Origin of the sequence: Bradyrhizobium murdochi (genome assembly GCF_000472965.1) — a bacterium.
GTDB lineage: Bacteria > Pseudomonadota > Alphaproteobacteria > Rhizobiales > Xanthobacteraceae > Bradyrhizobium > Bradyrhizobium murdochi.
Window position 1 is genome coordinate 255,003 of record NZ_KI421483.1, and the last position, 57,671, is coordinate 312,673.

General features: G+C 62.9%; 46 protein-coding genes (2 of these 46 cut by a window edge). 25 read left to right on the forward strand and 21 right to left on the reverse strand.

Translation table 11 applies throughout. From position 1 onward, the window contains the following. Both YUO_RS0138915 and YUO_RS43500 read right to left on the reverse strand, forming a co-directional pair. Positions 1-1,110, reverse strand: partial view of an efflux RND transporter permease subunit gene (locus YUO_RS0138915; RefSeq protein WP_028351940.1) — the start only. It extends 2,043 nt beyond the left edge of the window; 1,110 of the gene's 3,153 nt are visible here — the first part of the coding sequence; its start codon is at positions 1,108-1,110; its stop codon lies off the left edge, out of view. Continuing rightward, complete coding sequence (locus YUO_RS43500; protein WP_051379884.1) at positions 1,107-2,318, reverse strand: efflux RND transporter periplasmic adaptor subunit; 1,212 nt, start codon at positions 2,316-2,318, stop codon at positions 1,107-1,109. Before YUO_RS43500 ends, YUO_RS0138915 begins: the two co-directional genes overlap by 4 nt. 415 nt (positions 2,319-2,733) lie before the next feature. Here YUO_RS43500 and YUO_RS0138925 point away from each other — a divergent pair, with 415 nt between their 5' ends. The 7 genes from YUO_RS0138925 (at position 2,734) to YUO_RS0138955 (ending at position 11,339) form a co-directional block, all read left to right on the forward strand. Further along, on the forward strand, positions 2,734-3,888 hold the full coding sequence (locus YUO_RS0138925; protein WP_028351941.1) for an iron-containing alcohol dehydrogenase: 1,155 nt from the start codon (positions 2,734-2,736) through the stop codon (positions 3,886-3,888). A 16-nt stretch (positions 3,889-3,904) separates the two neighbouring features. Then, the gene (locus tag YUO_RS0138930; protein ID WP_028351942.1) at positions 3,905-5,455 is read left to right on the forward strand and encodes an AMP-binding protein; all 1,551 of its coding nucleotides are present in this window, start codon (positions 3,905-3,907) and stop codon (positions 5,453-5,455) included. Between the two features lie 291 nt (positions 5,456-5,746). Beyond that, positions 5,747-7,342: an ABC transporter substrate-binding protein gene (locus YUO_RS0138935; RefSeq protein ID WP_028351943.1), complete on the forward strand. Its 1,596-nt coding sequence runs from the start codon at positions 5,747-5,749 to the stop codon at positions 7,340-7,342. Positions 7,343-7,482: 140 nt separating this feature from the next. Further along, entirely contained in the window at positions 7,483-8,430 is a 948-nt protein-coding gene (locus YUO_RS0138940) for an ABC transporter permease (RefSeq protein ID WP_028351944.1), read from the forward strand. A 4-nt stretch (positions 8,431-8,434) separates the two neighbouring features. After that, entirely contained in the window at positions 8,435-9,328 is an 894-nt protein-coding gene (locus YUO_RS0138945; protein ID WP_028351945.1) for an ABC transporter permease, read from the forward strand. After that, the gene (locus YUO_RS0138950) at positions 9,328-10,341 is read left to right on the forward strand and encodes an ABC transporter ATP-binding protein (protein WP_028351946.1); all 1,014 of its coding nucleotides are present in this window, start codon (positions 9,328-9,330) and stop codon (positions 10,339-10,341) included. The genes YUO_RS0138945 and YUO_RS0138950 overlap by 1 nt, the downstream gene beginning before the upstream one ends. Then, positions 10,338-11,339 (forward strand): ABC transporter ATP-binding protein, encoded by a 1,002-nt coding sequence (locus YUO_RS0138955; RefSeq protein ID WP_028351947.1) that lies wholly within the window; start codon positions 10,338-10,340, stop codon positions 11,337-11,339. Before YUO_RS0138950 ends, YUO_RS0138955 begins: the two co-directional genes overlap by 4 nt. 87 nt (positions 11,340-11,426) lie before the next feature. Here YUO_RS0138955 and YUO_RS0138960 read toward each other — a convergent pair whose 3' ends face one another. The 7 genes from YUO_RS0138960 to YUO_RS0138990 form a co-directional block, all read right to left on the reverse strand. Then, on the reverse strand, positions 11,427-13,388 hold the full coding sequence (locus YUO_RS0138960) for an acetyl/propionyl/methylcrotonyl-CoA carboxylase subunit alpha (RefSeq protein ID WP_198028184.1): 1,962 nt from the start codon (positions 13,386-13,388) through the stop codon (positions 11,427-11,429). A gap of 11 nt (positions 13,389-13,399) precedes the next feature. Then, a complete protein-coding gene (locus tag YUO_RS0138965) occupies positions 13,400-15,016 on the reverse strand; it encodes an acyl-CoA carboxylase subunit beta (RefSeq protein ID WP_028351949.1) in 1,617 nt (538 codons plus the stop codon). Between the two features lie 113 nt (positions 15,017-15,129). Beyond that, positions 15,130-15,996 (reverse strand): beta-keto acid cleavage family enzyme, encoded by an 867-nt coding sequence (locus YUO_RS0138970; RefSeq protein WP_028351950.1) that lies wholly within the window; start codon positions 15,994-15,996, stop codon positions 15,130-15,132. Positions 15,997-16,060: 64 nt separating this feature from the next. Further along, positions 16,061-16,882: a helix-turn-helix domain-containing protein gene (locus YUO_RS0138975; RefSeq protein WP_028351951.1), complete on the reverse strand. Its 822-nt coding sequence runs from the start codon at positions 16,880-16,882 to the stop codon at positions 16,061-16,063. A 170-nt stretch (positions 16,883-17,052) separates the two neighbouring features. Then, positions 17,053-17,709 carry a glutathione S-transferase family protein gene (locus tag YUO_RS0138980; RefSeq protein WP_028351952.1) on the reverse strand — a complete coding sequence of 219 codons (657 nt, stop codon included), beginning with the start codon at positions 17,707-17,709 and terminating at the stop codon, positions 17,053-17,055. Positions 17,710-17,745: 36 nt separating this feature from the next. Beyond that, the gene (locus YUO_RS0138985) at positions 17,746-18,900 is read right to left on the reverse strand and encodes an acyl-CoA dehydrogenase family protein (RefSeq protein WP_028351953.1); all 1,155 of its coding nucleotides are present in this window, start codon (positions 18,898-18,900) and stop codon (positions 17,746-17,748) included. A 123-nt stretch (positions 18,901-19,023) separates the two neighbouring features. Continuing rightward, a complete protein-coding gene (locus tag YUO_RS0138990; protein WP_035728633.1) occupies positions 19,024-20,178 on the reverse strand; it encodes an acyl-CoA dehydrogenase family protein in 1,155 nt (384 codons plus the stop codon). A 192-nt stretch (positions 20,179-20,370) separates the two neighbouring features. Between YUO_RS0138990 and YUO_RS0138995 the strand changes: the two genes are divergently transcribed. Beyond that, positions 20,371-21,918: an acyl-CoA synthetase gene (locus YUO_RS0138995; RefSeq protein WP_028351955.1), complete on the forward strand. Its 1,548-nt coding sequence runs from the start codon at positions 20,371-20,373 to the stop codon at positions 21,916-21,918. 208 nt (positions 21,919-22,126) lie between these two features. On the opposite strand, the gene YUO_RS0139000 is transcribed toward YUO_RS0138995, so the two are convergent. After that, the gene (locus YUO_RS0139000; RefSeq protein WP_028351956.1) at positions 22,127-22,891 is read right to left on the reverse strand and encodes a helix-turn-helix domain-containing protein; all 765 of its coding nucleotides are present in this window, start codon (positions 22,889-22,891) and stop codon (positions 22,127-22,129) included. A 236-nt stretch (positions 22,892-23,127) separates the two neighbouring features. Here YUO_RS0139000 and YUO_RS0139005 point away from each other — a divergent pair, with 236 nt between their 5' ends. From YUO_RS0139005 to YUO_RS0139015, 3 genes are all read left to right on the forward strand, one after another. Next, positions 23,128-25,398 (forward strand): marine proteobacterial sortase target protein, encoded by a 2,271-nt coding sequence (locus YUO_RS0139005; RefSeq protein ID WP_028351957.1) that lies wholly within the window; start codon positions 23,128-23,130, stop codon positions 25,396-25,398. A gap of 246 nt (positions 25,399-25,644) precedes the next feature. Beyond that, positions 25,645-26,223, forward strand: coding sequence for a class GN sortase (locus tag YUO_RS0139010; protein ID WP_028351958.1), 579 nt, complete (start codon positions 25,645-25,647; stop codon positions 26,221-26,223). 165 nt (positions 26,224-26,388) lie between these two features. Further along, positions 26,389-28,608: an acetate--CoA ligase family protein gene (locus YUO_RS0139015; RefSeq protein WP_028351959.1), complete on the forward strand. Its 2,220-nt coding sequence runs from the start codon at positions 26,389-26,391 to the stop codon at positions 28,606-28,608. Between the two features lie 150 nt (positions 28,609-28,758). Here YUO_RS0139015 and YUO_RS0139020 read toward each other — a convergent pair whose 3' ends face one another. Continuing rightward, positions 28,759-29,502 carry a S1 family peptidase gene (locus tag YUO_RS0139020; RefSeq protein WP_430649598.1) on the reverse strand — a complete coding sequence of 248 codons (744 nt, stop codon included), beginning with the start codon at positions 29,500-29,502 and terminating at the stop codon, positions 28,759-28,761. Between the two features lie 126 nt (positions 29,503-29,628). Here YUO_RS0139020 and YUO_RS0139025 point away from each other — a divergent pair, with 126 nt between their 5' ends. From YUO_RS0139025 to YUO_RS0139035, 3 genes are all read left to right on the forward strand, one after another. Continuing rightward, complete coding sequence (locus YUO_RS0139025) at positions 29,629-30,264, forward strand: HAD-IA family hydrolase (RefSeq protein WP_028351961.1); 636 nt, start codon at positions 29,629-29,631, stop codon at positions 30,262-30,264. 172 nt (positions 30,265-30,436) lie between these two features. After that, a complete protein-coding gene (locus YUO_RS0139030) occupies positions 30,437-31,384 on the forward strand; it encodes an AAA family ATPase (protein WP_028351962.1) in 948 nt (315 codons plus the stop codon). A gap of 7 nt (positions 31,385-31,391) precedes the next feature. Continuing rightward, a complete protein-coding gene (locus YUO_RS0139035; protein WP_028351963.1) occupies positions 31,392-32,768 on the forward strand; it encodes a vWA domain-containing protein in 1,377 nt (458 codons plus the stop codon). Positions 32,769-32,774: 6 nt separating this feature from the next. Here YUO_RS0139035 and YUO_RS0139040 read toward each other — a convergent pair whose 3' ends face one another. Genes YUO_RS0139040 through YUO_RS0139050 form a run of 3 tightly spaced genes read right to left on the reverse strand, consistent with a single transcriptional unit; the run spans position 32,775 to position 36,843 of the window. Next, positions 32,775-35,003, reverse strand: a complete 2,229-nt coding sequence (locus YUO_RS0139040; RefSeq protein ID WP_028351964.1) for a xanthine dehydrogenase family protein molybdopterin-binding subunit — start codon at positions 35,001-35,003, stop codon at positions 32,775-32,777. Next, positions 35,000-35,497 carry a (2Fe-2S)-binding protein gene (locus tag YUO_RS0139045; RefSeq protein ID WP_028351965.1) on the reverse strand — a complete coding sequence of 166 codons (498 nt, stop codon included), beginning with the start codon at positions 35,495-35,497 and terminating at the stop codon, positions 35,000-35,002. The genes YUO_RS0139040 and YUO_RS0139045 overlap by 4 nt, the downstream gene beginning before the upstream one ends. After that, a complete protein-coding gene (locus tag YUO_RS0139050) occupies positions 35,494-36,843 on the reverse strand; it encodes a cytochrome c (RefSeq protein WP_028351966.1) in 1,350 nt (449 codons plus the stop codon). The genes YUO_RS0139045 and YUO_RS0139050 overlap by 4 nt, the downstream gene beginning before the upstream one ends. Before the next feature lie 234 nt (positions 36,844-37,077). Here YUO_RS0139050 and recQ point away from each other — a divergent pair, with 234 nt between their 5' ends. Then, complete coding sequence (gene recQ, locus YUO_RS0139055) at positions 37,078-38,940, forward strand: DNA helicase RecQ (RefSeq protein ID WP_028351967.1); 1,863 nt, start codon at positions 37,078-37,080, stop codon at positions 38,938-38,940. A 21-nt stretch (positions 38,941-38,961) separates the two neighbouring features. On the opposite strand, the gene YUO_RS0139060 is transcribed toward recQ, so the two are convergent. After that, positions 38,962-39,975, reverse strand: coding sequence for a 1-aminocyclopropane-1-carboxylate deaminase (locus YUO_RS0139060; protein ID WP_028351968.1), 1,014 nt, complete (start codon positions 39,973-39,975; stop codon positions 38,962-38,964). A gap of 159 nt (positions 39,976-40,134) precedes the next feature. Between YUO_RS0139060 and YUO_RS0139065 the strand changes: the two genes are divergently transcribed. Together YUO_RS0139065 and YUO_RS43505 are read left to right on the forward strand one after the other, a co-directional pair. After that, the gene (locus YUO_RS0139065; protein WP_028351969.1) at positions 40,135-40,599 is read left to right on the forward strand and encodes an Lrp/AsnC family transcriptional regulator; all 465 of its coding nucleotides are present in this window, start codon (positions 40,135-40,137) and stop codon (positions 40,597-40,599) included. A 95-nt stretch (positions 40,600-40,694) separates the two neighbouring features. Beyond that, complete coding sequence (locus YUO_RS43505) at positions 40,695-41,255, forward strand: hypothetical protein (RefSeq protein WP_051379896.1); 561 nt, start codon at positions 40,695-40,697, stop codon at positions 41,253-41,255. Between the two features lie 51 nt (positions 41,256-41,306). Here the strand turns inward: YUO_RS43505 and YUO_RS43510 are convergent, their stop codons facing one another. Then, positions 41,307-41,576: a hypothetical protein gene (locus YUO_RS43510; RefSeq protein ID WP_035728636.1), complete on the reverse strand. Its 270-nt coding sequence runs from the start codon at positions 41,574-41,576 to the stop codon at positions 41,307-41,309. Between the two features lie 471 nt (positions 41,577-42,047). On the opposite strand from YUO_RS43510, the gene YUO_RS0139085 reads away from it, so the two are divergent. Next, the gene (locus YUO_RS0139085) at positions 42,048-42,353 is read left to right on the forward strand and encodes a hypothetical protein (RefSeq protein ID WP_028351971.1); all 306 of its coding nucleotides are present in this window, start codon (positions 42,048-42,050) and stop codon (positions 42,351-42,353) included. Positions 42,354-42,373: 20 nt separating this feature from the next. Here YUO_RS0139085 and YUO_RS0139090 read toward each other — a convergent pair whose 3' ends face one another. Next, positions 42,374-43,639, reverse strand: coding sequence for a S1C family serine protease (locus tag YUO_RS0139090; RefSeq protein WP_028351972.1), 1,266 nt, complete (start codon positions 43,637-43,639; stop codon positions 42,374-42,376). 447 nt (positions 43,640-44,086) lie between these two features. Between YUO_RS0139090 and YUO_RS0139095 the strand changes: the two genes are divergently transcribed. Next, positions 44,087-45,067: a Bug family tripartite tricarboxylate transporter substrate binding protein gene (locus YUO_RS0139095; protein WP_028351973.1), complete on the forward strand. Its 981-nt coding sequence runs from the start codon at positions 44,087-44,089 to the stop codon at positions 45,065-45,067. A gap of 225 nt (positions 45,068-45,292) precedes the next feature. Here YUO_RS0139095 and YUO_RS0139100 read toward each other — a convergent pair whose 3' ends face one another. Then, complete coding sequence (locus YUO_RS0139100; protein ID WP_235782972.1) at positions 45,293-45,955, reverse strand: tetratricopeptide repeat protein; 663 nt, start codon at positions 45,953-45,955, stop codon at positions 45,293-45,295. 305 nt (positions 45,956-46,260) lie between these two features. Beyond that, positions 46,261-46,908 carry a FecR family protein gene (locus YUO_RS0139105; protein WP_028351975.1) on the reverse strand — a complete coding sequence of 216 codons (648 nt, stop codon included), beginning with the start codon at positions 46,906-46,908 and terminating at the stop codon, positions 46,261-46,263. Positions 46,909-47,206: 298 nt separating this feature from the next. Between YUO_RS0139105 and YUO_RS44275 the strand changes: the two genes are divergently transcribed. Further along, on the forward strand, positions 47,207-49,780 hold the full coding sequence (locus YUO_RS44275) for a VCBS domain-containing protein (protein WP_051379885.1): 2,574 nt from the start codon (positions 47,207-47,209) through the stop codon (positions 49,778-49,780). Between the two features lie 49 nt (positions 49,781-49,829). Here the strand turns inward: YUO_RS44275 and YUO_RS0139115 are convergent, their stop codons facing one another. Beyond that, positions 49,830-50,822: a Bug family tripartite tricarboxylate transporter substrate binding protein gene (locus YUO_RS0139115; RefSeq protein ID WP_198028185.1), complete on the reverse strand. Its 993-nt coding sequence runs from the start codon at positions 50,820-50,822 to the stop codon at positions 49,830-49,832. Positions 50,823-51,041: 219 nt separating this feature from the next. Here YUO_RS0139115 and YUO_RS0139120 point away from each other — a divergent pair, with 219 nt between their 5' ends. The 4 genes from YUO_RS0139120 to YUO_RS0139135 all read left to right on the forward strand — a co-directional run bounded on the left by YUO_RS0139120 (position 51,042) and on the right by YUO_RS0139135 (position 55,123). Beyond that, positions 51,042-51,953, forward strand: coding sequence for a 2-dehydro-3-deoxygalactonokinase (locus YUO_RS0139120; RefSeq protein ID WP_028351977.1), 912 nt, complete (start codon positions 51,042-51,044; stop codon positions 51,951-51,953). Between the two features lie 11 nt (positions 51,954-51,964). Beyond that, entirely contained in the window at positions 51,965-52,600 is a 636-nt protein-coding gene (locus tag YUO_RS0139125; RefSeq protein WP_028351978.1) for a 2-dehydro-3-deoxy-6-phosphogalactonate aldolase, read from the forward strand. A gap of 405 nt (positions 52,601-53,005) precedes the next feature. Continuing rightward, positions 53,006-53,581, forward strand: a complete 576-nt coding sequence (locus YUO_RS43520; protein ID WP_083754906.1) for a TRAP transporter small permease subunit — start codon at positions 53,006-53,008, stop codon at positions 53,579-53,581. A 6-nt stretch (positions 53,582-53,587) separates the two neighbouring features. Then, positions 53,588-55,123, forward strand: coding sequence for a TRAP transporter large permease (locus tag YUO_RS0139135; RefSeq protein ID WP_028351979.1), 1,536 nt, complete (start codon positions 53,588-53,590; stop codon positions 55,121-55,123). Between the two features lie 203 nt (positions 55,124-55,326). Here the strand turns inward: YUO_RS0139135 and YUO_RS43525 are convergent, their stop codons facing one another. Then, entirely contained in the window at positions 55,327-56,436 is a 1,110-nt protein-coding gene (locus YUO_RS43525; RefSeq protein WP_083754907.1) for a TRAP transporter substrate-binding protein, read from the reverse strand. Positions 56,437-57,068: 632 nt separating this feature from the next. Here YUO_RS43525 and YUO_RS0139145 point away from each other — a divergent pair. Beyond that, positions 57,069-57,671, forward strand: partial view of a nitroreductase gene (locus tag YUO_RS0139145; RefSeq protein ID WP_028351980.1) — the 5' portion only. The gene runs 75 nt beyond the window's last position; only the first 603 of its 678 coding nucleotides appear in the window; it begins with the start codon at positions 57,069-57,071; its stop codon lies beyond the right edge, outside the window.

Below are 57,671 nucleotides of genomic sequence, written 5' to 3' on the forward strand. Positions count from 1 at the left end.
CGGGATGATCGCCGGCCGCCAGCCCTGCAAAAATACCAGCACCACGATCACGACCAGCGCCATCGCCTCGTAGATCGTCTTGATCAGCTCGCTGACGGACTGCGCGATGAATTCGGTCGGGTTGTAGCCGATGTTGTAGTCGAGCCCCTTCGGGAAGCTCGCCTTCAGCTTCTCCATCGTCTTGGAAATATTCTCAGCGGTCGCCAGTGCATTCGAGCCCGGCCGCTGCGTGACCAGCATGGCGACCGCGGATTTGCGCAGCAGAAAACTGTTGGTCGAATAGGCCAAAGCACCGAGTTCGATCCGCGCGACATCGCGCAGCTTGACCGTGCGCCCGTCGGCACCGGCCTTGACCACAATCTCCTCGAATTGTTTCGGGTCTTTCAGCCGGCCGGTAAAGGTGAGATTCGGCGAAAAGGCACGGTCGCCGATCGGTGGCTCCGCGATCTGGCCGCCCGCGATCTGCACGTTTTGCGAGCGAATCGCCGCCACCACTTCGCCCGCGGTCAGGCCGAGCGTCGAAATCTTGTCGGGGTCGAGCCACAGCCGCATCGAATAGTCGCGCGCACCGAAGATCTGAATGTCGCCGACGCCGTCGAGCCGGAGCAACTCGTCGCGGACCTGCAGCAGCGCGTAGTTGGAAATGTAGAGCTGGTCGAACGTGTCGTCCGGCGACAGCATGAACACGACCATCAGGATGTCGGGACTGTTCTTGCGGGTGATGACGCCGTTGCGCTGCACCTCTTCCGGCAACCGCGGCTGCGCGATCGCGACGCGGTTCTGCACCAGCACCTGGGCCTTGTCGAGATCGGTGCCGAGCTTGAAGGTGACCGTGATCGTCAACTGCCCGTTCGAGGTGGCCTGGCTGTAGAGATACAGCATGTCCTCGACGCCGTTGATCTCCTGCTCGATCGGAGCGGCGACCGTGTCGGACACGGTTTGTGCGGAGGCGCCGGGATATTGCGTGGTGACCGTCACCGTCGGCGGCACCACTTGCGGATATTCGGAGACCGGCAGCGTGGTGTAGGCGATCGCGCCGACGATCAGAAGCACGATCGACAACACCATCGCCAGGATGGGCTGGTTGATGGAGAGGCGGCCGAGATTCATGTCTTGGCACCGGCCGGCTTGATGTCGCCTGGCTGTGGGCTGACCTTTGCCCCCACCCGCGCCCGTTGCAGGCCGTCGATAATGACGCGGTCTTCCGGCTTCAGGCCCTCACGGATCACGCGCAGGCCTTCATCGAGCGGTCCGAGCGTCACCGGCTTCGCCTCGACCGTATTGTCGTCCTTGACGACAAAAACGATCTTGCGCGACTGGTCGGTCGCAACTGCCGTGTCCGGCAGCAGCAGCGCCTCATAGGGCGCACTGCCGATGATCCGGACGCGGCCGAACTGCCCGGGCAGGATCGAGAGATCCTTGTTCTGGATCACGGCGCGGCTGCGCAGCGTACCCGTCGAGACGTCCAGGCGGTTGTCGAGGAAATCCATCTTGCCCTCATGCGAGGGCTTGGTTTCGCCGGTCAGCGTCACCTGGACCGGGTTCGGCGTGTCGCGCGAGCTCGGCCGCTTGCCTTCGGACCAGAGCCGGCTGTTTCGTAGGTAAGTCGCCTCGTCGACATCGAAATAGATGTAGATCGGGTCGAGCGAGACGATCGAGGTGAGCAGCGTGGCGCCGCCCTCGGAGCCCTGCACGAGATTGCCAGGCGTCACGAGATGGCGGCTGACGCGGCCGGTGATCGGCGCCATCACATGGGTGAATTCGATGTTGAGCTTGGCGGCCTTGAGCGCGCCTTCAGCCTGCATCTCCGCGGCGCGCGCCGCCTGCAAGGTCTGGCGTCGCTGGTCGACGATAGAGTCGGATACGGCCTGGGTCTGGTTCAACGTCAGCGCGCGGTCGAGTTCGCGTCTGGCGAGCTCCGCTCTCGCGCGCGCATCGGACAACTGCCCGTCGGCCTGTTCGGCGACCGCCTCGAACGGACGGGCGTCAATCACGTAAAGCAGGTCGCCCGTGCGCACGATCGCGCCGTCGCGGAATTCAACGCTGGTCACGAACCCGCCGACGCGGGCGCGAACCTGGACCTCCTGGATGGCCTCGAAGCGGCCGGTGAATTCGTCCCAATCGGTGACGGTACGTTTCACCGGCTGCGAGACCGTGACCGATGGCGCCGCGGCGGCTGGCTGTTGCGGCGGCTTGTCGCCACAGGCGGACAGCGCAAGCGCGAACAATGGGGGCAACCATTTGAGACCACGAAGTGAGTGACCATCACGGCTTGCCGCAGCCGGGCGTTTCAATGGCTCAGTCGTGCTCAATCCCATCTCCCCCTGCATTCTCAACATCCTGATCGATGGAAAAGCTTGCCGTGGAACTTAGTTGCGGAGGCCACAGATGTGATCGGTTCCCAGTCTCGTCAAGAACCGGCTGGGATCAAGCACAATCGTTATGCATCAGCGTAGTCAACGCTCTTCGCAACGCGCGATTTCGCGTTTTCGCACTGCGATGAAGGCGGAACCCGTTGCGACGAATGGTCAGCTAATCGCCGCCTAATGACGAAAACGTGACATCGTGCAAAGACGTCTCGTGGAGCCCCCGCAAGGGGGAAGCGAGCGACTGCCCGAGCGTCGGGATGGTCCGCTCATATTGCCGCCTTCAAGCATGACGTCGCCGATTTCCTCGGCTAACCTCGCGGCAAGGCCCGCCACAAGGGCCAGAAAATGTCCGGGGAGGACAAGCGTGCACAGAGGGCGTGTCGTATTCGGCGCCATGGACGAGGTCGTGTTCGGGCGGCCGGCGTCCGAGGCGGTCGTCGCGCAGTTGGATCGGCTCGGCACGAGGCGCGCCTTCCTGATGGTCAGCGGCACGCTCAACCGCGAAACCGACGTGATCGACACCATCCGCCGTGCGTTGGGACCGCGCTGCGTCGGTACGTTCGATGCGATGCCGCCGCACACGCCGCGCTCAGCCGTGATCGCCGCCAGCGAACAGGCCCGCGCAGCGAATGCCGATCTCATCGTCACGATCGGCGGCGGTTCGATCACCGACGGCGCCAAGGCCGTGCAGCTCTGCCTTGCCAACGACGTCCGCAGCGCGGATGACATCGATCGGATCAAGGCCGGTCGCGGCGGCTCACGGCAGCTCACCGCGCCAATGGTGCGTCAGATCAGCGTGCCGACGACGATCGCCGGCGGCGAATTCTCCTCCACGGCCGGCGTCACCAACGAGAAGACGAAGGTCAAGGAAGCGCTGCGCCATCCGCTGCTCATGCCCCGCGCCGTGATTCTCGACCCCTGGCTTGCCCAGCACACGCCGGAATGGCTGTGGCTGTCGACCGGTATCCGCGCGGTCGACCATTGCGTCGAAGGCATCTGCTCGCGCGACGCTCACCCACATGGCGACGCGCAGGCGCTGAAAGGCCTATCGATGCTGGCGCAGGCGCTGCCGCGGGTGAAGGCCGCGGCCGGCGACCTCGACGCGCGGATGGATTGTCAGATCGGGACCTGGCTTTCGACCGGGCCTCTCGCTTCCGGCGTGCCGATGGGCGCCAGCCATGGCATCGGCTACGTGCTCGGCGCCGAATTCGGCGTGCCGCACGGCTACACCTCCTGCGTGATGCTGCCATCGGTGATGCGATGGAACAAGTCAGCGAATGCCGAACGTCAGGCGCTGGTCGCAGCCGCCATGGGCCATCCGAACGAGGACGCCGGCGACGTGCTCGATCAATTCATTCGCAATCTCGGCATGCCGCGCAGCCTACGCGAGGTCAAGGTTGGGCCCGAGCATTTCGACCGCATCGCGCAACAAGCGATGGCCACGCCGTGGGTGCCGCGCAACCCGCGCAAGATCGAGGGACCGGCGCAGGTACGCGAGATTCTCGACATGACCGCGTAAGGAGACCGAAGCCAAGATGTACACCGGCACACATGCTCATCTTCGTCCGCTGCAACCCGCCTTCATCATGGCTTCCACCGGAGAGGCCGTAACCTATCGTGAACTGGAGGCGCGTACGAACCGGCTTGCGCACTTGTTTCGCAACCGCGGACTCAAGCGGCTCGACCACTATTCGATCTTCATGGAGAACAACAGCCGCTACCTCGAGGCCTGCGGCGCCGGCGAACGCAGCGGGCTTTATTATACCTGCGTGAACTCCTACCTGACCGCGGGCGAGCTCGCCTACATCCTCACCAACAGCCAGTCGCGCATTCTCATCACCTCGAAGGCAAAGCTCGACGTCGCCCGCGAGGCGCTGAAGGAATGCCCCAAGGTCGACGTGTGCATTGTCGCAGACGGCGACGGCGAGAGCGAGCGCGTCGTCGGACTTGAGCAGGCGACGTCAGGCCTGCCGATGACGCCGAGATCGGACGAATGCATCGGCACCGCGATGCTCTATTCGTCGGGCACCACGGGCCGGCCGAAGGGCATCCTGCGGCCGCTGCCCGAGCAGCCGCCGATTCAAAACCTGCCGATCTTCGATTTCCTGCATGGCGTCTGGCACTACCGCGAAGGCATGATCTACCTTTCCCCCGCCCCGCTGTACCATTCGGCGCCGCAGGCGGCGGTCAATTTGACGATCCGCGCCGGCGGCACCGTCATCATCATGGAAAGTTTTGATCCGGAAAGATATCTGGAACTGGTTCAAAGATGGGGCGTCACCCACACCCAGCTTGTGCCGACGATGTTCTCGCGCATGCTGAAGCTGCCGGCGGATGTCCGCAAGCGTTACGACCTCTCATCGCTCGAGATCGCGATCCATGCTGCCGCGCCCTGCCCGGCTGCGGTGAAGGACGACGTCATCAAATGGTGGGGGCCGATCATCCATGAATATTACGGCGCCACCGAAGGACTCGGCTTCACCGCCTGCAACAGCGAGGAATGGCTGGCACACCGCGGCACCGTCGGCCGGGTGATGCTCGGCGACCTCCATATTCTCGACGAGAACATGCGACCCTGCCCGGTGGGCACCCCGGGCACGGTGTGGTTCAAGACCGCGACCCCGTTTGAATATTTCAACGACCCGGCCAAGACCCAGGAGGTGCGCTCGCCTGACGGCAGCATGAGCACGGTCGGCGACGTCGGCTATGTCGACGAGGACGGTTATCTCTATCTGACCGATCGCGCGACCTTCATGATCATTTCCGGTGGCGTCAACATCTACCCGCAGGAATGCGAGAACCTCCTGATCACCCACCCCAAGATCGCCGATGCGGCGGTGTTCGGGGTCCCGAATCCTGATCTCGGCGAGGAAGTAAAGGCCGTGGTGCAGCCGATGCCGGGCGTCTCGCCGGGACAGGAACTGGCCGACGAACTGATCGCCTTCTGCAGCCAGTCGCTGTCGCGCCAGAAAGTACCGCGCTCGATCGATTTCGAGGCCGAACTGCCGCGGCTGCCGACCGGCAAGCTCTACAAGCGCCTGTTACGCGATCGCTATTGGGGCAACAAGACCTCGCGGATCGTGTGAGCATGCGACGATGTGAGACGGCGAACCCGAACACAGACGTCGCGACACCTGGTGGTGCGGTGCATCATCCGGCGAGACATTCCAGCGCGAGCCGTAACATAACGGCTACGCTGCAACGAATCTGCCGCTTTCGCAGCGAACAGCCCTGTTGGCGCGTGTTCCGCCGCGCGGATTTCGATTAGTTCGAATTGCCGATCTGTGCATCGTCTTGGCCGGTTGCCCAGACGCGGGGTCATGCTATCGTCTGACGCAATCGGCCGTTTCGAGACCGAGCAAATGTGGGAGGGGACCATGCGGAGCGTTCAAGCGCTTGCCGCCGCAGTGTTGTTGCTGCTGCCGGCTTATGATGTTGCATCGGCCGGCGAGCCGAAACAGGGCGGCATCCTCAGGGTCTATCATCGCGACAGCCCGGGCAGCGCCTCGATCCATGAAGGCGCGACCTTCTCGATCAACGTTCCCTTCATGCCGGTCTTCAACAACCTCGTCATGTTCAAGCAGGACGTCGCGCAGAACAGCGCAGATTCCATCGTCCCGGATCTGGCGGAGAGCTGGGCCTGGAGCAACGACGGCAAGAAACTCACTTTCAAATTGAGGCAGGGCGTCAAATGGCATGACGGCAAGCCGTTCACCTCAGCCGACATCAAATGCACCTTCGACATGCTGATGGGCAAGTCGCAACAGAAGTTTCGCCAGAACCCGCGAAAGTCCTGGTACAATCAGGTCGAGGACGTGACGACAAACGGCGATTTCGAGGCATCGTTCAGCCTGAAGAGGCCGCAGCCGGCGTTGTTGTCGTTACTCGCCTCCGGCTACACCCCGGTTTACCCCTGCCACGTCTCCCCGGCCGACATGCGCACCAAGCCGGTCGGCACCGGCCCGTTCAAATTCGTCGAGTTCAAGGCCAACGAATCGATCAAGCTCACCAAGAATCCCGACTACTTCAAGAAGGGCCTGCCGCACCTCGACGGCATCGAGTTCACCATCATCACCAACCGTTCGACGGCCATTCTCGGATTTGTCTCCGGGAAGTTCGACATGACCTTCCCGACCGAAGTGTCGATCCCGCTCTTGAAGGAGGTCAAGTCGCAGGCGCCGAATGCAGTATGCGTGGTCGAGCCGGTCAATGTCTCGACCAACATCATCGTCAACTCGTCCGCCCCGCCGTTCGACAATATCGACATTCGCCGCGCGCTGGCGCTGGTGCTCGACCGCAAGGCCTTTGTCTCGATACTGTACGAGGGACAGGCCGACATCGGCGGCACCATGCTTCCCGCGCCCGGCGGTTTGTGGGCGATGCCGAAGGAAATGCTGGAATCGATTCCAGGTTACGGTCCCGACGTCAACGCCAATCGGGAAGAGGCGCGCAAGCTGATGCAGAAGGCGGGCTATGGACCGGACAAGCGCCTCGCCGTCAAGGTCGCCACGCGCAACATCCCGATCTACCGCGATCCCGCCGTCATCCTGATCGACCAGATGAAGAGCATCTATATCGACGGCGACCTCGACGTCGTTGATACCGCACAATGGTTCCCGAAGGTCGCCCGCAAGGATTACTCGCTCGGCCTCAACCTCACCGGCAATGCGGTCGACGATCCCGACCAGTCATTCTACGAAAACTATTCTTGCGGCTCGGAGCGCAACTACACCAACTACTGCAACAGGGAAATCGAGAAGCTGTTCGACGAGCAGTCGATGGAGAAGGATGCCGCCAAGCGCAAGAAGCTGGTCTGGGAGATCGACAAGAAGCTTCAGGAGGACGTGGCGCGGCCTATCATCTTGCACAGCCGCGCGGGCTCGTGCTGGCAGCCTTATGTCAAGGGCATCACGATCATGGTGAACAGCTCTTACAATGGCTACCGTTACGAAGACGTCTGGATGGACAAGTAACGTCCGGCCGCGATAGCGTTTTCGAGCGAAGTGGATCCCGGTTCGCGTGAAGAAAACGCGTCAAAACAAAAATCGAGAGCTCGGTTCTGATTCATCAGAACCGAGGGGACTCTAGCCGATGGGTCAGGGAGAGTAGCCGGGTGTTTGCTTATATCGTGCGGCGCCTCGCGTTGATGCTCGTGACCCTGGTTGGGATCTCGATCATCATCTTCGTGTTGCTGCGCGTCGTCCCCGGCAACATCGTCGACATCCTGTTCGACGCCGCCGGCTTCGTCGATCCTACCGACAAGGCCAACCTGGAAAAGGAACTCGGCCTCGACCTGCCGATCTACCAGCAATATTTGAACTGGATCGGCGGGCTGCTGCACGGCGATCTCGGCTATTCCTACGTCTCGGAAAAGCCGACGCTGCAAGAGATCCTGCCGCGCATTCCGATCACCGCCAAGCTCGCGGGTCTCGCGCTGCTGTTCTCCGCCTCGATCGGCATTCCCCTGGGAGTGCTCAGCGCGGTTCATCAGGGATCGCGTCTCGACTACACGATGCGCGTCGTTAGCCTCAGCGGCCTGTCGCTGCCTTCGTTCTGGCTCGGACTGTTGATCCTGATGGCCTCGGTTTCCCTGTTCGGCCACATGCCGATCTACAATCCGAACCCGAAGACCTGGACAGAGGCGTTCGCGATCTATGCCGTGCCGGCGATGGCGGTCGGTTTTCGCAGCGCCGCGCTGACCATGCGCATAACGCGCTCCTCGATGTTGGAAATTCTGCGGCAGGATTACATCCGCACCGCGCGCGCCAAGGGCGCGTCCGAGACTTCGGTCAATTATCGCCACGCGCTGAAGAACGCGATTCTGCCTGTTATCACCGTGATCGGCATCGAGGCGGCGTTCCTGATCGGCGGGCTGATCGTCACCGAAACCGTGTTCAATATTCCAGGCGTGGCCCGTTTCCTGGTCGAGGCGCTGCGCTGGCGCGATTACCCGATCGTGCAGAATCTCGTGATGCTGATCGCCGTGGTCGTGGTGGTCGCGAACTTCACCGTCGACATGCTTTACGCCGCAATCGATCCGCGCATCCGGTATGGGGACTAGCCGCGTGACCACGATTAACTTCGAAAGCGAGTTGAGACGGGCCGGCGCCCATTCGACGCATGGCTGGCGCCGGCTGGTGTTCCTGGCGCAGCGCTATCTGCTCGGCACGATCGGCCTTGTCATCATGGTTATGTTCGTCTGGATGGCGATCTCGGCCGACCTGATCGCCCGCTACGACCCGCTCAGCGTCGATTCGGCGCAGCGGCTGGCAGCGCCGAACGCGGCGCACTGGATGGGAACCGATTCATTCGGCCGTGATGTCTGGAGCCGGATCATTCACGGCGCGCGGATCTCGCTGGCCGTCGGCATCGGCGCCACCGCGCTCGGATCGACGATCGGCGTCATCGTCGGCCTCGTATCCGGCTATCTGTCCGGCTGGGTCGATCTGCTGTTCCAGCGCGTCACCGACATCCTGCAGGCGCTGCCCTTGCTGGTGCTGGCGTTGGTGATGACGGCGGCGCTCGGTCCCTCGCTGCCGAACGTGATCATCGCGATTGCGATCCCGTTGATCCCCACCGTCGCCCGCGTTATCCGCGCCAATACGCTGGCGCTGCGCGAGCAGCCCTTCGTCGAGGCAGCAAAATCGATCGGCATGAGCGAGACCCGCATCGCGCTCCGCCACGTGTTGCCGAACACGCTCGCGCCTTTGATCGTGCTGGCGACCGCGCAGCTCGGCTCCACCATCCTCACCGAGGCCTCGCTGTCGTTCCTCGGCCTCGGCATCCCCGAGCCCTATCCGTCCTGGGGCCGCATGCTGTCGGAATCGGCGGCCGAATATGTCCGCACCGCACCGTGGCTGGTGATTTTCCCGGGCGTCGCCATCTCCCTTGCCGTATTCGGCACCAATCTGTTCGGCGACGCGCTCCGTGACATCCTCGATCCGAGGCAGCGCGGCTGATGATCGAGGCGCGCAAGGACGACACTATTCTCGATGTGAAGAACCTGCAGACGGTGTTCTTCACCAATTCCGGGCTGTTCCGCGCGGTCGACGACGTCTCGTTCACCGTCCGCCGCGGCGAGACGCTCGCGATCGTCGGCGAATCCGGCTGCGGCAAGAGCGTCACCGCGCTGTCGGTGATGCGGCTGGTGCCGGACCCGCCGGGCCGCGTGGTCGGCGGCTCGGTGACGCTGGAAGGCACCGATCTGCTCAGCCTCGATGAGGCCAAGATGCGCGATATCCGCGGCAACCGGATCTCGATGATCTTTCAGGAGCCGATGACCTCGCTCAATCCGGTGATGCGGATCGGCGACCAGATCACCGAGGTGCTCCGCCTGCACCAGGAAATGACCGCGAAGGAAGCCTGGGCCAAGGCGGTCGAAATGCTGCGCCTGGTTCGCATTCCCGAGCCGGACCGGCGCGCGCACGAATATCCTCATCAACTGTCCGGCGGCATGCGGCAGCGCGCGATGATCGCGATGGCCCTGGCGTGCCGGCCGGCGCTGCTGATCGCGGACGAGCCGACCACCGCGCTCGACGTGACGATCCAGGCGCAGATCCTGGCATTGATCGTCGACCTGCAAAAGAGGCTCGGCACCGGCTTGATCCTGATCACGCACGATCTCGGCGTCGTCGCGCAAACCGCGCAACGCGTCATCGTGATGTATGCCGGCAAGAAGGTCGAGGAAGCGACGGTAGAGGACCTGTTCGAAAATCCAAAGCATCCCTACACGCGCGGGCTGATGGCCTCGATGCCCGCGGTGATCTCGTTTGGTGCCAAGACCGATGCGCGACTGAATGAGATTCCCGGCATGGTTCCGTCGCTGACCAACTTGCCGCCAGGCTGCGCCTTTGCGCCACGCTGCCGCCTTGCTGTGGACCGATGCCGCGCCGAATATCCGCCACTGCAGGAAATCGATGCCAATCACCTCGCGGCGTGCTGGCGCGCAACCGAATTGGTAGGCGCGCCATGAGCGACCAACGCCCCCTCCTTGAAGTCACCGACCTCGTCAAGCATTACGCGGTGCGCGGCGGCGTCCTGCGCCGGCGCGTCGGCACCGTGCACGCAGTCGACGGCGTCAGCTTCTCGGTTGCCAAAGGCGAGACGCTCGGGCTGGTCGGCGAATCCGGCTGCGGTAAATCGACAGTGGCGCGCAGCGTGCTGCGGCTGGTGGAGCCGTCCAGCGGCGCCATCAAGCTGAACGGCACTGACATCACCGGGCTCAGCAAGGCCGAGATGCGGCCGCACCGTCGCTCCATGCAGATCGTGTTCCAGGATCCGTTCGCCTCGCTCAATCCGCGCATGACCGCGGGCGATATCGTCGGCGAGCCACTCACCGTGCATGGGCTGGCAACCGGCCGTGCGCAGCAGGAACGCGTCGCGGAACTGTTCGCGCAGGTGGGATTGCGGCCCGATCAGATGAAGAACTACCCGCACCAATTCTCCGGCGGCCAGCGGCAGCGCATCTGCATCGCGCGGGCACTGTCGCTCGGACCGAGCCTGATCGTGTGCGACGAGCCGGTCTCGGCGCTCGACGTCTCGATCCAGGCGCAGGTGATCAACCTGTTGATCGATCTGCAGCGCAAGAACGATTTTTCCTACCTGTTCATTGCGCATGATCTCGCCGTAGTCGCCCATATCAGCCATCGCGTCGCCGTGATGTATCTCGGACGCATCGTCGAAATCGCGGACAAGTCGGAATTGTTTGCGAACCCGCGGCATCCATATACGCAGGCGCTGCTGGCGTCGGTCCCGGTCGCTGATCCCAAGGCAAAGCGCCTTGCGCCGATGGTCGACGGCGACGTCCCGAGCCCGATCAACCCACCCTCAGGCTGCGCCTTCCACACTCGCTGTCGCTATGTCATGGACCGCTGCAAGATGGAGCGGCCGGCGCTGTTGGAGGCCGGCGAAGGACATCAGGTAGCGTGCTGGCTGAACGATGGCACGGGGCGACCGGAGCAGAATCCGTAGGGTGGGCAAAGCGAAAGCGTGCCCACCATTTCACCCGCAGCAGCAATGGTGGGCACGTCGCTAGGCTCCTTTGCCCACCCTACGCAGTCAGCCCGCCGCAATTTCCACGACGATACGCCCCGTCGTCACCTGCTCGCCCTCGGTGACATCGATCGACGAAACCATGCCAGCAACACCTGCCATGTGCACATGCTCCATCTTCATCGCTTCCAGCGTCATCACCGGCTGGCCGACGGCAACCTGCTCGCCGGGCTTGACCAGCACCGCGACCACACGGCCGTTCATCGTCGCGCGCACCTTGCCGTCGCCGTCCGCCGCCGCAGCGGAGGCCGGTGCGGCCAGCGTCAGATCGCGGGCGGCGATCGAGGCTCCGCGATGCAGGGTGTACAGGCGACCGCCATCGCGCAGGAATCTCGCTGACTCCATCAGGCCATCGGTGCGGAAGCGGATCGTGTCGGGGCCGAGCTCGTCGATCTCGAAATGCCGCTCGTCGCCATCGAGGCCGGCGACATAACTCCCGTCGCGGTTCCGAACGATATCAACCTCGAACGCACCGTGACCAAGGTCGATCCGCATCGTCAGCGGGAAAGTCGCCGCCAGGCTGCGTCCGCTGCGCCAGGGAGGCGCATGCGGGTTGGTGACATAAAGCAGCAATGCCGCCAGCACAGCCTCCGTACTGTCGTTCGCACGCGGCGCCAGCAATACGTCGCGGTGATTGCCGATGAAGGCCGTGGTCGCTTCGCCCTTGGCAAAGGCGGGATGGCGCAGGCAGGAAATCAGAAACCCCTGATTGGTGGCGACGCCGAACGCCGCGGTCTGCTCCAGTCCGCAAATTAGCCGCCCGCGGGCCTCGTTGCGGTCGGCACCATGGCTGATGATCTTGGCGATCATCGAATCGTAGAACGGCGCAATCTCCGAACCCGATCGCAGCGCGTGCTCGACGCGGATGCCATCGGGCATCTGCCACAGCGCCATGCGTCCCGATTGCGGCATGAAGTCATGGTCCGCGTCCTCCGAGCACAGCCGCACCTCGATGGCGTGGCCGGAGAATTTGACGTCTTCCTGCTTGAGCCCGAGCGGCTGGCCGGCGGCAATGCGCAATTGCAGTTCGACCAGATCGAGCCCGGTAATCGCTTCGGTGACGGGATGCTCGACCTGCAGACGCGTGTTCATTTCCATGAAATAGAACTCGCCGGACGGATCGAGCAGGAACTCCAGCGTCCCCGCGCCCTCATAGCCGATTGATTTGACGGCAGCGACCGCGACGGCGCCCATGCGCGCCCGCAAGTCGGGCGTCACCTTTGGCGACGGCGCTTCCTCGATCAGCTTCTGGTGTCGGCGCTGCACCGAGCAATCGCGCTCGCCGAGATGAATGGCGTTGCCGTAGCGATCGCCGAATACTTGAATCTCGATGTGGCGGGGATCGACGATGGCGCGCTCCAGGATCAGCGTGGGATCGCCGAACGCGCCCTGCGCCTCCGACCTTGCACTGCGCAGCGCATCCGGAAATGCCGCGGCGTCTTCGACCAGCCGCATGCCGCGCCCGCCACCGCCGGCAACCGCCTTGATCATCACGGGGAAGCCGATCTTCCTGGCCTCCGCCAGCATTACTGCGTCGCTCTGGTCCGCGCCCTGATAGCCGGGCACGATGGGAACGCCAGCCTTTGCCATGATGTCTTTGGCGCCGGCCTTGTTGCCCATCGCCCGAATCGCCTCCGGCGACGGCCCGATGAAGACCAGCCCGGCATCGCGGCAGGCCTGCGCAAAATCCTCGTTCTCGGCGAGGAAGCCGTAGCCCGGATGCACCGCGCCGGCCCCGCTGGCTTTGGCTGCGGCGATGATCGCGTCGATCCGCAGGTAGGATTGCGCCGGCAACGCTTCGCCGATCCGCACCGCCTGGTCCGCCTCACGCACGTGCATCGCATCACGATCGGCATCGGAATAGACGGCAACCACGCCATAGCCGAGGCGGCGCGCGGTGCGCATGATCCGCAGCGCGATCTCGCCGCGATTGGCGACGACAATCTTGAAGAATGGCGTTCGCTTCATCTCGATTCCGCTCATGGCCGGGCGACCGAGAATTGCATGCGCTGCGGTGAGCGGGCGTCCGCCTCGCGGCAGATCGCCAGCACTTCGGCAAGCACGCTGCGGGTATCGCGGGGATCGATCACGCCGTCGTCGAGCACCCGCGCGCTGGTCGAGAACACGTCCATCTGGCCGTCGAACACGCCCGTGATCTGCGCCTTCATCGCCTCCAGCTTTTCCTTATCGATCGGCTTGCCCCGCCGCGCCGCCGCAGCCTCGGTCACGATCGCCATGGTTTCGGCGGCCTGCTCGCCGCCCATCACCGCGGTCTTGGCATTGGGCCAGGAGAAGCAGAAGCGCGGGTGGAAGCCGCGCCCGCACATGCCGTAATTGCCGGCCCCGAACGACGCTCCGCAATAGATCGTGATCTGCGGCACGGTCGCCGACGTCACCGCCTGGATCATTTTGGAACCGTGCTTGATCATGCCGGCTTCCTCGTAGGCACGGCCTACCATGTAGCCGGTGGTGTTGTTCATGTAGAGCAGCGGCGTGCGCGACTGGCAGCAGGCCTGGATGAAATGCGTCGCCTTGTTGGCGCCGGGCACGTCGAGCGGGCCGTTGTTGGTGATGATCCCGATCGCCTGCCCTTCGATGCGGGCGTGGCCGCAGACCGTTGCCGGGCCGTAATTCGCGCCGAACTCGGTGAAATCGGAATCGTCAACGAAGCGTGCGATGGCCTGGCGCATATCGACGGGACGCTTGTGGTCCATCGGCATGATGCCGAGCAGTTCCTCGGCGTCATAGCGTGGCGGCTTGAAGGACAATGCCGCAGGCTTCGGCCGATCCCATTCCAGGTTGGCCATGATATCGCGCGCGATGCGCAGCGCGTCGCGGTCGTCCTCGGCGAGATAGTCGCCAAGACCCGAAATGGAGGTGTGCATCTCGGCGCCACCGAGTTCCTCCTCGGTTGCGATCTCACCCGTCGCTGCCTTCAAGAGCGGCGGCCCGGCCAGGAATGCGCGGGTGCGGCCGCGGACCATGACGATGTAATCGGAGAGCCCGGTCTGGTAAGCGCCGCCCGCCGTTGACGATCCATGCGTCACCGTGACAACGGGCAGCCCCGCGGCCGACAGCCGCGCCAGATTGCGAAAAATGTTGCCGCCGCGGATGAAATCCTCGACGCGATAGCGCAGCAGATTGGCGCCGGCGCTTTCGACCAGTTGCACATAAGGCAGCTTGTTTTCCAGCGCCAGTTCCTGCACCCGCAGCGTCTTGTCGAGACCGTACGGCTGCAACGCGCCGGCATCGATGCCGGAATCATTGGCGCTGACCATGCAGCGGATGCCGGAGACGAAGCCGATACCGGCGATCACGCCGCCGCCGGGAACGCTCTTCTCGGCATCCGGCACGTCGAACATGTAGCCGGCAAGCGTCGACAGCTCGACAAAGGGCGAGCCCGGATCGAGCACCAGCGCCACGCGCTCGCGCGGCAGTAACTGCCCGCGCTTGTGGAAGCGGTCCTTGGCTGCGGCCGATGCGGCCCGCGCGCGCTCTTCGAGCGCGCGCATCCGCGTGATCAGCGCCAGCATACCGTCGCGGTTGGCCTGGAAGGTAGCGCTGGAGGGGGAGATGGTGGATTCAATTACAGCCATGAACTAACTCACTCCGTCATTCCGGGATGGTCCGAAGGACCAGACCCGGAATCTCGAGATTCTCAGGGGCGCAAGGGCGCCCTATAGTTCGCTTCGCGCCCCGGAATGACAGTTCAATGCCTTGTTCCGAAAATCTGCCGCGCTTCAGCCGGGCTCGCGATCTCGCGGCCCGCACGCCGTGCGCAGGCCGCGATGGCCTCGATGAGCTGCCCGTTCGAGGTGGCCTTGGTGCCATCAGCCAAATAGAAAGTATCCTCCAGCCCGGTGCGCAAATGCCCGCCGAGATCGGCGCAGCGCTGGTGCAGCGGCCAGATTTCGGCGCGGCCGATCGCAGTGACCTGCCAATGCGCTTGCGGCAATTTCAGCTTGAGCAGGATCGGCAGCAACTCCGGATCCGCCGGCATGCCTGACGCCACGCCCATCACGAAATTATATTCGAGTGGGCCGGAATACATGCCGGTTTGCGCGTACATGCCGACGCAGCGAACGATACCGACGTCGAAACATTCAAACTCCGGAATCGTGCCCGCTTCCTTCATCACGTCGAGATAGTCCTGCACCTTCTCGACCGCGTTATCGAACATCATCGGCGGCCAGGCCCAGGTGTTGTCGGACTTCACCTTGAGATAGTTCAGCGAGCCCGCGTTGCAGGCCGCGATCTCGGGCCTGGTCTCGCGCACGCAGTCGAGCGCTCCCTGATATTTCGGGCCCGACGTGCCTGTCGTGTGATTGATGACGACGCCGGGGCAGGCTTCACGGATGGCTTGCTGAATTTCCCTGGACACACTGACATCCCACGACGGCAGATGCCCCTTGTTCGGCTCCTGCTGGCGCAGATGGATGTGCATGATGCTGGCGCCGGCGTTGAAGGCGGCCTTGGCCTCACGCGCCATCTGCTCCGGCGTCACCGGCACGTTGTGCTGCTTCGGATCGGTCAACACGCCGTTCAGCGCGCAGGTAATGACGGCCTTGTCGCCCATGGATCAACCTTCGAAAACGGGACGCGAGAGATCGCGAATATCCAGCGCGATCATGCGTGCCGCATCAGCCGGCTTCTTGCGTCAACCCGCTATTGTCGGCGCTGGCACGGCCGTGGCTATAGATCGCGAGATCGCGCGAGCCTGAAAATATTGCGCGCGGCTTCAGCCCGTAGAAGCGGCGGATCGAGTGGCTGAAATGCGTGGAATCGGGATAGCCGATATCCTGCGCGAGATGCGCAAGGTTGATGTCCTGGTTGGCGAAATGCAGCAAATGCCGCGCGCGCTTCCAGGCGCGGAACGAGCGGAAGGATATCCCGGTCTGCTCTTTGAAGAGATGCAGGAACCGCGACGGCGACAATCCGGCCTCCGCGGCGCAGCTTGCCGCCGTCACCGGCTCGCCGGAGAACTTTCCAATCTGCACGATCGCATGTGCCACGCGTGGATCGAGCTCACGTTGCGGCAAGACTTCGCCAAGGCACAGGCGATCGAATTCGGCGCTGGAAAACTCATTGCGGGCGTGATGCTCGCGCAGTTCGCGATGGGCGGCCCGAATGCGGCTGGCGAAAGCCACGCCCTCAGGCCCCGCGAGGCGCGTCGCGAGATCGTCGAGCACACCGGGACGAACGCTCTCCGGTTCGATGACGACGCTGAGCACCGAGCGATGATCGCTGGCGATGGTGTGCCTGACGTTCGGCAACAGAGCAACCATGTCGCCATGGCTTTCGCGGCCATCGGCAGTGGTGAGCCACAGACCGCCCTCGATCGCGACATAGATGTTGAAGGCGCCCGAGCAGCGTTGCCGGGGCCGACCGAGCAGGCCGGCGTAGAACACGCGTTCCGGGGTGATCAGCATCAGATGGCCGGATTTGTGGCCGGTATCGTCCATGGCTCGTCCTCCTCGCGCGGCTCTCTGGCCGCTGCGATGGGTCAACCATAGCGGAAATTTGAGGACTGACTACGGCGGAATCCGTCATTCCGGGATGGTGCGTAAGCACCAGACCCGGAATCTCGAGATTCCGGGTTCGATGCTTCGCATCGCCCCGGAATGACACATCCTCATGCCCGGATCCGCGGCGCGACGTTTTGCTCGATGCCGGCCTTGCGCTCCGCCGCAACCGCGCGCTGATAACCCTCGCGCTCCTGCAACCGGGCCCAATAGGCCCTGACATTTGGCCCGAAATCCTTGTCCAGGCCGATATTGCCGGCCAGCCGCAGCGCATAGCCGTTAACGATATCGGCCGCGGTGAAGCGGCCGGCGCACAGGTTTTCGGCATTGGCGGTCGCTGCCTCGACCGCGCGCAGCCGGCCGAGGAACCATTTGGCATAATCGCCGGCAACTTGCGGGTTCCGCCGTTCCTCCGGCTCGAGCTGGCTGTATCTCAACACCAGCGTTTGCGGAAAAGTCAGCGTGGCGTCGCTGAAATACATCCAGTTCAGGAAGGCGCCATAGGCCGGATCATCCATCCCGACCACCAGCGGCGTCGGTCCGTATTTGGTGCCGAGATAGTAACAGATGCCGGAGGACTCCGTCATTTTGGTCTCGCCATCGATCATGAACGGAATGGTCCCGAGCGGATTGATCGCGAGATATTCCTTGGCGAGCACGCGCGGCGGGAACGGCAGCATCTTCAGTTCATAGGGCAAGCCCATCTCTTCCAGCATCCAGAGCGGGCGGAACGAGCGCGCGCCGTCGCAGTGATAGAGCGTGATCATCAGACGTTCCTCATCATTACTTTTTCCGACTTGTTCCTATTGGTTTTTCGGCAGCGTGCCCATCATCTTGCACAACACCGTCAGCATCACCTCGTCGGCGCCGCCGCCGATCGAGGTCAGGCGGCTGTCGCGGTAGGCCCGGCTGACGGGCGTCTCGTTCATAAAGCCCATGCCGCCCCAGAATTGCAGGCAGGCATCGGTGAGTTCGCGCCCCAGGCGCCCGGCCTTCAGCTTGGCCATGGTGGCAAGCCGTGTCACGTCCTCGCCCGCGATCAACGCCTCGGCGGCGCGGTAGACCAGCGCGCGCAACAGCTCGACCTCGGTCTGCATCTCCGCCAGCTTGAAATGGACGATCTGGTTATCGAGGATCGACTTTCCGAACGCCTTGCGGTTGCGCGTATATTCGATGGTCTCGGCGATGATGAATTCATGCGCCTTGAGGCAGGCCGCCGCGCCCCATAGCCGCTCCTCCTGGAACTGAATCATCTGATAGGTAAAACCTTTGCCTTCCTCGCCAATCCGGTTGCGCTTGGGCACCCGGACGTTGTCGAAAAAGATCTGCGCGGTGTCGGACGAGCGCATGCCCATCTTGTCGAGCTTGCGCGCGACCTGCACGCCCTTGGTCTTCATGGGCACGCAGATCAGCGACTTGTTGCGATGGACCTGGCCATCGCTGGTGTTGGCGAGCAGGCAGATCCAGTCCGCCTGCACGCCGTTGGTGATCCACATCTTGCCGCCGTTGATGACGTAATCGTCGCTGTCGGACCGCGCACTCGTCTTGATCGAGGCGACGTCGGAACCGGCGCCCGGCTCCGAGACGCCGACGCAGGCCACCGCATCGCCGGCAATGGCGGGGGCCAAAAACTCGCGGCGCACTTCGTCGGAGCCGAACCGCGCCAGCGCGGGCGTGGCCATATCGGTCTGCACTCCGATCGCCATCGGCACGCCGCCGCATTTGATGGCACCGAGCTCTTCCGCCATCATCAAGGCATAGGAATAATCGAGCCCTTGACCACCGAACTCGACTGGTTTGTTGAGGCCAAGAAAGCCGAGGTCGCCGAGCTTCTTGAACAATTCATGCGCCGGGAAGATGTCGTTCTTCTCCCATTCGTCGACGTGAGGGTTGATTTCGGCGGCGATGAATTTTTGCAGGATACGACGGGGTTCGTCGTGGTCGGCGGTGAAGAGCATCGTTTCATTCATCCTTCGTCATTCCGGGGCAGCCCAAAGAGCTGAACCCGGAATCTCGACATTATTTGACTCAACTCGAGATTCCGGGTTCGACGCTTCGCGTCGCCCCGGAATGACGGCGTATCACAACCCCATCTGCCGCGAGGCGAGATCCTTCATGATCTCCTCGGTGCCGCCGCCGATGGCGTTGACCTTGACCTCGCGATAGATGCGCTCGACCTTGACGCCGCGCATGAAGCCGGCGCCGCCGAAAATCTGGACAGCCTCGGAGGCGCAGAACGCCATGGTTTGGGTCGCCTGGTTCTTCATCATGCAGATTTCGGCGACCGGGCTCTCGCCCTGCCCGAGCCGCCACGCCAACATTTCCAGCATCGCCTGCGAGGCCACGACCTTCTGCGCCATGTCGACGATCTTGTGACGGATCACCTGGTGCTGCGCGATCGGCTTGCCGAAGGTCTTGCGCTCCTTGGCATACGCGATCGCCTCCTCGACGCAGACACGGGCATAGGCCGTGCAGCTCGCCGCCATGCCCATGCGCTCGCTGTTGAAATTGTGCATGATGAGCTTGAAGCCCTGCCCCTCCTCGCCGATCAGATTTTCGGCAGGCACTCGGCATTCATCGAAATGCAGCGTGGCCGTATCCGACGCCCACCAGCCCATCTTCTTCAGTTTCGTCCGCGACAGGCCGGGCGTATCACCTTCGATCAACAGCAGGCTGACGCCGCCCGGTCCCTCGCCGCCGGTGCGCACCGCCACCGTCAGATAGTCGGCCCGCATGCCCGATGTGATAAAGGTCTTCTCCCCGCTGACGACATAATGGTCGCCGTCGCGCCGCGCCTTGGTGCGCAGATTGGCGACGTCGGAGCCGCCGCTCGGCTCGGTGATCGCGAGCGCCGAAATCTTCTCGCCCGACAGTACCTGCGGCAACACCCTCGCCTTGACCTCGGGCCGCCCGGCGCGCGCAATCGGCGGCGAACCGATGGTGTGGCTCATCAGGCTGGAGCTGACCCCGCCCGCACCGGCGCGCGCCAGTTCCTGCGACGCCACGATCTTCATGAACTGGTCTGCGGCCACACCGCCGTATTCTTCCGGAAAGCCGAGCCCAAGCAGCCCGATTTCGGACGCCTTGCGATAGAGCTGGCGCGGAAATTCGCCGGCTTCGTCCCATTCATGGGCATAGGGCTCGATCTCTCGCGCCACGAAGCGGCGCATCACGTCGCGGAACGCTTCGTGATCCGCCGTGTAGAACGGGCTTTGCACCCTTGTGCGCTCCAGCATGGCTTTCCTCCGCAAGGATTACGATGCCCCGATTTGGCCTGCGCAAACTTGCGTTGAGCGGCTGCGGCCTACCTGGCGATGCGGCCAGCCACACAACGCAAGACATTACACCGATATGCCGGCTTCCTCAGATAAAACGAGATAAGATCGCCGGTATCGAGCTGCGCAAGACCGCTCTGCCCTGGAGGAAGCATGCCCTCGGTTCGCTATTACGACTGGATCGCCCATTTCGGCCGCCGCACGCCGGACAAGATCGCGGCCATCGACCTCGCGAGTGACCGCCGCCTCTCCTACGCAGAGTTCGACGGCCGCATTTCGCGTCTTGCCACGCATCTGCGCGATGCGCTCGGCGTCAAGCGCGGCGATCGCGTGGCCGTGCTGGCACTGAACACCACCGATACGCTCGAAGTGCAGTTCGCCTGCGGCCGGTTAGGGGCGGTCTTCCTGCCGTTGAATACGCGGCTTACAGTTCCCGAATTGCAGTTCATCGTCGGTGATTCTTCACCGAAGGTGATGATCCACGACACCGACCTCGCGGAAGTCGCGCTGACGGTCGCCAAACTCTGCAACGTTTCATCGGCGCTGCTGCTTGGCCCCAGCGGCTCCTATGAAGCGGCGATCGCGGCATCCACGCCGCTCGACCGGTTCGAAAGCGTCACCCATGACGACATCTCGACCATCATGTACACCTCGGGCACAACAGGCCTGCCCAAGGGCGCGATCATCACCTATGGCATGACGTTTTGGAATTGCGTCAATCTCGGCGGCCCTGCCTATGTCTCGCCTTCGACGGTTCTGCTCACGGTGCTGCCGCTATTCCATACCGGCGGGCTCAATTGCTACACCAATCCGGTGTTGCATGCCGGCGGCACGGTGCTGATCATGCGCGCATTCGATCCCGGCCAGGCGCTGCAACTGATCAGCGACCCATCCTACGGCATTACGCAATTCTTCGGCGTACCGTCGATCTACCAGTTCATGGCGCAGCATCCTTCGTTCGCGACCGCCGATTTCAGCCGTCTCGTGATCGGCGGCGTCGGTGGCGCGCCGATGCCGGTTCCGCTCCTGAAAGTATGGGAAGAGCGCGGCGTCGCCCTTCAGCAGGGCTATGGCATGACCGAGACGTCGCCGGCCGTGCTGGCACTCGACCGCGAGGACGCCGCGCGCAAGGCAGGCTCGTCCGGCAAGCCGGTGCTGCATACGGAAGTGCGGATCGTCCGTCCCGACGGGACGGATGCGGATGTCGGCGAGCTTGGCGAGCTCTGGGTCAAGGGGCCGAACGTCACGCCCGGCTACTGGAACAGGCCGGACGCCAATCAATCATCCTTCACCGACGGCTGGCTGCACACCGGTGACGCCACACGCGTCGACGAGGAAGGTTTTTACTACATCGTCGACCGCTGGAAGGACATGTACATCTCCGGCGGCGAAAACGTCTATCCGGCCGAGGTCGAGAGCGTGCTGCATCAGCTCACCGCCATCGCGGAGGCTGCCGTCATCGGCATTCCGAACGAGCAGTGGGGCGAGGTCGGCATGGCGATCGTGGCCGTGAAGCCCGGCCATACGCTGACGCCTGCCGAAATTCACGCCCATTGCGCGGCCAATCTGGCGCGGTTCAAATGTCCCAGGTTGATCGAGTTCGTCGATGCGCTGCCACGCAACGCGACGGGGAAAATTCACAAGCCGACGCTGCGACAGCAGTTCAACGCGCCGAAAGCGACCGACAAGCTGGCTTCGTGACTTTGCCGCGCCCACATCGTCATGCCCCGCGAAATATGGAAAACAACCCCATGCAAAGTAGCAAGTCGCACCCGGTCCGGCCTTCGGCCGGCCGGATGACGGGCTCCGGCGGGGCATCCAGTAAACACTGGCAGCAGTGATTGAGCCGTGAAGCCGCGGCGTACTGGATCGTCCGCATTCGCGGACGATGACAGCGGAGCGCGGAGCGCTACCCCGGCAGGAACAGCGCGAAGGGTTCTTCCGTCGTTCGCCGCAAATGCTGGCGGTATTGCGCGTAATTGGGGTCGTCGGCAGACACGCGGCCAAAGGTCGGGTTCGCGACCATCTTGATCGGCAGATAGGCGATCGGGGCCGCGATCGGCGTCAACAATGAGCCGCGGCCGGCCAGCAGCGTCGTGATGATGCCGTACATCTCGCCCGAAATCGCCAACCGCGCCACCGTGATCAGGCGGTGCTGGCCGTGCCGGTTGGTGACGAGATAGATGTGGCCGGATTGATTCGGCACCGCCACTTCGCCGAACTGGGTGAACGCAGCGTCCTGCCGTTCGCTCTCGTGAAACACCAGGGAAGACGCCGCATCGTCCCAGGTGATCTCGGTGCGGTAGGCGAAGATCGCGTCCTTGTCGCCGAACGAGGGACGCACCGTGACATAGGTTCCCTCGATCCAGGCGACCGCACGGCGCGAATAGGCACCCAAGCCATCGGGCGCCACCTCGCCGTTGATGGCGGCCACAGGCGCTGGCGCCTCCGGCATCTTGCGCAGGGAAACGCCGAGCGCCTGCTCGAGCCGGACGGTGGTGGCAAGCGTAAATGGGCGGCGGCCGCCCAGCACCTTCTCGAGCGTCGAAAGGCTGAGTTTTGCAAGCTCGGCCAGCGATTGCCGGGACATGCGGCGGCGGGCGATCTCCTCGCGAATCGTGTCGGCAATCTGCCGGCTTTGTTCGGCGGAAAGCTGCTTGTCCGGCGCTGGCATCGTCACCCCTGCTTGCCTCCTTTGGGCATGATCTTTTTCCGAAAACCGGTGCCCACCTTTCGAGATCATGCTCAGTGTACCAGACGCACAATCCATCACAAACCCGCACAAAGCCGCCTCGATCGCGGCGGGCCGCGCTGGCCGGCGGCCGAACAAGGCCGATCATTCCGCTCGCGCCAAATCGCTGAATTCCGCACCCTCTCACGCGGCAAAATCGCCGTTCGGGAGAGAGCGACATGACGACATGCGATGACATCGAGGCCGACAAACGCAACGAACAGCCCAGCCTGGTCAGGCTGGTGCTGTTCTTTGTGATGCAAGGCGTTGCCGTAATCCTGGTCGGGTTTGCGGCATTATTTTTGAGTTTCGAGCCGGTGTGGTCGGCGGAGAGCCTGCAATCCAATTTCCTCAAGCCCGGTGATGCACGCGCTGGCTCGCTGCTCCTCAAGATCGACGAGGGATATGCCGATGCATCACGGCTCGGCATCGACGTCGATCTCACCGTATCCGGCCCCACCGTTCGGGCTCGCATCACCCAGATTTTCCGCAACCCTTCGAAAGACTGGGTCGAGGCTGTTTATGTCTACCCGCTGCCGGCCGGCGGCGCGGTCGATACGCTGAAGGTGGTGATCGGCGATCGCGTCGTGATCGGCGACATCAAGGAGCGGCAGCAGGCGAAGACCATCTACGAACAGGCGAAGCAGAACGGGCAGAAGGCGGCGCTGACCGAACAGGAGCGTCCGAACATCTTCACCAACTCGGTCGCAAATATCGGTCCCGGCGAAACCGTGCTGGTGCAGATCGAGTATCAGGAGCCGGTCCAACAATCCGGCGACACGTTCTCGCTGCGGGTGCCGATGGTGGTGGCCCCGCGCTACAATCCCGCGCCCGTCGTGCAAAGCGTCGACTTCAAGCCGGGTGGCGGCTGGGGAGCGATCAAATCCGATCCCGTTCCGGATCGCGACCGCATCTCGCCCGAAGTGCTCGACCCCGCGACCAACGCACCGGTCAACCCGACCCGTATCACCGTGCGGCTGCAGGCCGGCTTCCCGCTCGGCGAAATCAAGAGCCCCCATCACGCGATCAAGACCGAGAAGCCGGACGCGAATACGAGCATTGTTCGATTGGCCGAAGGCCCGGTGCCGGCGGATCGCGATTTCGAACTGACCTGGAAGCCCGTGGCCGAGACGGCGCCCTCGGTCGGATTGTTCCGCGAGCGCGTCGGCGACAGCGATTACCTGCTCGCCTTCGTCACGCCGCCGTCGGTCGAGCAGGCGCAGCAGAATCCGCTGCCGCGCGAGGTGATTTTCGTGATCGACAATTCCGGTTCGATGGGCGGCGTCTCGATCGTCCAGGCCAAGGCGAGCCTCATCTATGCGCTCGGCCGCCTGCAGCCGAACGATCGCTTCAACGTGATCCGCTTCGACCACACCATGGATCTGTTGTTTCCGTCAGCCGTGCCGGCCGACAGCGAGCATATCGGCCGGGCCACCGCTTTCGTCGGCGCACTGCAAGCCAATGGCGGCACCGAAATGGTGCCCGCGATGCGCGCGGCGTTGTCCGACAAGGCCGGCGATACCAACTACGTCCGGCAGGTCGTGTTCCTCACCGACGGCGCCATCGGCAACGAGCAGCAATTGTTCGAAACCATCAGCGCGCTGCGCGGCCGCTCGCGCATCTTCATGGTCGGCATCGGCTCGGCGCCGAACACCTATCTGATGACGCGCGCCGCCGAACTCGGCCGTGGCACCTTCACCCATATCGGCTCGGTCGAGCAGGTCGAAGAGCGCATGCGCGGGCTGTTCGCCAAGCTGGAGAATCCCGCGGTGACCAATCTGGTCGCGAAATTCTCCGACGCCAGCGCCGACATGACGCCGGCCGCGATTCCCGACGTCTACCGCGACGAGCCGCTGGTGCTCGCGGCAAAACTCGACAAGCTCGCCGGCTCCATCGAGATCAAGGGGCGTATCGGCGACCGCCCCTGGATCATCACCCTCCCGCTGGCAGATGCGGCTGAAGGCAAGGGACTCTCGAAACTCTGGGCACGCTGCAAGATCGCGGACGCCGAAGTCGCGCGCACCACGCGTCAGGCGACCCCGGAAGATGCGGATAAGGCGATTCTGGCGCTGGCGCTCGAGCATCAACTCGTCACGCGGCTGACCAGCCTGGTCGCAGTCGACAAGACGCCGAGCCGTCCGCAAGGGGAGCCGCTCAAGGTCTCGGAACTGCCGATCAACCTGCCGGCGGGTTGGGATTTTGAAAAAGTGTTCGGCGAGCGCCCACGCACCCCCGCAATGCCGATGGAACGGCGCGCGGATACGGAGGAGGCGCGGGTCCAGATCGCGGCGCTGAAGCGGGCCCAGCCTGTCGCCACCACAGCGCCCAGCACGGTCACGCTGCCGAGGACGGCGACCGATGCCGAACTGAAGATGATTGCAGGCGTGATCCTGATCACGTTCAGCCTGATCGTCTTGGTGTTCAATCGACGTCAGATGTCACTGCGTTGACGTCGGCTGAAAGGAGGAGGGACCCCCGACCTCCTCTTTCCAGAGCGCGCGCGGCTTCCACCCGTCCCCCCAGAGCCGCGCGCGCCGTTTTTTTTCTCAACTATCACCACCACCGTCATTGCGAGGAGCGAAGCGACGAAGCAATCCATCTATCCCCGCGTGGAGAGCTGGATTGCTTCGCGGAGCCTGTCATCGGGCGCGCATTCGCGCGACCTGTTGGCTCGCAATGACGGGGAGAGTATCCCGGTGCCCCGCTTCATCCTCCCTCTCCTTCTCGCACTCATCGGCCTTATCCTGTTCGGCCAAGGGGCGTACATCCACGCCAAGGCGCTGATCGCACAGGTCCTGCTGGAGCGCGCCTTTGAGAAAACCATCGCAACCGGGCGCGAGACAAAGCCGTGGTCGTGGGCCGACACCTGGCCGGTTGCTCGTATCGAGGTGAAGCGGCTCGGTGCCCGTGCCATCGTGCTCGCAGGCAGCAGCGGTCAGGCGCTCGCCTTCGGCCCGGGTCACGTCGAACAGACACCCGACGCCGGCGAACGCGGCATCGCCGTCTATTCGGCGCATCGCGATACGCATTTCGCTTTCCTGAAGAACGTCATTGTCGGTGACGAAATCGACGTCACCAGACGTGACGGCCGGACGTTCCGCTATCGGGTGGATACGACCTCGGTCGTGCGCTTCGATGCCTCCGGCATCGATCCGCTCGCGGGCGGGCATGAGCTGGTGCTGTCGACCTGTTGGCCGTTCGACGCGCTGACGCAGGGGCCGGAGCGCTATCTTGTGCACGCCACGATGATCGGACCCGTATCAAATACGCACTGAATTCTGTGAGCCGGGAAATCTTGCGCGGCGCGAATGGCGCTCATCGCGCAACGCGTGTTGCCACCCTCGCCAAGGCTCAATAAAAAGGTCCTAATCAAAAGAAAATCAGGGCGGGACGGTCATTCTCGATCGCCGCGGCCAAGAACAACAGAGTTAGGGATATCCATGGACGCTCAGGCAAGCACCGCATCGCACACGGTCGAAAAATGGTCGCCATCGCCTGACGCCAGCGACATCGTCAAGAGCATCCATGCGATGCTGCACCCACGCAATATCGTGCTGGTCGGCGCTACCGACAAGCCCGGCAACTATGCCGAGCGCATCTGGAACAATCTGATCAAGTACGGTTACGAAGGCGGACTGTTTCCAGTCAACGCCAAGCGCGAAACGATCTGGGGCGTGCCCTGCTATAAGGATTTCGCGAGCCTGCCGGAGAAGCCCGATCACGTGCTGGTGCTGGTGCCGGCGCGCTTCGCGGTCCAGGTGATCCGCGATGCCGCGGCGGCGGGCGCGCGCTCCGCCACCATCGTCACCTCCGGCTTCAGCGAGTTGCAGGACGAGGAGAGCCAGCGGCTGGCGGTTGAATTGAAAGAGGCGGTGCGCGAAACCGGCCTTGCGGTCACCGGACCGAACTGCCTCGGCAATCTGAGCGCGGGCGAAAAACTGTTCACCAATATCGACGACCGTATCGTCACTATGGAAGCCGGTCCTGTCGCAATTGTCGGCCAATCCGGCGCGATCGTGATGGCGATCCGGCAGACGCTGGAGGATCGCGGCGTCGGCGTCGGCTATATGGTGACGACCGGCAATGAGACCGGGCTCGAGACGCCGGACCTGATGACCTATTTTGCCGCCGACCCCTCGATCCGCGTTATCGTCGTCTATCTCGAAGGTGTCCGGAACACGAAAGTGTTCCGCGAAGCCTGCAAGGCCGCGCGGGCTGCCGGCAAGCCGGTCATCGCGCTCAAATTAGGCGCCTCCGAAGGCGGCCGCGCCGCCGCGATGGCGCATACCGGCGCGCTCGCCGGCTCGATCGAAACCTTTGACGCGATCTCGACCCGCGAAGGCGTGATCCGCGTCCGCGGATTGGACGAGCTGATCGAGACCACCGAATGTTTCGTCCATGCCGATCCGCCGAAGGGCAACCGGCTCGCCGCGGTATCGCTCTCCGGCGGCAAGCGCGGCCTGTTGATCGACGCGTTCTATTCGGCCGGCATGAACTTCGCGCCGCTCAGCCCGAATGCGACGGCACAATTGGCGCAGATGCTCGGGCCCGGCAGCATTGTCGGCAATCCGCTCGATGCCGGATTTGCCGCCGTGGTCGACCCCTCTGTCTACATCAAGTCGATCAAGATCATGATCGACGATCCCGACACCGACATCGTCATCATCGACGCCGAATTGCCGAAGGCGCCGCACGAATTGCGCGAGCGCAATCTGCGCCTCGTCAACGAGATGGCAGGAACCGCTAACAAGCCCGTGGTCTATATCAGCGCGATGTCGATCGGATTCACCGAATTCACCAAGGCCCTGCGCAAGTCGCTGCCGAACGTCGCTGTGATGCAGGGCCTCGATCGCGCCGTCGGCGCGATCAAGTCGCTGATCGAATACGCGTCCTTGCGCAAGGAAGTGCCTGACATCGTCTCGAGCTCGAAAGCTTCCGCGCGCGCAATGCTGGAGAAGACGCTCAAGGCCGCCAACGGCGCCGCGGCGCTGGACGAGGTCGCGTCGAAGAAACTGCTAAAAGCCTACGGCATCCCCGTTTCGAAGGAAGAGATTGCGCAGACCGCAGCGGAAGCAGTCAAGATCGCCAAGAAGATCGGCTTCCCCGTAGTCGCAAAAGTGGTCAGCGCCGACATCCTGCACAAGTCCGACATCGGCGGCGTGGTGCTGAACCTCAACAGCGCCGCCGAAGTAAAGAAGGCGTTCAACGACATCACCGCGCGGGTGAAGAAGATCAAGAGCAAGCCGAAGCTCGAGGGCATCCTGATCGCGCAGCAGGTCAAGGCTGATCTCGAACTCGTGGTCGGCGCCTCGCTCGACGCCGAGATGGGTCCCGTGGTGCTGTTCGGCACCGGCGGGGTCGACATCGAATTGATGAAGGATGTCGCGCTGGCCGGCGCGCCGCTGGACGAAGCCGAGGCGAAACAGTTGATCGCCAAAACCAAGGCCGGCATCAAGATGAAAGGCTATCGCGGCAAGCCGGCGCTGCACGAGCCTTCAGCCGTGAAGGCGCTGGTCGGCCTCTCCAACCTGATGGCGGACGCCGGCAACCGCATCGCCTCGATCGACGTCAATCCGTTTTTGATCAACAGCAAGCTCGGCGTGGCTGTGGATGGCCTGATCGTGCTGAATGCCGCCGCGAACAAGGCGGCTGGGAATTGAGTCACGGAATCCGTAGGGTGGGCAAAGCGACTTGTCCGCCGTAGCTCAACGAGCGAAGGCGGAAGCGTGCCCACCATTCAGTCCATCGACTTGGGAAGATGGTGGGCACGGCGCTAACGCGCCTTTGCCCACCCTACGGCACCGAACAAGCTACAACCCGGCGCCCCACTTCTGCGCGGATTGCACTATCCAGTCCCGATACAGCGTCAGCGGCGTGACGCCGGTCATGCCGCCGCAGCCTGCGCTGCCGTTCGGCCCGGTCGACCAGCTCACCACGCCGACAATGACGAGACCGCTTGGCTTGTCCTCGAACACCGGCGCGCCGGAATCTCCCGTGCAAGCGCCGAGCCCGTCACGCGTGCCCTGCCCCACCGGATCGACCAGCCGGATCTGCAGCGTTCCCGGCCGGCCGGTCGCGACCAGGCTGGCGAGGCGGATGGTGCCGCCGCTCTTGCCGTCGCCGCGGACAGTGACGCCGATGCCCGCGATCGTAAAACGGCTGCCGACGTTGATCGGGATATCAGGCAATCCGAGCGCGGCCGTCGTCTTTCCCTTGGGCGGCGCCGCCAGTTGCAGCAACGCGACATCCGCCGTCGCACGATGTCTTGATATCGCCTGCATATTGAAGCCAGGATGAATGGCGATGCTCTTCACGTCCTGCAGCGAGGGTTGCCTGTCTGCACCATATTCGACGATCTTGTATTCCGCGCCGGGCTGCACGCAGTGCGCCGCCGTCAACACCAGCCTTGGCGCAATCAAGGCCCCGGTGCAGAAATTACCGCGCGATCCGACGATGGTGATGATGGAGCGGGCCACACCTTCGGTGGACGGCGCACCACCGCCGACGATGGCATGGGCGGGAACGGAGAGCAGCAGCACCAGGCCGGCAGTCATTCGAGGCAGTATCTTCATCGGCGCAGCAATAGCTTGTGCGGCGCGCATCGCCAAGCGCGGCGATCGGGCTGGTTCGGGCAGTCAATCCGTGTTAGCCGCTCCCCGGAGCGTTACTTCCGGCAGGACATGATGATCGAGGCAGTGATCTGGGATTTTGGCGGGGTGCTCACCACCTCGCCATTCGAGGCGTTCACGCGGTTCGAGACCGAGCGCGGGCTGCCGGCTGACATCATCCGGCGCACCAACGCCGCCAATCATTTGGAAAATGCCTGGGCAAAATTCGAACGCGCCGAGGTCGATATCGAAGCCTTCGACGAATTGTTTGCCGCCGAATCGCTGGCGCTGGGCGCGGCGGTTCGCGGCAAGGACGTGCTGCCGCTACTGTCCGGCGATCTGCGGCCCGAGATGGTCGAGGCACTGAAGCGCATCAAGGCAAGGTTCAAGACTGGCTGCATCACCAACAACCTGCCCGCCAACGCCATCGGCAGCCACAGCGGCCGCACGCTCTATGTCGCCGAAGTGATGGCACTGTTCGACCACGTCATCGAATCCGCGAAGATCGGTCTCCGCAAACCCGACCCGCGCATCTACCGGATGATGGTTGAGACGCTGAAGGTCGATCCCAAGAAATGCGTCTATCTCGACGACCTCGGCGTCAATCTGAAGCCGGCGCGCGAGATGGGCATGACCACGATCAAGGTGGTCAGTGCGGCGCAGGCGATCACGGAGCTCGAGGCTGCCACCGGGCTGGCATTGCGCTAGGCGGAAAATACCGGAAAACTGCAGCCGTCCATGAGCAAGAAGTTTCCTTTTGACGCGTTTTCTTCACGCGAACCGGGATCCACTTCGCTCGAAAACGCTATTCGACGCTTGTCCTTTGCCTGGAACGCAGGCAGAACACTCTGAAATCTATCCAGTTCGGAGTTGAAACCCGGTGGCTGATATCAGGCCTTCGGCCTCGATCGAGGCAGTGGAAAGCGGTCTTGCGGCGCAAGGCTATATTGCGAGCCGCCAGATCGCGACCGCGGTCTATCTGGCGCAGCAGATCGAAAAGCCCATTCTGGTCGAAGGTCCGGCCGGCGTCGGCAAGACCGAACTGGCCAAAGCGATCGCCGCCTGGCGCGGCATGAAGATGATCCGCCTGCAATGCTATGAGGGGCTCGACGAGGCCAAGGCGCTCTACGAGTGGAAATACGCCAAGCAGCTTCTGTACACGCAGATCCTGAAGGACAAGCTCGGCGAAGTGCTCGGCGGCGCGCCGACGCTGGAAGCGGCGCTGAACCAGCTTCACGATTTCGGCGACGTGTTCTTCTCCAAGGAGTTCGTCGAACCGCGGCCGTTGTTGCAGGCGCTGGAGCAGCCCGCGGGCTGCGTATTGCTGATCGACGAGATCGATAAATCCGATGCCGAATTCGAATCGCTGCTGCTGGAAATCCTCAGCGATTTCCAGGTCACGATTCCGGAACTCGGGACGGTGATCGCGGTCGCGCCTCCGACCGTGATCCTGACTTCGAACAGCGAGCGCGATCTTGGCGACGCGCTGAAGCGGCGCTGTCTGCATCTGCATATCGGCTTCCCCGAACAAAAGCTGGAAGAGCGGATTGTCGAAAGCCGGGTGCCCGGCATTTCGCAGACGCTGCGCCGGCAGATGGTGAGCTTCATCCACGAGGTGCGCACGCTCGACCTGAAGAAACTGCCATCGGTGAGCGAAACCATCGACTGGGCGCGCGTGCTGGTGCTGCTGCAGGCGCCCGAGCTTGGCCACGAGATGGTCAAGGACACGCTCAACGTTCTCCTGAAATACGAGGCGGATATCGAGGCGACCATGCCGCAGGTCTCTACCTTCATCGCCAAGGCCTCGCGTCAAAACGTCTTCGGGTGAGGCGCGAATGCGCGAGAACCTGCATCGCTTCTTTCGTGCGGCGCGGGGCGCAGGCGTCAGGCTCTCGCCGGCGGAAAGCATCGACGCAATGCGGGCCGTCTCCAAGGTCGGCTTTACCGACCGCACCATCCTGCGCGACACGTTTCTGCTGACGCTCGCCAAGACGCAGGATGAGAAGAAGGCGCTCGGCGATTGCTTCGACCTGTTCTTCGACCAGCCCGAGCCGCAATCGCCGCCCGAAGATGGCAAGCCGAACGAGCAGGATGCGGACGGATCCAACGCGGCATCCGATTCACCAAGCGAGACAAGCGACGGGGACGAGCAAGCCGAAGGGCTTGGCGAACTCGCGCAAATGTTGCTGGCGCAGGATCGCAACCAGATTTCGGCTGCGATTGCCAACGCGGCAAGCGCGGCCTCGCTGTCCGACATCCGCTACTTCACGCAGCGCGGCATCTTCTCGGGCCGCATCCTCGACCAGATGGGCATCCAGCGCCTGCGCGACGATCTCGATCATCTCGCGGCGACCAACCCGGCGCTGGCGGAGCGGCTGACCAACGCGCTGGATGGCCTGCGCGGCACGGTGCGCGACACCGTCTCGCAGGCGCTGATGCTGTACGGCCGCGAGGAAGCGGAAAACTTGCGCAACGAAATTTTGCGCAATGCCCCGCTGTCGCGGATCGAGCCGCGGCAGGTCGAGCAGATGCGGCATCTGATCCGCCAGATCGCGCGCCGCCTGCGGGAGCGCTATTCCAAGCCGCGTAAGCGCCAACGCCGTGGCCATCTCGACGTCCGCCGCACCATCCGCCGCAACGCCGCCTGGGGCGGTGTGCCCTTCCTCACCGCGTGGAAGCGGCGGCATCGCGACAAGCCGAAGATCGTGGCATTGTGCGACGTCTCGGGCTCCGTGGCGCGGGTTTCGGATTTCTTCCTGCTGCTGATCCACAGCCTGCACGAGGTCGTGGACGACGTCCGCTCGTTCGCGTTTTCAGGACACCTCATCGAAGTCAGCGACATCCTGGAATCCAAACCGCCGGAAGAAGCGATGGCCGAGATCATGTCCAAGGTAGGTTTCGGCTCCTCCGACTACGGCAGTTCGCTTGCTGACTTTGAGGATGAGTGGATGAGCGCGATCACGCCGCAAACCACCGTGATCGTGCTCGGCGATGCCCGCAGCAATAATCTCGATCCGCGCGCGGATATTCTTCGTCGAATTGCCGAACGGTCGAAGCGACTGGTCTGGCTCAATCCCGAGGGACGCATGGCCTGGGGCTGGGGCGATTCCGAAATGCCGCGCTATTCGACCTTCTGCACCGTCGTCCGCCAATGCGCGACCGCCAAGCAACTCGAACGCGCGGTGTCCGACATCGTGGCGAGCTATCAGTAACCGCCTTCACGCATCGATCGCTTCCTTGATGCGCTTGCGCGTCAGCGGCAAATTCCGCAGTCGCTTTCCCGTGGCGCTGGCGATGGCGTTGGCAATCGAGGCCGCCGCCGGGCCCTGCCCGGTTTCGCCGCTGCCGAGGAACGGCTGCCCCGGCCGGTCGATGATGTGAATGTCGATGCTTTCTGGCACTGAATTGAAACGCAGGATCGGATAGGTCTGCCAGTCGATGCTGGTAATCCTAGTGTCGTCAAACGTTACGCTTTCATACAGCGTCCAGCTCATCGACTGCACGATTGCGCCCTCGATCTGGTTGATCAGCCCGTCCGGATTGACCACCTGGCCGCTATCGACCGCCGCCGCCGCACGGATCAGGCGCGGGCGACCGGTCTCGCGGTTCACCTCCACTTCGGAAGCGACGGCGCAATAGGCGGCCAGATTCTTGTAACGCGCAAAGGCAAAGCCGTAACCGCGATCCGGCGGCCGTTTTTGATCAGGCTTCCATCCGAAGGCTTGCGCGGCCTTTTCGATCACGTCGCGGCCGCGCTGATCGTCGAGATGTTTCAATCTGAACTCGACCGGATCGGCGCCGGCGAGAATGGCAAGCTCATCGATAAAGCTCTCGATCGAGAACACATTATGGTAGGCGCCGAGCGCGCGCATCGCTGAAATCCGCAAAGGCATCGCGGCAATGAAGTGATGCACCACACGCGCATTGGGGAAATTGTAGAACGGGATTGCGTTGCGGTCGCCGCCGCCTTCCGGCAGCGGCAACGGCCTCGGAGCCGGCACGGCAAAGGGTTGCGCCATGTGCTGCGCCGCCAGCATCGACCCGGCGCCGCCCGGCCGCATCGAATGCGTATTGCTCCAGACATCGAAATTCCAGTCGGCAATCCTGCCATTGTCGTCGAGTGAGGCCTTGAGCTTCGTCACCATCGCCGGGCCGAACGGCTCCCAGGCATGTTCCTGTTCGCGCGTCCAGTGCACGCGAACGGGCCGGCCGGGTAACGCACGGGCGATCAACGCAGCGTCGGCTGCGGCATCGTCGGCGCCGTTGTGGCCATAGCAGCCGGAGCCTTCGACATGGATCAGGCGAACGCTGGCCGGCGGCAAACGCAGCATTTCGGCGATGCCCTGGCGATCGGGATAGACGCCTTGCGTATGCGTCCACACCGTTATCGCACCATCGACGAATTGTGCCACCGCGCAGGACGGCCCAATCGATCCGTGCGCCTGATAGGGCCGCGTGTAAGTCGCCTCGATGGTCTTGTGGGCCGCGACCGCGGCATTGCTGCGCTCGAAGATCGTCGTGTCCTGCGAAGGCAGGCTGGTCAACACGTTAAGCAGATCATCCTGCTTCGGCAGGCTTGCGGTTTCCTTCCATTTGGCGGCAGCGGCAAGCGCGTTCATCGCCTTGATCGACTGGAATTCCTTTTCGGCGACCACGGCCAGGAAATTGCCGTCACGCACGACCTTAACGACGCCGGGCAGTTTCTCGACGGCGGCGGTATCGCATTCGGTCAGTTCCGCGCCGTAGCTCGGCGGCCGCACGACGCGGGCATGCAGCATCCCGGGCAGCCGCATGTCTTGAACATAGGCCTCTCCGCCGGTCACTTTTGCGGGGATGTCGACGCGCGGCACAGGCCGGCCGATCACCTTGAACGTCGCGGGGTCCTTCAGTTTGGACGTCGGCTGCGCCTGAACATGTAACATCTCGCCTGCGACGAGTTCACCATACGACAGGCGCTTGCCATCCGGCGCGATCACCGCGCCGTCTGCCGTGCGCAGGCTCTCGGCCGGCAGATCAAGACGCCTCGCCGCTTCCGCGATCAGCAGCGCGCGGACCTGCGCTGCCGCGTTCTGGATCGCGGTGCCGCTGTCTTTCATCGAATTGCTGCCGGCCGTATAGCCTTCGTTTGCGGTCAGGCGCGTGTCCGCCGTCGTCACCTTGAGAGATTCAAAGGCGATATCGAGCTCCTCGGCCGCGATCTGCTGAAACGCCGTCTTGAAGCCCTGGCCGAGTTCGGCCTTGCCGGTGAACACCTCGACGCCATTGGCATCGATACGGATCCACGCGTCGAGGTAGGGCGATGCTTTCAAGCTGCCGGGCGGGCTCGGTGCGGAAGCCGCGGGCGCGTCTTGTTGCTGCGCCAAGCCGCTGCCGAGCGAGAAGCTGACGATCAGCGCGCCGCCGCCTGCCAGCACGCGACGGCGATCGATGATGAGCGGGGCGTTCATCGGGCGCTCCCGTTTGCTGCTGGTAACGCATCCGCCGTGTCCATCAGCCGCGCCGCGCGATGCACTGCACGCAGAATCCGCATATGGGTGCCGCAGCGGCACAGATGCGGTTCGAGCTCGGCGCGAATTTGCTCGTCGGTCGGTTTCGAATTCTTCTGCAGCAAGGCCTGCGCCCGCATCATCATTCCCGGAATGCAATAGCCGCATTGCGCCGCCTGCTCTTCCATGAACGCCCGCTGGATCGGCGCGGGCTCGGCGATCGTGCCGAGCCCCTCCAGCGTCGTCACCTGCTTGCCTTCGAGCAGCACCATCGGCATGACGCAGGACAGCACCGCCTTGCCGTCCACGATTACCGTGCACGAGCCGCATTGTCCCAACCCGCAGCCGTACTTGGCGGCATTGAGCTTGAGGTCGTCACGCAGCACGTAGAGCAGCGGCGTATCCGCCTCCGCGTCGACCTGATGCTCACGGCCGTTGACCTTCAATGTCATCATGGCTTTTCTCGCTGCTGAGGGTCGGCAGGCGCGTTGCGCGGCGCGGGCGAGGTCTGCAGAAATACAGTCTGGGTGCGGCGCGCGTCCGCGATGGTCTTCTTGAGGTCGGCCCATGCCGGCTGGTCGCTGAACCGTGCCCGCAAATAGTTGAGCAAGGCCGAAGCCTGATCATCGTTCATGCTGGCGGCAAAGCCCGGCATGATCGGGCTGCGCTCGCCTTCCACCGCGTCAATGCCTGAAAGGACGACGTTGGCGAGATTGCGCGGATCGGGGCTTGAGATCGCGGTGCTGAGGCCGAGATCGACCCCGCCATAAGGAAGCGGCCTGCCGCCCTCATGGCACGATGCGCAGGCGGCAGTGTAGATCGACGCGCCGACGGAGTTTGTCTGCGAAGCGGTCCTGGCGCGCGTCAAGGCATCCTCGCTTGGTCCCGCGCGGCCAGGCGTCGTACCGGAAACGCTGGCCATATAGACCGCGATGGCGCGGACGTCGCTTGCCGGCACCGAGGACAGGTTGCTGACCACCTTCGCCATCGGCCCGCGCGCGGTGCCGTGGTCGGGATGCCAGCCTTCGCGCAAATAGGCGAACAATGCATCAGCGGTCCAGGGCACGGGTGAGCGGGACTGGTCATTGATCGCATAGGCGTGCCAGTCGTCGACATCGCCGCCGGCAAACCGCGCGCTGACGCGCTCCGCGCCCAGCGCATTTCGCGGCGTATGGCAGGCGCCGCAATGCGCGAGCCCTTCGACCAGATAGGCGCCCCGGTTCCACTCGGCGCTTTGTTTGGGATCGGGCCGATAGGTGTCGTGGCGAAGGAAAAGCAATTTCCATCCCGTGATGGCGAGCCGCTGGTTGAACGGGAAAGAAAGCTGGTTTTCGCGTGCCGCTGCGCGGACCGGCTGCCGCGTCATCAAGAAGGCATAGAGCGCCCGGTCGTCCTCATCGCTGACGTTGGTGAAGTGGTCGTATGGGAATGTCGGATAAAGGTGCTGGCCTTCACGGTTGACGCCGGACCGCATCGCGCGGCGGAATGCCGCTTCCGACCATCGGCCGATTCCCGTCTCCGGATCCGGCGTGATGTTGGTGGAAAAGATTGTGCCGAACGGGGTCGGCACCGGCAGACCGCCTGCAAAGTTCTTGGCCCCACGCGGCGTATGACAATCGCTGCAATTGCCGATCGCCGCCAGGTCGCGGCCTCGCTTGACGAGGGCGGTATCGAATGATTGCGGGTCGGGAGGATCGATTGCCGCGATTGCCGGGCGCCATGCAATGGCAAAGGCCGCGACTGCAGCAGCGATCAGCACGACGGCAACGATGCCCGCGATGATCCGCGTCGACGCCCGCATACTCTCGCCTCGGGTTTTGTTGTTGGGTTGCCTTCTAACACAAATCTCCCTCCGCCGTTCGCCTCCGGACGCGCCGATCACCGGCAGTTGACCCCCAATGTCGAAACACGCCGCGGGAACATCAAAATCAGGCATAGACTTGCCACGAAGTTTTTGGCCTATTGATCCCTCAATTCTGCGGTATCTGCCCCAAAGCCTCGCGCTATACGCCTTCAACCGGACGACCTCACTCCCATGCCTGCCCCCGCAGCCCGGTACGCTGAACCCGGCAATGCCCCCGATGCGCTGTCCGTCCTGAATTCCGTGTTCGGCCTGCCCGCCTTCCGCGGCGCGCAGGAAGAAATCATTCGGCACGTGACCGAGGGCGGCAATTGCCTGGTGCTGATGCCGACCGGAGGAGGCAAGTCGCTGTGCTACCAGTTGCCGTCGCTGCTGCGCGAGGGCTGCGGCATCGTGGTGTCACCGCTGATCGCGCTGATGCGCGACCAGGTCGCGGGACTTCTGGAGGCCGGCGTCAACGCGGCCGTGCTGAACTCGACGCTGTCATTCGACGAGGCGTCGGAGGTCGAGCGGCGGCTATTGGCCGGCGACCTCGACCTGATCTATGTCGCGCCGGAACGGCTCCTGACGCCGCGCTGCCTTTCCCTGCTTGGCCAAGCCAACATCGCGCTGTTTGCAATCGACGAGGCGCATTGCGTGTCGCAATGGGGGCACGATTTCCGTCCCGAATATATCGGCCTGTCCGCGATCGCCGAGCGCTTTCCCGACGTGCCGCGCATTGCGCTGACGGCAACCGCCGACGAGATGACACGCAAAGAGATCGTGAGCCGGCTGGGACTATCAGGCGCACCGAGCTTCATCTCGAGTTTCGATCGCCCGAATATTCGCTACGAGATCGTCGAGAAGCAGAACGCCCCGGCCCAGCTCAAGGCCTTCATCAGCGAGCGGCACGCAGGTGACGCCGGTATCGTGTACTGCCTGTCGCGCGCCAAGGTCGAGGATACCGCCGAAGCGCTGAGCAACGCCGGCATTCCGGCCCTGCCCTATCACGCCGGTCTCGACGCCAGGGTCCGCGCCCGCAACCAGGACCGTTTCATCAACGAGGATGGCGTCGTGATCGTCGCCACCATCGCGTTCGGCATGGGGATCGACAAGCCCGACGTGCGCTTCGTGGCGCATCTCGATCTGCCGAAAAGCATCGAGGCCTACTATCAGGAAACCGGCCGCGCCGGGCGCGACGGCAAGCCGTCCAGCGCCTGGATGGCCTATGGCCTGACCGACATCGTGCAGCAGCGCCGCATGATCGACGAATCCGCCGGCTCCGATACGTTCAAGCGCGTCTCAATCGGCAAGCTCGACGCACTGGTGGCGCTGGCGGAAACCGCGGGCTGCCGGCGCAGCCGCCTGCTCGGCTATTTCGGCGAGGAGGCGACCTCCAGCAATTGCGGCAATTGCGACAACTGCCTGTCGCCGCCGCAGCTTCGCGACGGCAAAGTTGCCGCGCAAAAACTGTTGTCCTGCGCCTACCGCACCGGACAACGTTTCGGCGCCACGCATCTGATCGACGTGCTGGTCGGCCGGCTAACCGAGAAGATCACGCAGTTCGGCCACGACAAGCTGTCGGTGTTCGGCATCGGCCGTGAACTCAACGAGAAGCAATGGCGTGCCGTGATCCGGCAATTGGTAGCGATGGGCCATCTGCGAGCGGACAGCGAGGCCTTCAACGCGCTGAAGCTGACCGAGAGCGCGCGCAGCGTTCTGAGGGGCGAGACCGAAATCATGCTGCGCGAGGCAGCGCCGGGCACGCGCATTCGCGCAAGCCGCGCCAAATCAAGGCGTGGCGATCTGGCGCCACGCATCGAGGCGAGGCCGGCCGACGCCCCGCTTCAGGCCGCGCTTCGCGCATGGCGCTCGGAGATCGCGCGCCAGCGAGGCGTGCCGGCCTATGTCGTGCTGCATGATTCCACGCTCGACGGCATCGCCGCCGCGCGGCCGGCGACGCTGAACGCGCTTCGCGACATTCCCGGCATCGGCGACAAGAAGCTCGAACACTACGGCGACGAACTGCTCGCGGTGGTGCGCTCGGCAGATGCCTAGTTTAGGTTCGGGCTCACCCCCTCATCCGTTACGGAAGGTGTAAGCGTATCCGTTGATCGCGGGCGCGCCGCCGAGATGGGCGTAGAGCACCTTCGATCCCTTCGGGAAATAGCCCTTGTTCACGAGGTCGATCATGCCCTGCATGGATTTTCCCTCGTAGACGGGATCGGTGATCATGCCTTCGAGCCGCGCGCAGAGCCGGATGGCCTCCTTGGTCTCTTCTGACGGAACACCGTAAGCCGGATGGGCGTAATCCTCGACCAGGACGACGTCGTCCTCGACGATCTCCCTACCCAGCTCGACGAGACTTGCGGTATTGCGCGCGATGTCGAACACCTGGGCCTTGGTCTGGGCCGGGGTGAAGGATGCATCGATGCCGATCACCTTGCGCGCGCGGCCGTCCTTGGCAAATCCCACCAGCATGCCGGCATGGGTCGAGCCGGTGACCGTGCAGACCACGATGTAATCGAAGGAAAACCCTAGCTCCTTCTCCTGCGCGCGGACTTCTTCCGCAAACCCGACATAGCCGAGCCCGCCATATTTGTGCACGGAGGCGCCGGCGGGAATTGCATAGGGCTTGCCGCCCTTGGCCTTCACATCCGCAATCGCCTCTTCCCAGCTCTGGCGGATGCCGATGTCGAAACCTTCATCCACCAGCCGCACGTCCGCGCCCATCACACGGCTGAGCAGGATGTTGCCGACGCGGTCGTAGACCGGGTCCTCATGCGGCACCCAGCTTTCCTGCACCAGGCGGCACTTCATGCCGATCTTGGCCGCCACCGCCGCAACCATGCGGGTGTGGTTGGACTGCACGCCGCCGATCGAGACCAGCGTGTCTGCGTTGGAAGCGATCGCGTCGGGCACGATGTATTCGAGCTTGCGCAGCTTGTTGCCGCCGAAGGCGAGCCCCGAATTGCAGTCCTCGCGCTTGGCGTAGAGTTCGACCTTGCCGCCGAGATGCTGCGACAGCCGCTCCAGCTTTTCGATGTAGGTAGGCCCGAAAGTGAGCGGATAGCGTTCGAATTTCTTCAACATGGTCGTCCCCGTTGATGGTCTGATGTCGGGGCAATGCCTATCACCGCACGTCAGATAGGTGCTTTCAAAATTCCCACGGAGCTAGCGCTATTATTGCACTACTCCCGCGGCGCGGTGCATTATCGACCATTAGGTGGCATAGGAGCGGAACATTCTTTCATGCCCGGCAGGCTCGATCGTATCGACCTTAAGATATTGCGTTTGTTGCAAAATAGCGGCCGGCTGACCAATGCAGAGCTGGCCGAAACGGCCGGTGTCAGTGCCGCAACCTGTCACCGCCGCACCCAGCGCCTGTTCGACGAGGGATTCATAGCAGGGGTCAGGGCGATGGTGGCGCCGCGCAAGGTCGGCAAGGGCGCGCTCGTCATGGTCGGTGTCGTGCTCGACCGCTCCACGCCGGAAAGCTTTGCCGCCTTCGAGCGGGCGATCGCGCAACTCAAATTCGTGCTCGATTGCCACCTGGTGGCGGGCGATTTCGACTATTTCCTCAAGATCCGCGTCGGCGACATGGAGGATTTCAACCGCATCCACGGCGAACAGTTGATCGCGCTGCCGGGCGTTCGCCAGACCCGGACCTTCTTCGTCATGAAGGAGGTAGTCGACAACGCGCCGCTCGACTTCTGATGGCCTGAGGTATCACAAAACCGGCGCTATCCTCTTCCGATTGTCGCCCCCCGCCGGTCTGGCCAACACGGCGCCCGATGTCGTATCAACCGAACATGACCACGCGCCCTGGCCGTCGGGCTTTCGCCCTTGCCATCCTTCTCACGACAGCGCCGGCGCTCGCCTCCGACGAGCCCGATACCATCATCTTCGCGCTGATGTCCGGCAAGTGCAGCACGCTGAAGGTTGCCGGGCGGGACTTTGCCTGCCGGGCCGTGGCGTTCTTCCAGACCGAGGAAGGCCGCGCCAATTTTACCGTAGCGCTCGACGATCCCAGCGACGGCAGTCACACCATCACGTTCTCCGGTGACAACGGGCGAAGGCCGGAGGCCAATCTGTACGAACTGCCGATTGACCGAATGCTGCTGAAATCCAAGGACAGGCCGAAGGCCGACGGACTGCCGATACCATCGGTCGAATTGACGGCCGGCCTCTGCAAGCAGGTCGGAAACTTCGTGACGCTCGAAGTCTCCAGCATTTCCTGCACCGCGAGAGACAAGAACGGCAAGGCATACGAGTTGCAGTATCAGTCCGACGGCGCGCCGATGGCAGTGCGCCGCATCAAGCGGACGCGCATTGGCCGTCCCGCGGTGTCGCCGTTCGACGATGTAAAGTGAAGCCGCCGGCGGCTAGTGTCGATCTACGCATGGCTCGCGACTGCGCCGGCTTTACCGTGCGCCGCGTCGCTCGCGCCCGCTCCGCGTCGGCAGAATGGCGGCTGCGATGTCAAACGCGACCGCCCATCTCGGCTTTTCTTCCTCCGCGCCGGGCACGTTGATCTGAACGCCACCGCCGTCGCTGACGGTATAGGAGGCGGCCAGCACGGCGGCCTCGAGGGCGGCGCCCCGCGAATCGTAGACGCCGCCAATCTTGACGTTGTCGGCAAACACCGACCAGCCCAGCGGCGCCTTCACGACTTCAAACACCGATCGCTCCATGAGGTCTCCTATACGCGTCACCTGTATCGCTTCCGCCCCTCTCCGACGCGGCGAATCCTAGCGAACGAAGCGTGGCGCCGGGACGCTGACTTGTCGCCCATGGTCTTCGCTCGCACCTCGGAGGCCCGCAACCCCGTCAACGAATTCGCCGGCGGTGCCAACGCGATTTCCTTCCGCACGGCATCGACAATTCGATCGAACTCAACTTCGCTCATCGCACGCTCCATTGCGCCGGGCCGGCATTCTGCCGCCTGGACGATAAGAGGGACCGCGCTGACCACAGATCGCCATGCAAGTTTGTTGTTAGAAGGCTCGCCCGCGGTCGCTTCGATGGCAAAAAAGGGGTCGAAATCGGGAAGCGGCCGCCTCCCGCCATGCGAAATCGGTGGGCCCGATGCCCCAGCCCCGGGGCCCCCTTGGCCCAACTTGCCTCATGCGTGCTAGATTCGGCCACGAATCAGGAGGGTTTGCATGCCGGTAGATAGTGACAGCGCCATTGCGTGGCACCGCGCCCAGCTCAAGAAGCTTCGCGAGACATTGAGGGGCATCGAGACCGCCAGGTTCACGGTTGGCGAGTCCGCACAGTCGAGCAGGACTGGCAAGACCCAGAAGACCATTGCCGAGCTCGAGCAGAAAATACGGCAGTCGCAGCACATCATCGCCGCTTATGAGCGGCAGACCCGGCGGCCGCTTGCGACCGACCAGCGAAGCCTCGCCAGTGTGAGCTGGAGCGCCTGGAACGCCCAGACCGCGGCCGCAATTCGCGGTAGGCGTTGAAGGGACTGGAGGCGCAATTTCTAGTTCTTTGCCGTCTCTTTCTCCTTTGCCTTTGCCTTCGCCTTGCAGGAAATTAAGAACGTAAATCCCCGCGCATTGCGGGCGATTTCGGCCGTCTTCAACTCGGTCTTGGCGTCCGAGATCTGATACGGCACCACGCTGTTGTCGAGGAAATCCCGCAAGGCTCCCGTCTTGATGGCGAAATTGATGTTCTCGGGAATGTTGCCCGTGGCCCTCGCGAACTTGATGGCATTCAGTTTCGCCGCGACCACGCCGACCACGTCACCGCTTGCGGCCAATAGCGGCCCGCCGCTATTGCCGGGTTGAACGGCCGCACTGATCTGCAGGAAGCGCGTGTCGTTCAGGATCCCGCTGAGCGAGCTCACGATCCCGGTCGTTACCGTGAAATCGGATGTCAGCAATCCATGAAAGGGATAGCCGATCGCGACCACGCTGTCGCCGGACTGGATCGCCTTGTCCCTGATTTTGGCGACGTCCTTGAACGAGCCCGTCACCTGCAGCAGCGCCAGATCATTGGTCTCGTCGCTCGACACCAGGCGCAATTTGGCGGGTGCCTCCCCCGATAGATTGCCCAAAATGTCGCCGACGCATCCATGCACGACATGCGCATTGGTCACGAGATGTCCGTTCGTGCTCACCAGAAAGCCGGTGCCGGTCTGATCGAACAGTCGGTCGGGTTTGGCCGGCCCAGCATCCGGCACCGCCGCTGCGGCGACGGGCTTGGCGGCGGGCAGGACCGAAAAATCGCCGGCACTGGCCAATCCCGATTGCCTGATCTTGGCGACGCAATTCGCCAATACCGGCAATAGCTGGCCGGTCTGGTCGAGATTGAACTGGAAGAGCTGCCCCTGGGTATAGGCCGTCATGGCCTTCGCCCGCCGAAACTGGCTGATCAGCGCGGAGTTGTTCGGCATCGGCACGCGAACCAGCTTGTCGGCAATCGGGACGCCATGGACGTTGAATGGTTGCTGACCATCGAATGTCAGGGTCAGCGGAAAGGCTTCCCCGGTCCTCAGTCTCCATTGTTCGTGCATGAAGCCGAGGCTCCATCCGCCATTGCCGTCGATCATCACGACAAAATAGACGCCGCTGGCGTATTGGGCGCCTGCTGCACAATGCGAGAACGATCCGGTCTGATCGTGGGTGTAGGCTCCGCCCTTCCAGTTGCCGACGCTGATCGAGCCGTAGGGCCCACGCGCCTCTGCGTTCGAATTGGCAAAAATCGACCACAACAAAGCTGCAACCGCAGCAGCACGGCACGTCATCGGCACTTCCCCCACATTCCCAAGGCGAGCATATTTGGCTCTGCAACCAGTGTCCATTTGGACTGGCGCAGGGACCAAAATTTCCTCTCAGGGGAGCGGATCGCCCCGCTCTTCCCCGTGCCGCTGATGGTGCTTCTGCTTCGTCCGGGGGTTTCGACCGCCCCGGCGCCGGCGCGATAGCGGCAGTCCGGGCCTTTTTGGTACCCTTTGGCGCGGCCGTACCGGAAACGAGCCGTGCCGGTGCCCGTAGGAACGACCATACGCCCCAGGGACTACGACCATTTTCCTCCGGCCGGCCGCTCATTTTGATGGATCGCGCCTGGCATCTTGCATACGGTGCGGGCTCGTTGCCCTGGCCGCTTCCGGAATAAAGCCGGAATCAGGGACGTAAAAGACGTCGCGCCGCCGAGGGCGGATGCCAATTTGCAATACCCGGAGGAGAATGCCGTGAAGTCAAGAGTTGTCCGGTACGCCCTGTTTACCGTTCTGGCGGCGGTATCCGCCGTGGCCGGTCAGGCCCAAGCCCAGTCATGGCCGGAGAAGCCGATCACCTTCATCGTGCCGTTCGCGGCCGGCGGCGGTACCGACGCCTTTGCCCGCCCGTTGGCGGCTCAGCTCGACGCCCAATTGGGCAAGCGCGTGCTGATCGAAAACCGCGCGGGTGCCGGCGGCACCGTCGGCGCTTCCGCGGCGTCGAAGGCGGCGCCCGATGGCTACACCTTCTTCATGGGCGCGGCGCATCACGCCATTGCTCCTTCGCTCTATCCCAACCTCGACTACAACTTCGAGAAGGATTTTATTGCGGTGGCGCTGGTCGCGCGGCCGCCGCAGGTAGTGGTCGTCAATCCGGAAAAGGTTGCCGCCAAAACGCTGGCCGAGTTCATCGCCTACGCCAAAGCCAATCCGGGCAAATTGAACTATGGCTCCGCGGGCGCCGGCACCACGCATCATCTCGCGGGCGAACTGTTCAAGATTCTGACCAAGACCAATCTTCAGCACGTCCCGTATCGCGGGGCCGGCCCCGCGATGCAGGATCTCATCGCCGGCCACGTGCCTGTTGTCTTCGACGGGCTCGGCTCGTCGGCAGCACCGATGAGGGCCGGACAGTTGCGGGCGCTGGCCGTCGCGGCGCCAAAACGCGTGCCCGCATTCCCGGATCTTCCGACCGCCGCCGAAGCAGGCCTTCCCAGCTATGAAGTGTCGACCTGGTACGGCCTGTTCGCACCGAAGAACACGCCGCCGGCGATCGTCGAGCAGATGGCCAAGGAGGTGCAGAAGGCCATGCAGACGCCCGCCATCAAGGAAGCCTGGGAGCGCAACGGCTCCGACGTTCCTGATGTCGCCGGTCCTGCCTTCGCGAAAATGGTGTCGTCGGAAGTCGAGCGCTGGCGCAAGGTCGCGACCGAAGCGAACGTGAAGCTGGATTAGCCCGGCAGCCCAGGCGCGGCATCGTTTCATGACGAGTTCGCCGCGCCGGGCTCGCCGGCTAGAGCTGGAAAACGCTCTAGTTCTACTGCGTCATAACTTCTCAACCCTCATCCTGAGGAGCCCGCAGAGCGGGCGTCTCGAGGGATGTAGGCCACAGCAGCCGGGGCCTCATGGTTCGAGACGCGCTTCGCGCTCCTCACCATGAGGGTTTATGACGCAGTGGGGCTAGTTGCCGCCGCGCACGCCATAACGCATGAAGTCGTCATCGATTCCGGCCCGCAGCGTCTTCGCTGCGGAAATATCGGCATCGCCGCCAGCCTTGTCGCCGCTCTTGAGCCTGGCAAGCCCGCGCCCATAAAACGCACTCGCCAGCTTGGAATCGAGGCGTAGCGCGGCACTGAAATCATTGATCGCCGCGCCGGCTTCCCCCATCTTCAAGTGAATCAGTCCGCGCGAATCATATGTGGCGGCGTCGTTCGGCCATGACTGAAGCACCTTGTTGCAGTCCTCAAGCGCCGCCTGCAACGAGCCGAGGATGGCCCGGGTCCAGCAGCGTCCGCTCCAGGCAGCTTCCAGATTGGGCTCAAGACGAATTGCCTCGTCGTAATCTCGCGCCGCGCGATCGTACTTGTGCTTTTTCAGGAGAACCCCGGCGCGGTTGACGAAAGCTCGGGCGTAATTCGGGTTGAGTTTGATCGCTTCGTCAAGAGATTTGAGGGCGAGGTCGTATGCGCCTTTCCTCAAGTAAGCCGCGCCGCGGTTGTTGAAGGGTTTTGCGTTAGTCGGATCGAGTTTGATCGATTGATCGAAATCCGGGAGAGCGCGGTCAACGTCCCCCGCTGCCGTATGGGCGTTGCCACGATTGTTATAGGCGATCGCAAGCGCCATCGTCGTACCCTGACCGGAGTCGATGAATGCCGTGCAACCATTGATCCGGACTGCAAACGACGTGCGATCCGACCCGTTGCATAGCTGAATGTTTTCGAGATAGTCGCTCTTCTTGGGGGTCTGCGCGGCCGCCAGCGACGCCAGTAGCAGCAAGGCACAAGCAGGCGCGAGGCCCGGAATGACGCGCCGGCTCGCACTGCATTTCATATCAGGCTCTCCGATCTTGGCACTGGCGAATGGGCGGGGTCCTCGATTTTAACTCCTGGACCTCGATGGCTGACAGCTCACTCGCACAGCTAATGGACCTAGCATCCCCGACAGATGTTCAGATTTGATTTTGGATACGGCTTTTCGTCGGGTTGCTGTACCGCTGACGCTGCCGGCTTTCGCGTGACCCTGCTTTTGCCTTCTTCAATGAGCGTCGAAAATCTGACTGTCCCATCATCCGAAATTTCGACGCGTGGCGTGGTGCCGCGAATGCCCATGGTCGCGACCGGGGTGTCGACTTTCATATCGCCGGTCTTCGCGACTTTGCCTGCGACAAAGGTGAAGGTTCCCTTGGTTAGACTGAACAAGGTCGCGTTGGATTGACTATTTGGATCGTACACGAACTCGTTCAAAACCATGCGCGCGTTGTTCGACAGATTGAAGGACGTGCCGTCGGTGAAGTTGATGCCGACCCGACCGTCAGCGCCGGTCGCAACTGCATCGCCCTGATAGACGAGATCACCTACCTTCGCCTGACCAGCCTGACCTGAGGTGCTCGCCTGAATGACTGCCGCACTCGCACGTTCAATCGTGACCGAACCCGTGGCGACAACAACTTTCCCAATCGGCTTCGACGCGAAATCCTGAACGGCGGGCCTGACTTGCGCGTGAGCCGGCCCGGCGAAAAAGCCGGCTGTCGCCAGAACGAAGCCTGTCATCAATGCGGCAATCGCATGCGTGCACATGATCCCCCCTTTCTGAGAAGATCCTGTCCGAGAGACCGCTCACGGGGCTGTTTGAACCGCCGGTCAAGACGACCTTAGACCCGATGCCGGGGGAAGGCATCATCTACCGCTCGCTCAAAAGGATTACTCCTTTTGAGCCTACAGCCTAATGGCCATGGATTGGGCTAACCTTGAGTCAGGACATTTCGGCGGCTAGCCAGCGAGGGCTGGCCGCGCAAGATATTTTGACCTCACGGGCTGGACATAACCAGACCCCACGACAAATCGCACGCGGCAAGTTGCAAACGGGGTTGGAGCCATGCTCGTTGGGGCCCACGCCGAGGCCGGAGACGAAGGTAAGGCCGCTGCGGCCTCGCTTCACCAAGTTGTCGGCAACCATCAGACCGCCGCCGATTCCGGTACCCTCAGGCGTGCGACCCGCACTGCCGCTCAAGCCGCGGTCGGCGATCCGCAAACTCGGGCGCATGCCGGCAGGTTCGGCATGCTGTGGCTCACAGCACTGACGTTCTCGCTTATGAAGGAGGCCCGGGCCGCCGACCCTGACGTCACGTTCCTGGACGACGGCAACATCACATACAAGGACCTCGAGCATGGCGCATTCGAGCTGGTCACCAAGGAGGTGATCCCTCGACACTTCCTCGTCGACGATCCCGGACAGACTATCATCCTGCGTTCGCAGGGGTCCACGATCAGCGTGACTCAGAGCACGAATTCCGCCGCGCGAATGGCTGAATTACAAGCGGCCCAGCAGGAAGCGCTCGCCACCTACGAGAAGGGACTGGGGTCGACGGGATCAGGCACGCCTCCTCCCCTGGAGCGACTGCCGGTGCAACCGATCAATTTCATTGAGATTGATGATTCTGCCCCGGAGCAGGATTTGCCGGCTTTGCCCGCGGTGATCCTCGCATCAGCCCCGGAGATGATTATCGGACAGCTGCCGCCTCCCCCGCCGGTGCCGCCGACGCTGAATGCGGTGATCGGGCCGACCGAAATTGACACCTCGGTCTTTGACGTCTTCACCGCGTCAAGCGGCACTTTCCTTGCCAGCAGTCCCAACAGTGCCGCGACACTGACCTTCGGTGTGAGCGGAGGAACAGCCGGCAGCACCGTACTCGACGGGACAACGTACAATGTATCGAAGGCTGGCCCCTACGGCACGCTTTATGTCGACAGCATGACCGGCGCCTATACGTTCGTTCCGGATAATGACGCGATCAACGCGCTGACCGAACCCACCACCACTGATTTCACTATTACCGTATTTGACGGGACGCTCTCGGCCAATCAAACCTTTACGATCGCCATCAACGGCACCAACGACGCGGCCATCGTCTCCGGCGCCACTGACGCCACGGTGATCGAGGCCAGCGGCCTCGCCAACGCATCACTCGGCGCGCCGAGCGCCAGCGGAACGCTCACCAGCATCGACGTCGACAACGCGCCCAATACTTTCACTGCAGTCAGCACTCCGACCGCGAGCGCGGAGGGCTTCGGCACCTTCACGATGACGACGGCCGGCGTGTGGACCTACACCATCGATGATTCCAGCAGCGCGGTCCAGGCCCTCAACGTCGGCGACACGCTGACCGACTCCTTCACGGTGACTACCATCGACGGCACCCCACAGGTGGTGACGGTCATCATCAACGGCACCAACGATGCAGCGGTCATTTCCGGCACTACTACCGGCTCAGTGACCGAGGACGGTGGCACCAAGTGCGACTTGCCGACCACGACCGGCACACTCACAGTTACCGATGTCGATAACGCGCCCGGTTTTGTGGCGGTCAACTGCCCGACAGCCAGCGATGCCGGCTACGGCACCTTCACGATGACGGCAGACGGCGTGTGGACCTACACGCTCGACGACAGCAACTGCGCGGTGCAGGCACTTAATGTCGGAGACAAGCTGACAGACACTTTCAAGGTGACTTCCCTGGACGGCACTGTGCAGCTGGTGACGGTTACCATCAATGGCACCAACGACGCCGCCATCATTTGCGGAACCAAGGAAGGGTCGGTCATCGAGGCTGGCGGCGTGGCCAATTCGGTATCTTGTAAACCAACTGCGACCGGCACGCTCACCGACACCGACGTTGACAATACTCCCAACACCTTTGCGGCGATCGACTCGCCAAAGGCGAGCGCGGGTGGCTACGGCACCTTCACCATGACGTCGGATGGCGTCTGGACCTACACGCTCGATAACACCAATTGCGAAGTGCAAGCGCTCAACGATTGCGACACGCTAACCGACTGCTTTACAGTGACCACCATCGACGGCACCCCGCAGGTGGTGACAATCACCATCAACGGCGCCAACGACGCCGCCGTCATTTGTGGCGCCACGACCGGCTCAGTAACCGAAGCTGGCGCTTGCACATATGGTACGCCGTTCGCCACCGGCACGCTCACCGATACCGACGTCGACAACACGCCCAACACCTTCACGGCAGTGTGCTCGCCGATGGCGAGCAATGCCGGCTATGGCACCTTCACGATGACGGCGGATGGCGTCTGGACCTACGAGCTCGGCAACGCCAATTGCGAAGTGCAGGCGCTCAACGACTGCGACACGCTGACCGACACCTTCACGGTGACCACCATCGACGACACCGCACAGGTGGTGACAATCACCATCAACGGCGCCAACGACACGTTCCACTTCAAGGACAATATGTCCGACGTCAGCACTTCGGGTGTCATCGACCTTGCAGAGAGCGCCCCGGCGTCAATCAGTTCCCAGGAAGACGCTGCAGGACCGCCAGCGATTTCAGAGGCAGCCAATACGATCGACTCGTCCGACAGTTTCGTTTGGAATCAGCCGGGCAACGCTGTCACTACCCACGCGCCCCAGGATCTGATCGTGTGACGGAGTGGCGCCGATTGCAGCGCCGCCATTTCCGTATCTCACGCGGCGCTCACTTCGCTTCGCTCGCCTTGATTCCCGAGCTTTCAACGAGCTTGGCCACACGCGTTAGATCGCTGGCGAACAGGCGCGCGTGCGCCTCGGGCGACAGCTCGTTTTCGGGAAACGGCAAGGTACCGAGCTGCTTCAGTTTCTCCAGCAGCGTCGGGTCGGCCAGTGCTGCACGGAGCGCTGAATTCAGCGCGCCGATGGTCTCCTTGGGCGTGCCCTTCGCGACGTACAGTCCATGCCACATCGAGTAGCTGACCTCGGGCATGCCAAGCTCGGCGGTGGTCGGCACGTCCTTCAATTGTTCGAGCCGCTCCGGCGAGGTGATGGCGATGCCGTGCAGCGTTCCGGCCTGGATCTGCGGCAGCGCGTTGGTTACCTGATCCCACAAAAGATCTATCTGCCCCGCCAGCAGATCGGATATGGCCGGCGCCGATCCGCGATAGGCCGCGACCGTGGGCTTGAAGCCGAGCACATTGCCCATCATCACGGCGCACAAATGACTGTTGGTCCCGAGGCCGCCATGCGCGAAGTTCGCCTTGTCGCGTTGCGCCTTGATCCAGTCCACAAAGTCCTTCGGCCCCGCGCCGGGGATCGACTTGCGGCCAATTAGAACCATCGGCGCGTTGTTGACGAGGCCGACCGGCTCAAACGCCGTTTTGGTATCATAGCGCAGGTTGGTGAACAGGCTGGGAGCCGCAAGCAGCGCGACGTGATTGATGAGGATCGTGGTGCCGTCAGGCGCCGATCGGGCCACGCGATCATTGGCCAGCGTGCTGCCGCCTCCGACCACGTTCTCGATAATGACGGTCTGGCCGAGCGTGCGCGACATCCGCTCGCCGATCAGACGCGCGACGGTGTCGGTGCCGCCGCCCGCCGCAAAGGGCACCACCAGTGTCACCGTCTTGGCGGACGATTGCGCGTGCGCCTGTGGCGAGAGTGCCGCAACCAGCAGGCCGAGGCTCATGATTACACGTCTGAAGGGTAAATCGATCACGACGGCGTCCTCCCAAGTCATTCTTTTTGTTGTGATGCCGCGTTGTCGCGGACGTGTGCTCATTGGCAAAGCCACGCCGCAGCAACGGCCTGGCTCCGCATGACCTCGGATCATGCTGATTGCGCTTCCGCAAATCAAATGGAAAGCGAGCGTAGCTCGCCGGCAGATTGGCGTGATACCATGTCCTCAAGGCGCAGATGGCATCAGGACGGATTTGAAATGAGCGAGGCTGCATATGTTGCGGTCGATTGGGGCACGAGCAGTTTTCGGCTTTGGCTGGTCGACCGGACCGGCAACGTGCTGGGGGAGCGGCGCAGCCACGAGGGCATGATGGCTGCAGGCAAGCTTGGCTTCGCAACCGTGCTGCGATCGCATCTGGAAGCCGTCGGCGCCGCGGACGGGCTGCCTGTTGTCATCTGCGGCATGGCCGGCGCCCGGCAGGGGTGGATCGAAGCCGGATATGTCGAGACGCCGGCGCGGCTCGCATCGCTCCTGAAGCAGGCCGTCGTGGTGCCAGGACAGGACCGTGACATCCGCATCCTCCCGGGAATAGCGCAACGAGACCCCAAGGCGCCGGACGTCATGCGGGGCGAGGAGACACAGTTGCTCGGTGCCTTGGGCGTCGATGCGGCTGACGAGGCGCTTGTCTGCATGCCGGGCACCCATTCGAAATGGGTCAGGGCGAAGGGCGGCACCGTCGAGCGCTTCGCCACGTTCATGACGGGCGAGCTGTTCGACGTCGTGTCGCGCGAAACGATCCTGTCCCACGCGGTGGCCGGCGCCGATGAAGCCGAAGATGTCGACGCATTCAAGTCGGCAGTCATTGCCGCCTTTGAGGCGCCAGCGTTCGCTGCCAATCTGTTGTTCCAGGTGCGATCGGGTCAGCTCCTCTATGGCGGCAAGCCATCCTCGGCCCGCGAAAAAATATCGGGCACGCTCATTGGCCTTGAACTGGCGGCGGGGCTCGCCGAAGCGCCCAAGGCGGGCATCACGCTAGTGGCGTCAGGAAGGCTCCAGATGCTTTACCAATTGGCGTTTGATACGGTTTCCGTTCCCGTCCGATCAATCGGTGCCGAGGATGCGGTCCGTCGCGGCCTTGCAATGGCCGCTCACTCGATTTGGAACGTATGAAGGATCAGACGATGAGCGTTGTCCCATTTCCCCCGATGAAGCGTCCGCTGGTCGCGATCCTGCGCGGCGTGAGACCCGAAGAGGCGGAGGATATCGTCAGCGTGCTGATCGACAGCGGCATGACGGCGATCGAGATCCCGCTCAACTCGCCGGAGCCGTTCCGCTCCATCGAGATCGCCGTCAGGAAGGCGTCCGCCGGAATCCTGGTTGGGGCTGGCACGGTCTTGACGCTGGACGATGTCGCCCGGCTCCACGACGTCGGTGGCCGGCTTCTCGTAACTCCCAACGTCGACCCTGAAATCATTGCCAGCGCGCGGGCACGCGGCATGGTCACGATGCCCGGCGTCTTTACCCCGACGGAGGCGCTGCTTGCCGCCAAGGCTGGCGCCTCAAGCCTCAAATTCTTTCCCGCGAGCGTGCTTGGCGCGGCGGGCATCACCGCGATCCGCGCTGTTCTCCCCGCGGACCTGATGATCGCCGCCGTCGGCGGCGTCTCCGACAAGAACTTCGTGGATTACACGAAGGCCGGCATTCTGGCGTTCGGCCTCGGCAGCAGCCTCTACAAGCCTGGCATGACGGCGGCGGAAGTAGCCGCGCGCGCCAAGGCAACGATTGAGGCGTATGACTTGGCTGTTCAACAGCGGTAGGACCGGCCCGCCGTCGCTTGCCCTCCGTCGCGCGTATGCCGCGCCGAAGCGCACGCGAAGGCGGATGGCGGAGAGAGTTACCTGGAATCCAACGTTCTCCATCTGCGGTCGGGTACCCGCCCCGGCGCGGACCGTGCTGGCGAAACGTGTGAGTTCGAAAAGTGCCCAGGACCAGACATTCGACCCCTGCGGGCGGCTAACCCGCAGGGACTTCTGTGCATTTGTTTGTCGCCGTGGAATTGCTTTTCTGCCTAATTGTGCATCGCAATCCTGAACCGATCGCCGCGGCCATTCATCCGCTGGCACCCAGACGGCCGCTAAGCTAGCATTGGGATCATTTGAATGGAGCGGTGGCGCGCACTCCTATAGGGAAGTCCAAGGCGGGCGCCGTCTGGGCATACTGCAATGGCCAACATATCTGCTTCGCCAAAGCCCATGCCACCCCGCGGCTATTTGGCCGTCATCCGTAGCATCGACAAGTTCACGGAATTGACCGGGTACCTCTTCGTCCTCTCGATCATTCCCCTGATCTGCGCCAATGTGGTCGAGGTTTTTGCCCGCTACGTCCTGGGGGATCCCACGGTGTGGGCCCTGGATGTGACGACGATGTCCTACGCGACCTTGTTCATGCTGGGCTCGGCATTGGCGCTCCTGAAGGGCGCTCACATCCGAACCGATGTACTGTGGGAGGCATTCTCGGATCGCACGAAAGGCATGATCGACAGCTTGGCGTTCCTGCTGTTCTTCCTGCCGACAATGGTCGTACTGTTCTTCCTCTCGATAGACGATTTCCTGTACTCGCTCTCGATCGACGAACGCGGAAGCTCCGGCGCGTGGACGCCGGTCCTGTGGCCGCTGCGCGGGGTTATTCCGCTGACGGCCTTCATGCTGTTCTTGCAGGGTATCTCGGAGCTGATGAAGAGCCTCTGGGCCTGGCGAACCGGCGCATTCTTGGCCAGGCACGAGAAGATCGAGGTCTGAACAACCATGACCGCCGCCGAAGCTCTCGGAATTGCCATGCTCGTCGGTATGGTCCTCGTCATTTTCATCGGTTTTCCGATTTCCTTCACGCTGCTGTTTCTCGCCCTCGTCTTTGGTGGCATTGGCCTTGGGTGGGAGCAGACTTTCAATCTCGGCTACCTGCAAATCTGGGGCACGATGAAAGACGAGATCTTTCCCGCCGTGCCGCTGTTCATCTTCATGGGCTACATGACCGAACAGGCCGGACTCATGGAGCGGCTGTTCGTGGCTTTGCGCAGCGTTCTCGCGCCGGTGCGCGGATCGCTCTATTTGGCCGTGATTCTAACGGCAACTATTTTTGCGATGGCGACCGGCATCGTGGGCGCCGCGGTGACCGTGCTCGGCATAATGGCCGGATCGATGATGATCAAAATCGGCTACGACGCGCGGCTGTCAGCGGGTGCAATCGCCGCCGGCGGTACGCTCGGCATTCTGGTCCCTCCGAGCGTAATGCTGGTAGTCATGGGCCCGGTCATGGGCGTGCCCGTCAATCTTCTTTATTCAGCGGCTTTCGGCCCGGGCTTTCTGCTCGCTGGCTGTTATATTGCCTATACGCTCGTCCGCAGCTTGATCAATCCGAAGCTCGGTCCAGCCATGACCATGGAGGAGCGCACAGCCACCTACGACGCGATGACGACGGAAAAGGTAGGCGCTCCTGTAGTCGGATTGGGTCTCGCGTGCCTGGTCGCATTGGCGTATCTGCTGCTCGATTTGTTGTTAAGCCAAGCGCGTGTACCGCGTCTGTCGTTTGCGATCGGGCCGTTTAGCCTATCGGCCATCGCTTCGGTGTTAGCGATTCTGACGGCTTACCCCTACTTCCGGAACGCCTACTTTCGCGCCATCATGCTCGGCATTGCACCTCTCAGCGCGCTGATCGGATTTACCCTCGGAACCATCGTCAGTGGAATCGCCACGCCGACCGAGGCAGCCTCGTGCGGGGCTTTCGGCGCTATCCTCCTTGCATTCTTTTACGGCCGGCTCAGCGTGCAATCGATCAGCAACGCGGCCATCGGCACGATGGTGACCTCGGCCATGGTGCTGTTTCTGGCGGTGGCCTCGACGGTGTTCGGCGCTGTCTTCACCAAGCTGGGTACGGCGAACTTGATTACCAATTATCTGCTCGCCCTTCCGCTGAGTGACTGGTGGAAGCTCGCGTTGATCATGGTGATCTTTTTCGTTCTCGGCTGGCCGTTCGAATGGCCCGTGATCATCCTGGTCTTTCTTCCGATTGTTTTGCCGGTGGTCGAAAAGCTCCAGTTCGGCTTGAACAAGCTCGACCTGCTGATTTGGTTTGGCGCACTGACCGCCGTCAATATGCAGACGTCGTACTTGAGCCCACCCGTTGCAATGTCGGCGTACTACCTGCGGAATGTCGTTCCGCAATGGAGCTTGAGCACGATTTACCGGGGCATGTCCGACTATATGGTGATTCAGGTCATAGTCCTGGCGCTGCTGCTGTTGTTCCCGCAAATCGCACTGTGGTTGCCGAACATTGTCAGGTAAGCAGCGATCGGCTGCTCATTATACCAAGAAGGGCGGCCTCGGCCGCCCTTCCAGCTATGTCCTCCATTCACCAGAACATGATCCGGAATAGTCGGTACCGGTTCTCCCTCGGGACAAACGCGAAGCGTTTGCCCGGAGATCTTGCTCAATCAACCTGGAGCGCGATGGCGATTCAATATGATGCCATCGCGTTCAAGGCCGTCTCATTCTTTAACGGGCCAGTAGTGGTCCGCCTGCAAAGCGTAGGGCGGGAACATGAAGCGCTTGGCGGGCACGACCTTGGCGGCATAGGCCTTTTGAGATTCGAAGACTTTCTTGAAGAACGGGTTCTTGGCGGCCTCCGCCGCGGCAAACTCATCCCAGGCTTTGAGGAAGGCCTGATTGACCTCGGGCGGCGTCGTCAGGAGCTTAACTCCGTGCTTCTCCTTAAACTCTGCGATCGCGTCCGCGTTTTGTCGCTGGAAGCTGGCCCACCAGCGCAGGAACGTCTCTGATGTGGCCGACTTGATGGCTTCCTTGTTCTGATCCGGCAAGCTGTCCCACACGTCCTTGTTGATCGCGATCTCAGCGACAGAGGCGCTCTCATGCATGCCGGGTGTGTAGTGGTATTTCCAGACCGTATGCAGGCCGAGTCGCAAATCCTCGACGCCGCCGACCCACTCGGCACAATCGATTGTGCCGCGCTCTGCGGCGGGCAGGATCTCACCGCCCGGCATGTTGACGACCGCCATCCCCATCTTGGCATAGAGCTGCGAGACGATGCCGGTCTGCCGGCACTTCATTCCCCTGAAGTCGGGCAGGTCCTTGATCGGACGCTTGAACCAGCCGAGTGCCTGCGGGCTCGGCGGAATGCTCGGAAACGCCACCAGATTGAGCTTGAGCTCCTTCTGGTAGAACTCGTTCCACAGATCGAGACCGCCGCCCTCGTAGACCCATCCAATGAAGTCGACGGCATCCATGCCGAAAATGCCCGCCGGTGTATTGGCGAACAGCGTCGCGGTGACGCTCTTGCCGTACCACCAGTAGGAGATGCCATAGGCACCGTCGATCACCTTCTTGTGCGTGGCATCCAGGATCTCGAACGGCGGAACGACCGCGCCGCCCGGCAGCGCCTCGATCTTGAGATTGCCGCCGGTCAGCTTGTCGACGCGGTCGGCAAAAAACTTGAGAGCATCGTGCGTGGTGGATGACGGCGGAACCGCCGATTGTATCTTGAGGACCCGAGGCTGTTGGGCGAGCGCTGTGCCCGCGAACGCCAACGTGGCGGAGGTTACTGCGAACAGAGCGACTTTCCTAAGCGAACTCATTTTCATCGGACGTCTCCCTCCCTTTTGCTTTTCTCCCTTTTGGCAGAGTGCGGGCTAGCCAGTGGCTGGCCAGCACACGAGTAGCCTACAGCGGTAAGGTGCTGTCAGCCAGTGCGGCCCTGTGGCGTTCGTTAGCCTCCAACAAGATGAACCCGCAGGCCGTTAAGGCAGCCGTCCGGCCACCCCCGGTTCGTGATCGGGCCAGACAGCCGCTCGCGGCGGCAAAAAGGACCCTCCGGGCAGCGGCGAAGCTGGTCGAATAGATGGGCTGGACAATTTGAGGGCTGGCGGAGAGAGTGTCAGTCAATCCCCATTGAAAGATCGGGAGTTTTCGATCTTTCCAGACCAAAACCCACGATTTGAGCAACAGCCTGAGAAGGCCTATGCGCCTTCCGGACGATGCCGCCGCGCCGGGTCGCCGTGGCCCGCACCAAAAATATCGAAAACAACCCCATGCAAAGTAGCTGGCGGCCGCCGCACCGACCGTTCGGACCGAAACCTTGACACGTCGGGCAAATCGGCGGCACAATTTCATCATCCCAAAATCCGCTAAAACGATCCCGGGCCCGCAACGGATGCTGTCCGCTGTGACGTCAGGCGAAAGCTGGTTCAGAACTTATCCGGGGAAGCCCACACAGATGCAGTTTGATGACGTTATCCTCGGTCGCCGGAGTATCCGCGGTTACAAACCTGATCCAGTACCCAAGGCGCTGATTGCCGAAATCATTGGTTTGGCGATGCGCGCACCGTCGTCGATGAACACCCAGCCCTGGAATTTCTACGTCATATCAGGCGAACCGCTGGATCGGATCCGCGCCGGCAACACCGAGCGGATGGTGGCGGGCATTCCGCAATCGCGCGAGTTCCGCACTGGTCAGCCCTTTGCGGGCAAGCACCGCGACAGGCAGGTCGGCGTCGCCAAGCAATTATTCTCCGCGATGGGGATCGAGCGCGACAACAAGGACAAGCGCCAGGACTGGGTGCTGCGCGGCTTCCGTCAGTTCGACGCGCCCGTCTGCGTGATCATCACCTATGATCGCGTTCTTGACGACAGCGACGATACGCCCTTCGACTGCGGCGCCGTGGCGACCGCCCTGGTCAACGCGGCCTGGTCGCGCGGGCTGGGCGCCGTGATCAACAGCCAGGGCATCATGCAGTCCCCCGTGGTGCGCGAGCACGCAGGGATCGCCGACGACCAGATCATCATGAAAAGTATCGCGCTGGGCTGGCCGGATGAGACG

Excerpts from the sequence above, each read along its gene's own strand:
- YUO_RS43500 (WP_051379884.1), bottom strand. The coding sequence starts at position 2,318 with ATGGGATTGAGCACGACTGAGCCATTGAAACGCCCGGCTGCGGCAAGC.
- YUO_RS0138930 (WP_028351942.1), top strand. The coding sequence starts at position 3,905 with ATGTACACCGGCACACATGCTCATCTTCGTCCGCTGCAACCCGCCTTC.
- YUO_RS0138935 (WP_028351943.1), top strand. The coding sequence starts at position 5,747 with ATGCGGAGCGTTCAAGCGCTTGCCGCCGCAGTGTTGTTGCTGCTGCCG.
- YUO_RS0138950 (WP_028351946.1), top strand. The coding sequence starts at position 9,328 with ATGATCGAGGCGCGCAAGGACGACACTATTCTCGATGTGAAGAACCTG.
- YUO_RS0138955 (WP_028351947.1), top strand. The coding sequence starts at position 10,338 with ATGAGCGACCAACGCCCCCTCCTTGAAGTCACCGACCTCGTCAAGCAT.
- YUO_RS0138960 (WP_198028184.1), bottom strand. The coding sequence starts at position 13,388 with ATGAAGCGAACGCCATTCTTCAAGATTGTCGTCGCCAATCGCGGCGAG.
- YUO_RS0138965 (WP_028351949.1), bottom strand. The coding sequence starts at position 15,016 with ATGGCTGTAATTGAATCCACCATCTCCCCCTCCAGCGCTACCTTCCAG.
- YUO_RS0138970 (WP_028351950.1), bottom strand. The coding sequence starts at position 15,996 with ATGGGCGACAAGGCCGTCATTACCTGCGCGCTGAACGGCGTGTTGACC.
- YUO_RS0138975 (WP_028351951.1), bottom strand. The coding sequence starts at position 16,882 with ATGGACGATACCGGCCACAAATCCGGCCATCTGATGCTGATCACCCCG.
- YUO_RS0138980 (WP_028351952.1), bottom strand. The coding sequence starts at position 17,709 with ATGATCACGCTCTATCACTGCGACGGCGCGCGCTCGTTCCGCCCGCTC.
- YUO_RS0138985 (WP_028351953.1), bottom strand. The coding sequence starts at position 18,900 with ATGCTCTTCACCGCCGACCACGACGAACCCCGTCGTATCCTGCAAAAA.
- YUO_RS0138990 (WP_035728633.1), bottom strand. The coding sequence starts at position 20,178 with ATGCTGGAGCGCACAAGGGTGCAAAGCCCGTTCTACACGGCGGATCAC.
- YUO_RS0138995 (WP_028351955.1), top strand. The coding sequence starts at position 20,371 with ATGCCCTCGGTTCGCTATTACGACTGGATCGCCCATTTCGGCCGCCGC.
- YUO_RS0139000 (WP_028351956.1), bottom strand. The coding sequence starts at position 22,891 with ATGCCAGCGCCGGACAAGCAGCTTTCCGCCGAACAAAGCCGGCAGATT.
- YUO_RS0139005 (WP_028351957.1), top strand. The coding sequence starts at position 23,128 with ATGACGACATGCGATGACATCGAGGCCGACAAACGCAACGAACAGCCC.
- YUO_RS0139015 (WP_028351959.1), top strand. The coding sequence starts at position 26,389 with ATGGACGCTCAGGCAAGCACCGCATCGCACACGGTCGAAAAATGGTCG.
- YUO_RS0139020 (WP_430649598.1), bottom strand. The coding sequence starts at position 29,502 with ATGACTGCCGGCCTGGTGCTGCTGCTCTCCGTTCCCGCCCATGCCATC.
- YUO_RS0139025 (WP_028351961.1), top strand. The coding sequence starts at position 29,629 with ATGATGATCGAGGCAGTGATCTGGGATTTTGGCGGGGTGCTCACCACC.
- YUO_RS0139035 (WP_028351963.1), top strand. The coding sequence starts at position 31,392 with ATGCGCGAGAACCTGCATCGCTTCTTTCGTGCGGCGCGGGGCGCAGGC.
- YUO_RS0139040 (WP_028351964.1), bottom strand. The coding sequence starts at position 35,003 with ATGAACGCCCCGCTCATCATCGATCGCCGTCGCGTGCTGGCAGGCGGC.
- YUO_RS0139045 (WP_028351965.1), bottom strand. The coding sequence starts at position 35,497 with ATGATGACATTGAAGGTCAACGGCCGTGAGCATCAGGTCGACGCGGAG.
- YUO_RS0139050 (WP_028351966.1), bottom strand. The coding sequence starts at position 36,843 with ATGCGGGCGTCGACGCGGATCATCGCGGGCATCGTTGCCGTCGTGCTG.
- recQ (WP_028351967.1), top strand. The coding sequence starts at position 37,078 with ATGCCTGCCCCCGCAGCCCGGTACGCTGAACCCGGCAATGCCCCCGAT.
- YUO_RS0139060 (WP_028351968.1), bottom strand. The coding sequence starts at position 39,975 with ATGTTGAAGAAATTCGAACGCTATCCGCTCACTTTCGGGCCTACCTAC.
- YUO_RS0139065 (WP_028351969.1), top strand. The coding sequence starts at position 40,135 with ATGCCCGGCAGGCTCGATCGTATCGACCTTAAGATATTGCGTTTGTTG.
- YUO_RS43505 (WP_051379896.1), top strand. The coding sequence starts at position 40,695 with ATGACCACGCGCCCTGGCCGTCGGGCTTTCGCCCTTGCCATCCTTCTC.
- YUO_RS43510 (WP_035728636.1), bottom strand. The coding sequence starts at position 41,576 with ATGGAGCGATCGGTGTTTGAAGTCGTGAAGGCGCCGCTGGGCTGGTCG.
- YUO_RS0139085 (WP_028351971.1), top strand. The coding sequence starts at position 42,048 with ATGCCGGTAGATAGTGACAGCGCCATTGCGTGGCACCGCGCCCAGCTC.
- YUO_RS0139090 (WP_028351972.1), bottom strand. The coding sequence starts at position 43,639 with ATGACGTGCCGTGCTGCTGCGGTTGCAGCTTTGTTGTGGTCGATTTTT.
- YUO_RS0139100 (WP_235782972.1), bottom strand. The coding sequence starts at position 45,955 with ATGGCGCTTGCGATCGCCTATAACAATCGTGGCAACGCCCATACGGCA.
- YUO_RS0139105 (WP_028351975.1), bottom strand. The coding sequence starts at position 46,908 with ATGTGCACGCATGCGATTGCCGCATTGATGACAGGCTTCGTTCTGGCG.
- YUO_RS44275 (WP_051379885.1), top strand. The coding sequence starts at position 47,207 with ATGCTCGTTGGGGCCCACGCCGAGGCCGGAGACGAAGGTAAGGCCGCT.
- YUO_RS0139120 (WP_028351977.1), top strand. The coding sequence starts at position 51,042 with ATGAGCGAGGCTGCATATGTTGCGGTCGATTGGGGCACGAGCAGTTTT.
- YUO_RS0139125 (WP_028351978.1), top strand. The coding sequence starts at position 51,965 with ATGAGCGTTGTCCCATTTCCCCCGATGAAGCGTCCGCTGGTCGCGATC.
- YUO_RS43520 (WP_083754906.1), top strand. The coding sequence starts at position 53,006 with ATGGCCAACATATCTGCTTCGCCAAAGCCCATGCCACCCCGCGGCTAT.
- YUO_RS0139135 (WP_028351979.1), top strand. The coding sequence starts at position 53,588 with ATGACCGCCGCCGAAGCTCTCGGAATTGCCATGCTCGTCGGTATGGTC.
- YUO_RS43525 (WP_083754907.1), bottom strand. The coding sequence starts at position 56,436 with ATGAAAATGAGTTCGCTTAGGAAAGTCGCTCTGTTCGCAGTAACCTCC.